Here is a 42,400-nt window from a genome sequence, read left to right as displayed (position 1 = left end):
GCCGAGCCCCTCGAGGCGCTGGCCGAAACGAGCCGCGCCGTGCAGCGCGAGCGTGCCAACGAGGCGCTCGCCGCAGTCGGCCTGCGCACCACCGACATGGACAAGTACCCGCACGAGTTCTCGGGCGGCCAGCGCCAGCGCATTGCGATCGCACGGGCGCTGATCACGCGCCCCAAGCTCATCGTGGCCGACGAGCCTGTCAGCGCGCTCGACGTGTCGGTGCAGGCCCAGGTGCTCAACCTCATGCAGGACCTGCAGCAGCAGTTCGGCATCAGCTACCTGCTCATCAGCCACGACCTCGCGGTGGTCAACCACCTGTGCGATGAAGTGTGCGTGGTCTTCAAGGGCCGCATCGTGGAGCGCGGCCGCCCGGCCGACCTGTTCCGGCACGCGCAGCACGAGTACACGCGCACCCTGCTTTCCGCCGTTCTGCACACGCCGTCCCGCTAGCCGGGCGGTCGTTCTTTCTTTCCATCACCCTCACCTCCAGGAACTACCGAATGTTGAAGCGACGCACACTCATGACTTCCGCCATGGCCGCGGCAATCCCGGGTGTCTTCCTGCCCCAGGCGCGTGCGCAGGCCGGCAAGAACACGCTGACGATCGGCATGCCGCTCGAACCGCCGGGCCTGGACCCGACGACCGGCGCCGCATCGGCCATCGCGGAGATCACGCAGTACAACATCTTCGAGACGCTCACCAAGGTGAACGCCGACGGCTCGGTCACGCCGATGCTGGCCGAGAGCTGGACCTCGTCACCCGACATGAAGACCTTCGTCTTCAAGCTGCGCAAGGGCGTGCGCTTCGAGAACGGCCAGCCCTTCAACGCATCGGTCGTGAAGTTCTCGTTCGACCGCGCGGGCGGCGCCAAGAGCACCAACAAGGACAAACGCTTCTTCAGCGAGATCGGCACCGTGGTGCTCGACGACTACATGGTCGGCGTGAACAGCACGCTGCCCAATCCCGACCTGCCCTTCATGCTCGGCCAGTCGACCGCCTGCATCGTGGAGCCCAAGAGCGCCGAGACCAACGCCACCGCGCCGGTGGGCACCGGCCCGTACAAGCTGAGCGCCTGGCAGCGCGGCGCCTCGTGCACACTGGTGAAGTCGCCAACGTACCGCGACCCTAACCTCGCGAAGACCGAGAAGTTCGTTTTCCGCTTCATGTCGGACACCGCCGCGCAGACCGCCGCGCTGATGGCCAACGACATCGACATCTTCCCGCGCGCGGGCACGCGCTCGGTGAGCCAGTTCAAGGGCAACCCGCGCTTCCAGGTGATCGAGGTCGGCACGCGCGGCAAGGTGATCCTCACCATCAACAACCGCAAGAAGCCGCTGGACGACGTGCGCGTGCGCCGCGCCATCCTGGCGGCCATCGACCGCAACGCGATCGTTCAGGGCGCGGCAGATGGCTTCGGCAAGCCCATCGGCAGCCACTACGCGCTGGGCGCGCCGGGCTTCATCGACACCACCGCGTTGAACCCCTACGACGTAGAGAAGGCGAAGAAACTGCTGGCCGAGGCCGGCGTGAAGACACCGCTCGAACTGCGCCTGCAGCTGCCACCGCCTTCGTATGCGCGGCAAGGCGGCGAGGTGATCGCGGCGCAGCTGGCGCAGATCGGCATCCACGTGAAGATCCAGAACGTCGAATGGGCCCAGTGGCTCAGCGGCACCTTCGGCGGCGCGCACGACTTCGACCTGACGATGGTCGCGCACGTGGAGCCCTTCGACCTCGTGAAGTACACCGAGCCCGACTACTACTGGGGCTACGACTCGAAGAAGTTCCGCGACCTGTTCGCCACCATCCAGAACGAAGAGAACAAGAAGCGCCGCGCCGAGCTGCTGGCCGAGGCGCAGCGCGAGCTGGCCACGGACGCGGTCAATGGCTTCCTGTACCAGGCGGTGTTCCCGACCATCGCGCGCAAGGAAGTGAAGGGCCTGTGGCCGAGCATGCCGATCGTGGTGAACGACCTGGCCGCGATCTCGTGGGGCTGATGCGATGACGACCAAGCCCTTGTATTCCCTGAGCGTGCAGGAGCTGCACGCGGCTTACGCCGCCAAGGAACTCTCGCCGGTCGAAGTGGCACGCTCGGTCAACGAGCGCATCGCCGCGTACGAGCCCGAGCTGCATGCCACATGGCTGTTCCGCCCCGAACTGGCGCTCGAACAGGCGCGCGCCTCCGAAGCGCGCTGGCTGGCCGGCCAGCCGCGCGGCACGCTGGACGGCGTGCCCGTGACCATCAAGGACAACCTCGCGACCGCAGGCGACCCGATGCCGCTGGGCACCGCAGCCTACGACCTCGTGCCGATGCTGCAAGACTCGCCACCCGCCGCCCGCCTGAAGGAAGACGGCACGGTACTGGTCGCCAAGACCACCATGCCCGACCTGGGCATGCTGTCGTCGGGCCTGTCGAGCTTTCATGAGCTCTCGCGCAACCCGTGGGACCTGTCGCGCACGCCCGGCGGTTCCAGCGCGGGTGCGGGCGCGGCGGCCGCTGCGGGTTACGGCCCGCTGCACGTGGGCACCGACATCGGCGGCTCGCTGCGCCTGCCTGCGAGCTGGTGCGGCATCTACACGCTCAAGCCCAGCTTCGGCCGCATTCCACTGAGCACGCCCTACATGGGCCGCTGCGCCGGGCCGATGACGCGCACGGTGGCCGACTCGGCGCTGATGATGGCGTCGATCGCGCAGCCCGACGATCGCGACTACTCGGAGCTGCCCGCGCCCGCGATCGACTGGGCGGCCTTCGAGGTCGACCCGTCGTTCCTCAAGGGCAAGCGCGTGGCGCTGCACATGGACGCGGGTTGCGGCCTGCCGCTCGATCCGCAGATTGCCGAGGCCGTGCGCCGCGCCGCGAAGCGCATCGAGGCGGCCGGCGCGCATGTGGAGGAAATCGGTGCCTTCATGACACCGAAGATGCTGCAGGGCATGGACCACTTCTGGCGCATGCGCTCGTGCATCGACATGCAGGCGATGACCGCGGAAAAGCGCGCGAAGATCCTGCCGTACATCCGCGAGTGGGCCGAGAGCGCGGCCGGTTTCTCGGGCGCGCACATCTTCGACGCCTACAGCCAGTTCGTCGCCACGCGCGCGGCCACCGTCGCCGCTACCAAGGCCTACGACTTCGTGATCTCGCCCGTGTCGCCCAACATGCCCGCGCCCGCGGAACACGCCTCGCCGACCAACGACCCGATGCTGCCGCTGGAGCACATCGGCTTCACGGTGCCCTACAACATGTCGGAGCAGCCCGCTGCCTCGATCAACTGCGGCTATTCGGGCGAGGGCCTGCAAGGCATGCCGATTGGCCTGCAGATCGCCGGGCGCCGCTTCGACGACCTGGGCGTGCTGCAATTCAGCCGCGCCTTCGAACAGATCCGCGAAGCCCAACACCCCTGGCCCGAACCGAAGTGATCGGCCGCAAGGAGACAACCTCATGAACGCCACCCACTACATCGACGGCCGCCACGTACCGTCCGAAGGCAACGCCACCATCGACGTGATCGACCCGAGCGACGGCCAGAAATTCGGCGAGATCGCACGCGGCACGGCTGCCGACGTCGACACCGCCGTGCGCGCCGCGCGCCAGGCCATGGGCGAGAACTTCGACGGCCCCTGGGGCGGCATGACCGCGCTGCAGCGCGGCCGCCTGCTCGCCAAGCTCGGTGCCGCCGTCTTGGAACACCACGAGGAACTGGCCCAGCTGGAGGCGCGCGACACCGGCAAGGCGCTGCGCGTGGCGCGCAACGACGCGACCGCGCTGGCCCGCTACTTCGAGTACTACGCCGGCGCCTGCGACAAGCTGCATGGCGACACCCTGCCCTACGAGCGCGGCTACACCGTGCTGACCGTGCGCATCCCGCATGGCGTGACGGGGCACATCATTCCCTGGAACTACCCGATGCAGATCGCGGGCCGCAGCGTGGGCGCATCGCTCGCGGCCGGCAACGCCTGCGTGGTGAAGCCGGCAGAAGACGCGAGCCTGTCGCTGCTGCGCCTGGCCGAGATCGCGACCGAGGTGGGCTTTCCGGCCGGGGCGCTCAACGTGGTGACGGGCTACGGCAAGGAAGCCGGCGCGGCGCTGTGCGCGCACCCGGGCATCGACCACATCTCGTTCACCGGCTCGACGATGACCGGCCGCAGCGTGGGCCTGGCCGCGGCCGAGCGCCATTGCCCGGTGACGCTGGAGCTGGGCGGCAAGTCGCCGCAGATCGTGTTCGCCGATGCCGACCTCGACGCGGCCGAACCGGTGCTGCTCAATGCCATCATCCAGAACGCCGGCCAGACCTGCTCGGCGGGCAGCCGCGTGCTGGTGGAGCAGTCGGTGTACGAAGAGGTGGTGCAGCGCCTCGCGAAGCGTTTCACGGCCGTTCGCGCGGGCACGCCCGCGGAAGACCTGGACATGGGTCCGCTCATCAACGAGAAACAGTTTCGCCAGGTGCGCGACATGGTCTCGACCGCCGAGGCCAGCGGCCTGAAGGTGGCGGCGCGCGGCACGGTGTCGCCCAACGCATCGGCCACGGGCTTCTACCAGGAGGCCGTGCTGTTCCGCGACGTGCCGCACGACAGCGACATCGCGCAGCGCGAGGTCTTCGGCCCGGTGCTGGCCGTGACACCCTTCGCCGACGAGGCTGAGGCGGTGCGCCTGGCCAACGGCACGGACTTCGGCCTGGTGGCCGGCGTGTGGACACGCGACGGCGCGCGCCAGCTGCGCATGGCGCACAAGCTGCATTGCGGGCAGGTCTTCGTGAACAATTACGGTGCGGCGGGTGGTGTAGAACTGCCTTTCGGCGGCGTGAAATCCAGCGGCTTCGGCCGCGAGAAGGGCTTCGAGGCCCTGCTCGGATTCACGACCCTCAAGACCATCGCCATCAAGCACGGATGAACAATTCATGACCACCACTGAACAGCAAGCCCCACGCAAAGTCGGCCTCGTCGGCGTCGGCCTGATGGGCCACGGCATCGCGAGCAACATCGTCAAGCACGGCCACCAGTTGACGGTGCTGGAACACGCGGGCAACCAGCCGATCGACGGCCTGCTGAAGGCCGGCGCCACGTCGGTGAAGGACGTGGCCGCCCTGGCCGCGCAGGTCGACGTGCTGATCCTCTGCGTCACCGGCACGCCGCAGGTCGAGGCGGTGATGCTCGGCGACAAGGGTGCATTGACTGCCCTGCGCCCCGGCACGGTGGTGATCGACTGCTCGACGGCCGTGCCCGCCTCCACCGCCAAGGTGGCGGAAGCGGTGAGCGCCAAGGGCGGCAGGTTCATCGATGCGCCGATGACCCGCACCGCGAAGGAAGCCGCCGAGGGCCGGCTGAACCTGCTGGTGGGTGGCGACGCCGAGGTGCTGGCTTCGTGCCTGCCGCTGCTGCGCTGCTTTGCCGAGAACGTCACGCACGTGGGCGGCATCGGTGCCGGTCATGCGATGAAGCTGCTGCACAACTTCGTGTCGCTCGGCACGGTCGCGCTGCTGTGCGAAGCGGCTGCCTGTGCGCAGCGCGCGGGCGTGGCGCCGGATGTGTTCGTGGACGTGCTCGCCAAGGGCGGCGGCAACGGCGTGGCGCTGGAACGCGTCAAGCCCAAGCTGCTGACGGGCAGCACCGACTCGTTGAAGTTCTCGATGGCCAATGCCAAGAAGGACCTGGGGTACTACAACGACATGGCGGAGCAGTCGTCTTCCAGTCATGGCATTGCGCAGGCTGTCGATGCGCTGTTGACGCAGGGCGTCGAGAAGTTCGGGCCGGACCGGATGGTTCTCGATCTGGTCGAAGCGCTGCGCTGATTCTATTTGCTCTTGCTCTTTGCGCCGCCGTTGTTCGGAGTGCGTGCACAGGCCACCGGGTACTCCCCTCCGCGAATATCCCCCGCCCTTCGGGCTCCTCCTTTATTTCGCTGCGGGGAGCACCCGGTGCCCTGAGCACGATGAGCGCGGCTGTGGCGTTGGCGGTTCGACCGCTGCGGCGGATTGCAGGTGGACATGCGCGGGCGCACCACTGAGCTTTCGCGAGAGACGGGCGCTGAACAAGCAGAACTCCGAAGGGCCGGCGTCGGCCGCGGTCGACATTGGCGTGACTGCGTTCAATGCCCACTCCAGACCGGATGCAGCCGGTCGGACCTGTTACCGCAGTGTCCGCTACTGCCGAGGCTAGCCATTCGCCGTTCCGTCAATACCTGCTCCTTGGGGTGCGCCTGCTGACATCGATGCCAAGCAGCAGCCTTCATCACGATTTCGCCTCCGACAGTTACCCTGCACATCCAGACTCCCTGGTGGGCAGCCAGGTTGCGCTATGCCAAAACCCGTACGGTCGAATTTGGCGGCAGTGTGTGCCAATCGATCCAGTCACCCGCCGCCAGTTGGTGTGTGGGTGTCGAGGCGCCTTCCATGTCGCCCCACTGCAGCGTGAGCTCGCGCGCCCCGAGCCTTAGCGCGATCTCGAAGCCTGGCCAGTGCGCGGGCACATGCGGCGTCATCGACAGCTGTTTGCCCTTCACGTTCAGACCCAGCAAGGTCTCGACGGCCGCGCGGTGCAGCCACGCGGCCGAGCCGGTGTACCAGCTCCAGCCGCCCCGGCCCACATAGGGCGCGGCACCGTAGACGTCGCCCGCCATCACGTAGGGCTCCAGCTCGTAGACCGGGCCGCGCTCGGGGTGCCGCGAACGGTGGGCCGGGCTCAGGCCCTCGAAGCTCTGCCAGGCCGCTTCATGGTCGCCCTGCAGCGCCTGCGCCATGAGCGCCCACACCGCGCCGTGCGAGTACTGGCCGCCGTTCTCGCGCACGCCGCGCGGGTAGGCCTGGATGTAGCCCGGGTTGTTGATCGACTGGGCAAACGGTGGCGCCAGCAGCTGCAGCAGGCCGGCTGGCTCGTCGTGCAACTGCGATTTGACGGCGGCCATGGCCGGGCCGGTGTAGGCCGCGTCCGAGGCGCCCGACAGCACCGACCAGGCCTGCGCGATCAGGTCGATGCGGCACTCGTCGTTGGTCGACGAGCCCAGCGGCACGCCGTTGTCGAAAAAGGCGCGGCGGAACCAGGCGCCATCCCAGCCGGCGTCGTGCAGCGCGGCGATCCAGCCGGTGCGTGCCTCGGTCCAGCGCGCGGCGCGTTCGTGTTCGCCTCGTGCTTCGGCAAGCGGCGCAAAGCGCTCGACCACGCTGCACAGGAACCATGCGAGCCACACCGATTCGCCGCGTCCTTCGTGGCCGACGCGATTCATGCCGTCGTTCCAGTCGCCGGTGCCCATCAGCGGCAGGCCGTGCACGCCGATCTTGAGGCTGCGGTCGATGGCGCGCGCGCCGTGATCGAACACGGTGGCCATGCAGCCGCTGTGCTGCGGTGCGTAGTAGGCGTCTTCCGCGCCCTCGGGAATGCCAGGGCCTTCGATGAAGCCGACCATCTCGTCGAGCAGCGAGGCGTCGCCCGTCACCTCGACGTAGTGCGCCGACGCGTACGGCAGCCACAGCAGGTCGTCGGAGAAATGCGTGCGCACACCGGCTCCGCCGGGCATGTGCCACCAGTGCTGCACGTCGCCTTCGGGAAACTGGCGCACCGCGTTCACGAGGATCTGCTCGCGCAGGCGCGGCGGGTCGGTGAGTGCAAAGGCCATTGCGTCCTGCAGCTGGTCGCGAAAGCCGAAGGCGCCGCCGGCCTGGTAAAAGCCGGCTTTCGACCAGAGCCGGCACGCCAGCGTCTGGTACACGAGCCAACGATTGACCAGCGCATCGAACAGCGGGTCGGGCGTGCGCACCTGCAGGCGGCCCAGCAGGTCATCCCAGAAGCCGCGCACCTGCGCCAATGCCTCGGGCACATCGCGCTGCCGCCAGCGGCGTGCAAGTTCGAGCGCGGCGTCTGCCGTGCCGGCGTGGCCGAGCACGAAAGTGAAGCTCGCGGTTTCGCCGGATGCAACGACGAATTCGCCGCCGGTGGCTGCGCAGGCATCGAGCCCGCTGCCGGCGCGGCGCGCCAGCGTGTCGGGCACTTCGACGATGCCGCGGCCGGCGAAGAATTCGCTGCGGTCGCAGGTCCATTGCGTGGCTCCGGTCGTCGTGCCTTGCAGGGCCGCGAACAGCAGGAAGGCCGTGCTGCCGCCGAAGCCCGTGCTCGATTCGCGCTGCTGGCCGAACACGGCCGGCTGGTCTTCGGGCTTCCAGCAGTGCACGGTGCGCCGTTCGCCGCGCGCGGCACCCAGCTGCCACTCGACCATTGCGAGCGCGCGCAGGCGGCGCTGGCCGGCGCCTTCGTTGCGCACGCGCACGTGCACCAGCTTGATGGCTTCGTCGCGGTCCGCGAAGAAAGTGGTTTCGAGCACGAGCTCGCCTTGGCGGTATTCGAAAACCGAGTAGCCCTGCCCGTGCCGTACGAGGTGGCGGTTGGCGCCGCCGCCGCCGGCGGGCGTGAGCGGCAGCATCTCTCGCGTCGCCACGTCCTGCAGCAGGTAATGCTCGAAAGCCGGGTCCTGCACCGGGTCGTTGGACCACGGCGTGACCTGGTGCATGCGGCTGTTGCCGGCCCAGGTGTAGCCAGTGCCCCATTCGGACACCTGGAAGCCGAAGGCGGCGTTGGCGATCACGTTGATCCATGGGCGCGGCGTGCGGCGATCGGGGCCGACCTCGAAGCGGAACTCACCGCTCTCGGCGTCGAAGTCGCCGGTGGGGGCTGTGTTGGTTGGCGAGGCCGCCTGTCGGTTGAACAGCGGCGTGCGGTGTTGCACCGGTGCGCTGCTGTCGTCCGCAATCGCCGGGCTGCGTGCCTCTTGCAGCGCCGCCACCTGCACTTCGAGCGCGCGGCCGTCGGCCGTGAACACCACGCGCGCCAGGCTGGAGAGCGCGGCCTTTTCCGACGGCACCACGTCCTGGTCGCGCAAGAGGTAGAAGCTGGCGGTGTCGTTGCGCGGAAAGCTGTGCTGCGTCTGCTGCGCGACGCGCGAGCGCAGCGTCTCGATCTCGCGCTGCAGCGGCATCAGGTACGAATTCGGCTCGCTGTTGAGCACCACGAGGTCGCAGGCCACGCCACCGAAACCCCACCACGGCTGCGCGCGCAGCAGCGTGTTGATGAGCCCCATGCCGTTCATCGAGTGGATGTACACCAGCACGATGGGCTTGTCGCCCGAAATGCCGAAGCGCCAGATCTGGCGCAGGTCGATCAGCCCGCGGTCGCTCATCACGCGCGGCGTGGTGTAGGTGAGGACGGTTGTCAGGTCCTGCAGCGCCAGGTTCTGTGCGGGGGCGATGCTCAGGTCGCGCAGCCGCACCTGCGCCAGCGTGGCCGCCATGCGGGTGGCGCGCTCCACGTGCATCGGTTGCAGGTAGCGGTCGATGCGGGGCATCAGCGCCTCGATGCTCTCGTCGGCAGCGGTGGCGAAGCTCAGGCGTGCGGTGGTGCCCGGGGCAATCGACAGGCGCACGCGCAGGCAGGCGATGGGGTCCAGGCCGTTCACCTGCTTGCCCTGGGCCGTGAGCGGTTGCCTGTCGAGCGCAGGGTCGGCCAGCGTGCGGTTGCGGCCGATGAAGACGCGCCGATCGGTCATGCTGTCGATCGACAGCACGTTGGCATCGACCGAAGCCACGAAGTGCACCGCGGCGACCACCGCATCGCCGTGCAGGCGCGGCCTGCGCGACAGCAGCAGCGCGCGCCACGCGGGCTCCCAGCGCGATTCGACGAACAGGTTGGCAAAGGCCGGATGCGCCTCGTCGGCCTTCGGGTTCGACAGCACCGGCTCGAAGTACGAGACGAGTTCGAGCGTGCGCGTTTCGTCACCGCTGTTGTGCAGCGTGATGTTGCGCAGCTCGGTGTCGTCCTCGGGGCTGATGAGCACCGTGGTGCGCACCTGCAGGCCGGGGCCGGTCGCATCGAACTGCACCTGGTCGGCCAGGAAGCGGGTGCGATAGTGCCAGTCGGCGCCGGGCGCAGGCAGGGCGGTGAGCGAGGTGAGCTCGCTTTGCCCTCCGTCTTTTTCGATATCGCGCACATAGAAGAAGGTGCCGTAGCTGTCGCGCAGCGGATCGTCGCGCCAGCGCGTCACGTTGAACGCGCGCCAGCGGCTCACGCCGGCGCCGTTGGCCCGCAGCGCCACCGTATAGCGGCCGTTCGACAACAGGTGCGTGGGCTGGAAGCCCGGCCCCGTCGGATCGACCACGCGCGGCTGGAACAGCGGCGCCAGCTCGGCCCGGCTGGGCTCGGGCGGCGTGCGCGGGTCGGCGCTGCCGATGATCTGGCGCGGCGTGCGCTCATGCAGCAGCGACTCGTGCGCCTGCACCAGCGCGGCACTGCCGAACCAGCGGCGCGGCGCGTCGTCGCGCAGCACGTTGCACAGCGCCACCAGCGACATGCCCTGGTGGTGCGCCATGAAGTTGCGCACGACAGTGAACTCCTGCCCCTCGGTCTGGCGCGAGGTGGTGAAGTCGATCGCGTCATGAAAACCGAACTCGCCGCGCGCGCCGAGCGATTCGAGCAGCTCGAGATTGATGACGGCCGCTTCGGGCGCGAAGGGCGCAGCCATCAGGCTGGCGTAGGGCGCCACCACGCGGTCGGTGGGTGGCGTGCGCCGCAGCGCCAGGCGCGGCACGCCGAAGGGCGAGTACTGGTACGCCAGCGAATGGTCTTGCGCGAAGTAGGCCGACTCGGACACGCCCCACGGCATGCTCTGCGCACGGCCGAAGGCCTGCTGCTCGGCGATGGCCGCGGCATTGGCCACCTGCAGCAGGCCGTCGGTGGGCTCGGTCATCACGAGCGCGGGCATCAGGTACTCGAACATCGAGCCCGACCACGACTTCAGGCTGGGCTTGAAGCCCACCAGCAGGAACGGCCGGCCCAGCGCCATCCAGTGGCGGCGCGGCACGTCGCCCTTCGCAATCGCAAGGAAGCTCAACAGGCGCGACTCGGAGGCCAGCAGGTCGTAGTAGCTGGCGTCGAGCACGTTCTCTTCGACGCGCAGGCCGATGTGGAACAGGTGGCGCTTGGCGTCGTAGAGGCCGCTGAAATCCATGCCGTCGTGCAGCGCGTCGCAGCGTCGGGCCAGTGCTTCCAGCGTGGGGGCTTCGTGGAGCTGGCAGCTTGCTTCCGCCGCGAAGGCGCGGCAGGCCTGCGCCACGGCCACGAGGTGGCCCGCGAAGTTGCCGCTGTCGACGCTGGACACATAGTCGGGCGGCAGCGGCTTGAGCGTCTGCGTGTCGTACCAGTTGAACAGGTGGCCGTCGTGCTTCTGCATGCGGTCGACGGTGTCGAGCGTGGCGGTGATGCGCGCCAGCAAAGAGCCGGTGTCGATCCAGCCGAACTCGCGCGCGCAGCAGGTGGCCAGCAGGTACAAGCCGATGTTGGTCGGCGAGGTGCGGTGCGCAATCGTCGGCTGCGGTTCGAGCTGCAGGTTGTCGGGCGGCAGGTGGTTGTCGTCCGGGCCCACCACGTGCTCGAAGAAGCGCCACGTGTCGTGCGCCAGCTTCTCGAGGTAGCTGCGATCTTCGGGCTCGAGCGGGTCTTCGGCGTGCGCATCGACGCGGCTGCCCCACCAGGCCGCGAGGGGCGCCAGGGACCAGAGCACGAAGAGCAGGGGCCCGAGCACCGGGTGGGCGCTCCGGTTCGCGAGGATGGCGAGCGCCAGGGACACCGCGCTGCTGAGGGCCGCGCTGCGCACGAAAGGCTTCAGGCGCTGGCTCGATTGCGCCTGCGCCTGGTCGGCTGTCGTCCATTGCAGCAGGTGCCTGCGGCTCACGACCAGCCGCCAGGTGGCGAGGAAGGCCGCGTCGAGCAGCAGGCGCGTCTGCGCCGCCAGCTGCACGAACTGCCAGGCTGCGCCGGCCATGGCGCGCAACAACTCGACCGTGCCCACATCGAAGAAGTGGCGCAGCTCGATGGCGCGCCGTGTCGGCACCAGGCCGGCCAGCGCGCCCAGCAGCGGGCCCAGCGTGAGCGCCGCGCCGACGGCAGCCAGCGCCCAGCCGAGCGGCATGGCCTGCGTGAAGATCACCAGCACCAGCAGCGCGAAAGACGCTGGTGCGACCAGCGAGCGGCGCAGGTTGTCGCACATTTTCCAGAGGCCCAGCGCGTCGATGCCGAAGCGGCGCGCACGCCACATCAGTGGCAGCAGCTGCCAGTCGCCGCGCACCCAGCGGTGCACGCGCGAGGCGGCCACGCCGGCATGGTGCGGATGGTCTTCGACCAGCACCACGTCGCTGACCATCGCGCAGCGCGCGACGCTGCCTTCGAGCAGGTCATGGCTCAGCACGGCGCTGTCGGGCAGGCGGTCGTTCAGCGTGGCGTGCACGGCGCGCACGTTGAGCAAGCCCTTGCCGGTGAAGGAGCCGCTGCCGAACACGTCCTGGTAGATGTCGGAGGAGCCGCTGCCGTAGGGGTCGAGCCCGCACTGCCCGGCGAACACCCAGTGGAAGAAGGAGCGCTCGCTGCGCATCGGGAACGGCGTGACGATGCGCGGCTGAAGAATGCCGAAGCCCGCGACCACGCGCCGGCTTGGCACGTCGATCTCGGGCGCGTTCAGCGGATGCGCGGCGATGGACACGAGGTCGCGCAGCGCGCCGGGCGGCAGGCCCGTGTCGCTGTCGAGCGTCAGCACATAGGGCGTGCGGCCGGGCGCGAGCTGCTGGCCCGGCGCGAGCGGGAGAAAGCCGCTGGCGTCGCCGCTGGCCAGCAACCGCACGAGCATTTCGAGCTTGCCGCGCTTGCGCTCCCAGCCCATCCAGCGCTGTTCGGTCTCGCTCCAGTTTCGCGGACGGTGCAGCAGCAGGAAGCGTGGCGCGGCGCCTTCGGCCGGTGGGTACTTGGCGTTGAGCGCGGCGATGCGTTGCTGGGCATCATCGAGCAAGGGCACGTCGTCGGGCATCGAGGCTTGCGAAGCGTCGGCCCAGTCGGTCAACAGCGCGAACTGCGCGTGCGCCTCGCGGTTGGCGAGCCAGTGCAGTTCGAGCCGGTGCGCGAGCTTGGCGTTGTTCGCGGTCGACCCCAGCATCGTGGGCATGACGACGAGCGCGCGGTGCCGTTCGGGAATGCCGTTCGCGAAATCGAGGCGTGGCAGGGCCTGCACGCGCACCGACTCCGCCATGATGCGTTGCGCCAGCGCAATCAGCGCTTCGGACAGCGGCCATGCGAGCAGCAGCAACGCCGCGACGGTGGTCCAGTCGCCGCGATGCGGCAGGCCGTGCACCACGGCCGCCAGCAGCAGCGCGGTGCCGAGGGCAACGGACCCCACGTAGACGGGCAGGCGCCAGCCGCGATGGTTGCGCGCGGGGCTTCGTGTGCTCGCGGCGCGTGCGGCATGGCCCGCCGGTGCGTTCGCCTGCAGCGACGCGATCAGCGCAGGCCGGCCCTGGCCGAAGAGGTAATAGCCGGCGGTGCCGTCGGCGCGGTCGGTCTCGGCGCCGGCTTCCTCGGCCGGTGCACTGGACGCCAGCGTGACCACGGCCTGCGCCACTTCGCGCTCGGTCCGTTCGGCACTGCGCGCCACCTGTTCCATCGCATGCGTGATCTGCTGGCGCATGAGTTCGCTCTCGTTCGCAAAGCTGGGAAGTTCGCGCAGCACGCGCAGCGAGCGGCTCACCGGCTCGATCAGATCGCTCCACTCGACCTGGCCGATCATGCGCAAGGTCGTGATGATGTTGCCGACCGTGAGATTGGCCGCGGCCTGCGCGTTCTGCGCGTCGCCGATCAGCGCCGGGCCGTTGGGACAGTGCTGTTCGGTCCAGCGCACCAGCGTGGGCATGTCGTCGCCTCGCTCGACGGGCAGGCGCTGCCACAGCTGCGTGAGGTAGCTGTCCTGCAGGCCGTGGCTCTGCAGCGCGCGGTACAGCACGTCGAGGTCTTGCACCGAGAGGTGCGGCGCCGCGTCCCACGCGGCATGCGCGATCTCGCGCGCGACCTTGTTCTCGGCAATGCGCTCGGCCACACGGCGCAGGTTTTCGAGCAGCACCACGCGCAGGGTGGTGGGCAGCGCCCAAAGTTCGCCGAACATCAGCTCGTCGATGTCCTGGTAGGCGTTGAGGAAGGCAGTGAACAGCGTCTTGTTGAGCACGCTGTCGGTGTGCGCCACATAGGCCCACGCAATGCCGTACACGCGCGGCAGCCCCGCCAGCGGCGGCGTGACGAGCTTGGGCAGGCGCGCGTAGTAGCTGCGCGGCACGCCGTCATGGATCTGCTGGAGCTGCGCCTCGACGAGGTGGAAGTTGTCGAGCAGCCATTCAGCCGCCGGCGACACATAGCGTCCGCTCAGCGAGATCAGCGCGATGTAGTCGAAGGCGGCGCGCAGCGACTCGAGGTTCTCATCGACACGCGGGAAAAAAAGCGCGCCTTCGCGCGCGCGGTGGTGTTCGTCTTCCACCACCTGGGCACCGGCCAGGCTATGGCCGTGCTGTTCGAAACGTTGGGCACCGAAGAGTTCGGCGCGAATCGGGAGGGCTACCGGGTCGTGCGGACCGAGCAGAAGGGTCCGGGCGTAGTGACTGAGCCCTTGGAGGCGGTCGACGACGGCAGCGGCGCTCAAGTGACCGCGAACAGGCCGATGCCCAGGACCACGGCCACGCACGCCATCGTGACAATGCGGCCCGCAGCGAGCGCGCGCACACGTTGCATGTGGCTTCGCAGCGAGAACCATCGCCCGTGGGCACGTGCGCAGTGATGCATGTGCGAAGCTAGGGCTTCGAAATCGCTGCCGACGAAATCGATGTGCGAATGGGAAAGGGACTGCGGGACGGACATTGCAACGGGCTCCTATGAAACGACTTCGAGCTGCCGCGCGATTGCGAGAACTGTGAACGTGTTCCGACCGTACGCTTTTAATTGACCTTACGGGTGCCTGTTTTCACGATGCCCGACGTAGGAGGATGCTTACGCATTCGCGATTGAGGGCATGTCTGTCACAGCTGATTCTTTGGTGCAGCTACCCCATGCCGCCTATCTGAAGTACAAGCGAACCAGCCGGCGCACTCGTGCCAATCGGTCGCCCCAGGAGCTCGTCACCCCGCTGCCCCGAACAACGATCTTGGCGATAGATCGGCACTATGTTCGCTACCGCACAGACAAGGCTTTTCGCATGAATAACGATTGAGCAACGCGCCTCGGAAACACAGTCGACAGCGTTCATTGATGAATCAGGCGAAAGCCATCGAGGTCTGAACATGCGTAACTTCTTGACCAACAACCGCGATGAACTGATCTCCCGGTGCAAGTCAAAAGTTGCGCGAAGGCCCAGACGCGCAGCAACTGAACAGCAGTTGGCCAACGGCATTCCGCTGTTCCTTGATCAATTGATCCAAACGTTTGCCGCGGAAGAAGATGACAAACCGGCGGACAGCATCAGAATTTCGGGACCTTCAGGCGGAGATTCGCAGACCTTGTCGGAGATGGGGGTAGCCGCCACGGCCCACGGCAAGGAGCTGCTCGAACTGGGGTACACGGTAGATCAAGTCGTCCACGACTATGGCGACCTTTGCCAAGCGATCACGGACATGGCCTTCGAGCGCGACGCTCCCTTTGCCGTCGGGGAGTTCCGCACATTGAATCGATGCTTGGACAACGCCATTGCCGATGCCGTCACGGAGTTCAGCTCCCAGCGCGATACGCAGATCGCCCGCCAGCAGAGCCTTGACTCAACCGAGCGTGTCGGTTTCCTCGCTCACGAGTTGCGCAACTGTCTGGGCACGGCGACTCTTGCCATCCATGCCCTCGAACTCGGCAGCATGACATTGGGAGGTGCCACGGGGAGCGTATTGAAGCGCAGCCTTTCGTCGATGGTCACCCTGATCGATCGGACGCTCGCCGAAGTGCGCGTCAACATGCCGGAACAGCGCCAGACGTTTTCCGTCGCCACGTTCATCAAGGATGCCGAAACCGCCGCGCAGCTCGTCGCCGGAGCCGCAGGCTGTCCCTTCGAGGTGAGCTCTGTCGATCCTCTGCTGGCCATCCGTGGCAATCGCGAGCTACTGCTTGCCGCCCTGGCGAATCTCTTGCAAAACGCGTTCAAGTTCACGCACCCGCACACCATCATTGCCTTAAGAGCTCATGCACTCGACGAGCATGTATCGATTGACGTCGAAGACCACTGCGGAGGACTTCCGCCCGGAAGCGCTTCCAGGATGTTTGAGCCCTTCAATCAACACAGTCATGACAAATCCGGCCTTGGCTTGGGCCTGTCCATCGCACGCCGAAGCGTTGAGGCTGACCTCGGCACCTTGACAGCTCGAGATGTGCCGGGAACCGGTTGCGTTTTCACCATTCGCTTGCCCCTGCACGTCCTCGAATGACAAGCATCTAGTTTCTCCCAATCCCAAGGACTCATCATGGACATCCAATTGCTGATGCGGATCGGCCGCATGGCACCACCTCGGTGGCTCACTTTGTCGGCGGATGTTTCAGCAGCGAAGCGGCTGGCTGCCGACGGCCTGATTGAGATGACTCTGGAGTTGCAGGGCAAAGCAAAGACATCTATACGCGAATCAGTGCATGTTCGCACGATCACACGAAATGGTGCCTTGGCTATCGCTGATGAAAAATCTCGCTCGCAGCGGAAATGAACGCATGATGGTCGCATGACAGGCGATGTGATGCTCACCTTCAACCCCGGGTCTTCGTCGATCAAGCTCGGGCTGTTCGTGATCGATGCCGGCGCGACACGCGCCCTCGCCCGCCGCACGGTCGATGCAACACCCGATGCCTTGTCCAGCGTGATCGCGAATGCCCTGGATTGGGTGAACGATGCGGCGCCGGGCGCACGACTCGTCGCGGCGGGTCACCGCGTCGTGCACGGCGGGGACGAGTTCAGCGGCCCGGTGGCGATTGCGGAGGACACGCTCGTCGCTATCGAGGCACTGGCGCCGCTCGCGCCGCTGCACCAGCTGCAAAGCCTGCGACTGATCCATGCGGTGCGGCACGCCGCACCGGCGCTGCCGCAGTCGGCCTCGTTCGACACGGCCTTCCACCGCAGCCAGAGCGCTGCATCGCGCCGCTACGCGCTCCCGCGCGTGCTGTTCGACCAAGGCATCAAGCGCTACGGCTTTCATGGCCTGTCGTACAAATTCATCGCGTCGCAACTGCGCCAGCAGCACCCCGGGATTGCCGCGGGCCGCGTGGTGGTCGCGCACCTGGGCAGTGGCGCCAGCCTGTGCGGCTTGCTGCATGGCACCAGCCGCGAGACCAGCATGGGCTTCTCCACGCTCGACGGCATCCCGATGGCTACCCGCAGCGGCGCGCTCGACCCCGGCGCGCTGCTTTATCTGCTCAAGCAACCGGGTCAGTCGATCGACACGGTCGAAGACATGCTTTATCACCGCTCGGGCTTACTAGGTCTCTCCGGCGTTTCGGGCGACGTGCGCAAACTGCTCACGAGCGACGCGCCCGAAGCTCGCGAAGCGCTGGCGTTGTATGCACTGCGGATCGCGCGCGAAGTGGCCGCCATCGCCACCACGCTCGGCGGGCTCGATGCGCTCGTTTTCACCGCCGGCATCGGAGAGAACCAGCCGGCTGTGCGCAACGCCGTGTGTCACCACCTCGCCTGGCTCGGCGTGGCGCCCGATCCCGCAGCCAGTCAGGTCGCCGTGTTCGTCATGCACACCGACGAAGAGCAGGTGATCGCCGACGAGGCCTGCCAAGTTCTGTCCCTTTATCAAACCACCGGAGCCGCCCCGTGACCCGCCCACTTGAACGCGCCCCGTGCACGCCAAGTTCTCGGCATCGGTTTCCCGTGGGGTTCATGGTGCACTTTAGGTTGCTCTCCAAAGCGAAGTTATGGGACCCCGCCAGCCAGAAAGTGAGTCCCTGACTGTTCGCTGGCGCACGCAGCCTCACCAAAAAATGTCTCGGCAGTTGGTACGCCGGCGCACAGACGCCGGATTTCAGTCGCAGAATCATGAAGATTTGGAAGCAGACTTCCTCATGGCATTGCCTCCTCGTTCGTCTTCGTTGCACCGGGCCGCCGCACGCAACGAACTGCTGGATGCCATCCCTCTTGAAGTGATGGCCCGAATGGAGCCCTTCCTCGAGCCGGTGCCGCTGCGTCTTGGGGAGGTGCTCTACGAGTCGGGGGTAGTGCAGCGACACGTTTTCTTCCCCATCGATTGCATCGTCTCCCTGCTGTACGTGCTGGAGAACGGGCAGTCCGCTGAGATCGCGGTCGTCGGCTTCGAAGGCATGGTTGGCGTATCGCTCTTGATGGGCGGAGGTAGCACGCCCAATCGTGCCGTGGTGCAAAGTGCAGGCAACGCCTTCAGGCTAAGTGCCACCCACATTCAGGAGCTGACGGAAAAGGGGGGGCCGTTGCTTCACCTCTTGCTGCGCTACACCCAATCGCTCATCACCCAGATGTCGCAAACGGCGGTGTGCAATCGGCATCATTCGCTCGAGCAGCAGCTGTGCCGCTGGCTATTGTTGAGCCTGGACAGATTGCCGGGCAATGAACTGGTCATGACTCAGGAACTGATCGCCAACATGCTCGGCGTGAGACGCGAAGGCGTGACGGAGGCGGCGGGCAAATTGCAGCGTCTGAACCTGATCAAGTACGCGCGAGGTCACATTACGGTGCTCGACCGCCCGGGCCTGGAACAGCAGGTTTGTGAATGCTATGAGGTCGTGAAGCGCGAAACGGATCGGCTGCTTCCTCGCCAAGTGGCAAGCTGATTCGCCGCGGCGACGGTCAGGCTCGGTGCGCCGCCGCACAGACGTGAGCCATCGCATCGGCAACAATGCGGCAGGTCACGCATTTTCGCGCTGGCTCCTCTCAACAGGGGCTCTGTGACATCCCATCCGACCCGCCCCATTCACAACCGTCTGCTCGAAGTGCTTCCGCCGATGGTCAGGGCGTGTCTACTCGAAAAATGCGAGAACGTGGCATTGGCGGCGTCCCAGACGCTCTATGAGCCGGGCGATTCCATCCGCCACATCCACTTTCCCACGAGCGCCTTTGTTTCACTGGTTTCCACGGCAGACGGCCACGACGGCCTGCAAACAGGCTTGGTGGGCAACGAGGGCGCCTTGGGCTACGAACTGTCGTTGGGTGTTCAGAGCGCGCCGTTGCGGGCGTTCGTTCAGGGCGGCGGTCTGGCCTGGCGCCTGACAGCGCAGTCCTTTGCTCAGGAACTGGAGCACAACACGATGCTCAGGCGTGTTCTCAACCGCTACGTCTGTGTGCTGCTGATGGAACTGGGTCGCTCGGGCTTGTGCAACCGCTTCCATCTGATCGAGGAGCGCCTGGCGCGCTGGTTATTGACGACCCAGGATTGCGCGCACTCCACACACCTTGCACTGACTCATGAAGTGCTGGGCCGCATGCTGGGGGTGCGTCGGGTCGGCATCACCAATGCCGCGACCGCGCTGCACGAGCGTCGACTGATTGACTACCGACGTGGCGCCATCACGATCACGGATCGCCGGGGACTGGAAAGTGCGGCGTGCGATTGCTATCGGGCCAACCAGCGCAACTACGCGCGGTTGATCTCATGACAGGTCGCCTTCCTGCAATTCATAGGGCAGGAACATGAAGATCGTTCTCCCGCAGCATCACCGGCTCCATTGCCCCCTGTGAGAGACGACGCCGCACCGCAGCTTCGATCTCTTCGACATGGTGGCTGAACGTTTCAAGCGGGTCGGCGTTCTCGGTCGTGCGAAAGTGATAACGCAGTGCTTCCCTCCCGATGCTGGCACTCACGAACTGGGTGCCTTCCATGTCCACCCAGAAGCGGACGGAGCCTGAAGCATCATGAAAGTACGGAGCGTCAGACATTTCGAGATCTTTCTTTGAGGCGGCTGCGCACTATCGCAGGTCTGGCGTTTCGTGTCTGTGCGATATCGGGTGTTTGGTCGCCACACAGGTCTACGCGCTTGGCTCTTTGCCGCGAACTCCATCGAGGTGACGGCCCTCCTGCATCGAGGCTCCGCTCTTGATGGGCAGGTGCTTAAGCTTCCTCTACCAGCGCCGGATGGCCGTCAACCCGATCATGGTGTGGCCTTGGCCTTCGGTCTGTGCGCCAACGCACGGTGCGAAAACATCCTGAGCAACCTCAGCAAACGAACCGCGCTCTACAGTTCGTTTGACGCGCTTCAAGAACCGCGCGAATGCCGATGTCGGCGGTCTCGGTCGGTTCCATGCAGCCATTCCTGTCGGCCCAACCAACCCTGGCGACGGCAGCCAACGCGTTGGTGGTGCGCGGACCCGGTCGTTAGCACTCCAGGACAGACTGAAGAGGCATTGGGCGTTGATACCGCGTCCCAGCCAACTGTGTCGTCCGCCGCGGAAGAGACTATTTCGCAGGCGAGAAAGAGGTGGGCGCCAAGAACGAGTTGTCCATCTTCGCAACAATCGGTCCGGCTGCCTCGCTCGCCTTTCTGACCTCGACCCATTCGGGATCGACGACAAACTTGCCCCACTTGACTTCACGATCGGCCAGGCTCTCCCAGACAAGCATGTAGGTAAGCGCGTTGCTGTCAGGTCCGACTGCAGTCGTCCAATATCCGAGTTGACGAATTCCCAGCCGGTTCCAGATGCCCGCGGTGTGATCGCGAAATCTGGCAAGAACGTCGGGCAGCCGGCCAGGCATTGCGGTATAGACGCGGAGTTCGTAGATCATCGGCATCAGTCCTGAAAAAATGTTGCAAGTTGACGAGGCGGCGGGCGTGACCGCCAAGCTCACATTGTGCTGCCAGAGGTCCATCCGCCGTCAAAGGAGATGATCTGCCGGCGGTCTGCCCCAACCGCTGACCGCCAGCCTCAGGCATTCCGCGTCGCGCCTTCTCGCCAACAAATGCATTCGCGGAGCAAGGCACCCCGTCGGCGTGAGCGTCGCCCCGAACGAACCCGAGCACGAGCCCTACGGCATCCCGCGCGCCAGCAAGTGATCGACCAACCGGCGCTGCGGAAAGCTCAATGCCTCCTGCCGCGTGCACAGGTACATCCGTCGTGAAGCCCACGCATCGGTGAGATTGATGAAGCGCAGCTTCATCTCCTTGCGGTAGGTCACAGCGGCACCCTCGGGCAGGATGCCCACGCCCATGCCCGCTTCGATCATCCGGCACACGGCCTCGAAGCTCTTCACCCGCACGCGCAGGCGCAGCACCTTGCGCGCACTCATGGCGGCGTCTTCCATCGTGCGGGAGATGGCGGAATCGTCTTCGAGACCCACGAAATCGAAATCGAGCAGTTCCTCGAACGACACCTCGCGCCCGCGCCACGGATGCTTCTGCCGCACGATGGCAACCAGCCGGTCGGTGCGGTAGGGAATGAAGTTGAGCGCCGGGTCGGCCGCCTCGCTGGTGATGACGCCCACATCGGCCTGCCGGTCGCGGATGGCCTGCACGATGTACACGCTGCGGTGCTCCTCCACGCTCACGCGGATCTCCGGGTAGCGCTGGCGGAAACTCGCCACGTCGTCGGGCAGGAACTGGCCCATGGCGGACGCGTTGGCATGCAGCCGCACGCGGCCGGTGGCGCCTTGTGCGTAGTCGGACAGGTCGGCGCGCATGCGATCGACGTCGCGCAGGATCTGGCGCGCATGCATGGCGAGCGACTCGCCGGCGCCGGTGGGCGTCACGCCTTTCGAGGTGCGGTTGAGCAGCGCGACGCCCAGGTGGCCTTCGAGAATGGACAGGCGGCGGCTCGCGGCCGACAGCACCATGTGGCTCTCGGCGGCGGCCTTCGACAGGCTGCCGTGCTCAATGGCACGCAGGAAAAGCGCCAGCGAATCGAGGTCGGGTCTCATGGGTTCGGGTCGATCTGGGAGGCTGGCATTGTCGCGCCCGCGAGGGCGGGCACAGGCGCAAGGATGAGGGCAAAATCCCCCGGCCGCGCCGATCGGCCCCATCCCCCGTGCCGTCCATGCCGCCCCCGCCGCCAATCACGCCCGAAACACCTCCGCCCTCCCCTCCCGGCCCGCGCCACCGCGCGCTGGCCGGCTGGATCGCCGCGGGCGTACTGGCACTGCTGCTGATCGGCATGGCGGGCCAGTGGGCCGCGAGGCGCGAGGCGAACTTCCAGGCCGACTCGATCCGCCGCGCCATGGAAGTCCATGTGCTGGGCCTGCGCGACGCCGCCGGCAAGTACAGCTACCTGCCATTCACCGCGAGCCTGCATCCGGACGTGCTGGCCGCGCTGGCCCATCCCCAGGACGCGGCCGTGAAGCAGCGCGCCAACCGCTATATCGAGGAGGTGAACCGGCAGGCGGGCTCCGACGCGCTCTACCTCATCGACCTGCAGGGCCTTACGCTGGCGGCCAGCAACTGGGCAACGCCGCAGAGCTTCGTCGGCGAGTCGTATGCCAACCGCCCCTACTTCCGCGACGCGCGCGCGGGGCGCAACGGCCTGTTCTACGGCGTGGGCCAGACCACCGGCGAGCCGGGGCTCTTCATCTCCGCGCCGGTGCGGCCCGACGGCGGCGCCGTGCTGGGCGTGGTGACGGTGAAGGTCAGCCTGCGCCAGCTGCAGGAAGCCTGGACCTTCTCGCGCGACCCGATCCTGCTGACCGACGCGCGCGGCATCGTGTTCCTGAGTTCGGTGCCGCCGTGGATGTACCAGGCCACGCGCGCGCTGGGCGCAGCGGAACTCGACGGCATGCAGCGCGACCAGCAGTACGGCGCGCGCACCAGCTTCGCGGCACTGCCGTGGAAGGTGGAGCGTGGCGAAGGCGAGCCCGGCTACCTCGTGCGCACCGACATCGGCGGCCAGCCGCGCCGCTTCCTCGCAGTGGACGAGCCGCTGCCCGACCTGGGCTGGACGCTGACGGTGATGGCCGACCACGCCGAAGTCACCCGCGCACGCGAGCGCACCTGGATGCTGGGCCTGCTGTGTGCCGGCGTGCTGCTGCTGGGCGGCCTGTACTGGCAGCTGCGCGAACGCCGCTTCGCCGAGCAGCGCGATGCACGGCGCGACCTGGAGCTGCGCGTGCGCGAGCGCACCCACGAGCTCGACGAGGCCCACGCGTTCCGCAAGGCGATGGAAGACTCGCTGCTGGTGGGCATGCGCGCACGCGACCTGGAGGGCCGCATCATCTACGTCAACCCGGCCTTCTGCGAGATGACCGGCTACGACGCCGACGAACTGCTCGGCAAGCTGCCGCCCTACCCCTACTGGCACCCCGACGACGTGGCGCAGCACTGGCGCCAGTACGACGCCATGATGAGCGGCCAGCCCGCGCGCTCGGGCTTCGAGTCGCGCCTGCGGCACCGCGACGGGCACGACGTGATCACCATGGTCTACACCGCCGCGCTGATCGACGCCGATGGCCAGCACAGCGGCTGGATGAGCTCGGTGGTGGACATCACCGAGCAGAAGCGCGCCGAGCTGCGCCAGCGCCAGAACGACGAGCAGCTGCAGCACGCCCAACGCCTGGCCAGCCTCGGCGAGATGGCCTCCACGCTGGCCCACGAGCTGAACCAGCCGCTGATGGCGCTGAGCAATTTTGCGAGCGCGGCCAAAGCCTTCGCGGAACAGGGCAACCAGCAGCTGCTGGTCAGCAGCCTCGACGAGACCATGGCGCAGGCCCAGCGCAGCGCCGAGATCGTGCGGCGCATCCGCGGCTTCGTGCGCCAGCGCACCGTGGGCACCGAGGACTGCGCGGTGGCGGCGCTGGTGGCGAACGCGCTGGCGCTGCTGCAGGGCGAGATGCGGATGCGGCAGGCGCGTGCCGAAGTCCGCATACCGGCGGGGCTGCCCGAGGTGCGCGGCGACCGCGTGCTGCTCGAGCAGGTGTTGCTGAACCTGCTGTCCAACAGCTTGCAGGCGATGCAGGCCACGCCGCCGGAACAGCGGCTCGTGGAGGTCGAGGCCGAGGTGCTGGCAGGACGCATGCACATCCGCGTGGCCGACCGCGGGCCGGGCATCGATGCAGCGCTGGCCGAGCAGGTGTTCGCGCCCTTCTTCACCACCAAGACCGGCGGACTGGGGCTGGGCCTGAACATCTGCCGCACCATCGTCGAGGCCCATCGCGGCCGGCTGTCCTTTGCCAACCGGGACGGCGGTGGCACGGTTTTCACCCTCGAGCTGGAGATCTCACCCCCATGAACGCTCTTGCCAACAACCTGTGCGTGGTGGACGACGACGAGGCCGTGCGCCGCTCGCTGGGCCTCCTGCTGCTGTCGCGCGGCTACGCGGTGCAGACCTTTGCCTCGGGCGAGGCCTTCCTGGCCGGCGCCGACCTGCAGCGCGCAGGCTGCGTGATCCTCGACCTGCGCATGGAGGGCGTGAGCGGGCTGCAGGTGTTCGATGCATTGCGCGCGCAGGACAGCCCGCTGGTCGTGATCTTCCTGTCCGGCCACGGCGACATTCCGATGGCCGTCGAGGCGGTGCAGAACGGCGCCTTCGGCTGGCTCGAGAAGCCCTGCAACGACGAGCGCCTGCTCGACAGCATCGCCCGGGCCCTGCAGCGCGCCGGCGAGATCGCCGTGCGCCGGCAGGCCCGCCAGGCCGCGCAGGCGCTGTGGGACAAGCTCACGCCGCGCGAGATGCAGGTCGCCCGGCTGGTGGCCGAGGGCAAGCCCAACAAGCAGATCGCCCTGGAACTCGCGCCGCTGGAGCAGCGCACGGTGGAAACGCACCGCGCCCACGTGTTCGCCAAGCTGGGGCTCGCGAACAGCCACCAGCTCGACCGGTTCCTGCGGGAACACGGGCTGTAGTCCTTTCTAGGTATTTACCCTTGCGTACCGATACGTAGCCGCGCGGCGGGCGGCTACGGACGACAGCGCGCCGGCGGCCGGACAGACTTGCCGGTACGGTCTCGCGCGGCTTTGCGGCGGGCCGCAGCCAGAGACAAGGACACCTTTCCATGACCAACATCGCCAGTGCGAGCGTCGGCGCCTCCGGCCCGGACGCGACCGCCAACAACACGCCGTATACCTTCGAAGAAAAGCGCAAGCGCATCTTCGCCATCTTCGCCGCCTCGTCCGGCAACCTGGTGGAATGGTTCGACTTCTACGTCTACGCCTTCTGCGCCATCTACTTCGCGCCGGCCTTCTTCCCCAAGTCGGACCCGACCGTGCAGCTGCTGAACACCGCCGGCGTGTTCGCCGCCGGCTTCCTGATGCGCCCTATCGGCGGCTGGCTGTTCGGCCGCCTGGCCGACCGCAAGGGCCGCAAGACATCGATGGTCACTTCGGTCGTCATGATGTGCGTGGGCTCTCTGGTCATCGCCTGCCTGCCCACCTACGCGCAGATCGGCGCCGCCGCGCCCGCGTTGCTGCTGGCCGCGCGGCTGCTGCAGGGCCTGTCGGTCGGCGGCGAATACGGCACCACCGCCACCTACATGAGCGAAGTGGCCATGCGCGGCCAGCGCGGCTTCTTCTCGTCGTTCCAGTACGTCACGCTGATCGGCGGCCAGCTGCTGGCCGTGGTGGTGGTCGTGGTGCTGCAGCAGGTGCTCGACGAGGCCGAGCTCAAGAGCTGGGGCTGGCGCATTCCGTTCGTGCTCGGCGCCGTGGCTGCCGTGGTGGCCCTCATGCTGCGCCGCACGCTGACAGAGACCGCCAGCACCAAGACCCGCGCCGCCAAGGGCGCCGGCACCATGCGCGAGCTGTTCACGAACCACAAGCGCGCCTTCTTCGTGGTGCTGGGCTACACGGCCGGCGGCTCGCTGATCTTCTACACCTTCACCACCTACATGCAGAAGTACCTGGTGAATTCGGCGGGCATGTCGATCAAGACCGCCAGCAACGTGATGACGGCCTGCCTGTTCATCTACATGTGCATGCAGCCGGTGTTCGGCGCGCTGTCCGACCGCATCGGCCGGCGCAACAACATGCTGCTGTTCGGGGCACTGGGTGCGCTGATGACGGTGCCGGTGCTGAGCAACCTGCAGAGCGTCGGCAGCCCGCTGGCGGCGGGCGTGCTCATCACGCTCGCGCTGGCGGTGGTGAGCTTCTACACCTCGATCAGCGGCATCGTGAAGGCCGAGATGTTCCCGCCCGAGATCCGCGCGCTGGGCGTGGGGCTGTCCTACGCGGTCGGCAATGCGATCTTCGGCGGCAGCGCGGAGTACGTGGCGCTGGGGCTGAAGTCGATCGGGCACGAGTCGTACTTCTACTGGTACGTGACGGCGATGATGGGCGTGGTGTTCCTGGTGAGCCTGCTGCTGCCGAAGCAGGCGACGTACCTGCACCACGACAAGTAGACAGTGCTTCAGCGGGCGGCGCCCTGCGCGGCCAGCGCCAGGGTCCGCTTCGCGATGTTGACGAGGTGGATCTGGCTTGTTCCCTCGTAGAGGCGGAACAGCCGAACATCGCGGTAGAAGCGCTCGGCCACGTTGCCGGCGATGAAGCCGCTGCCGCCGAAGACCTGCACGGCCCGGTCGGCGACGCGGCCGCACATCTCGGAGGCGAACAGCTTGCACATCGACGCTTCCATCGTCACGTCGATGCCCTCGTCCCTCTTGCGCGCCGTCTCCAGCACCAGCGCGCGTGCCGCATGCACCTCGGTGTTGCTCTCGGCAATCATCTGCTGCACCAGCTGGAAGTCGCCGATGGGCTGCCCGAACTGCCGGCGCGACTGCGCCTGCCGCGCCATTTCCTCCACCAGCCGGATCGCAGGGCCGATGCACAGCGCGGCGAGATTGATGCGCTGCTTGTTCAGCGTTTTCATCGCCGTGCGAAAGCCCTGCCCTTCGACGCCGCCGACGATGGCCGAGGCCGGCACGCGCACACCTTCCAGCCTGACCTCGCCCACCGGCGAGCCGTGCTGGCCCATCTTGCGGTAGGGCTGCGAGGTCGACAGGCCGGGCACGCCGCGCTCGACCAGGAAGGCGCTGATGCCGGCCGCGCCCTTCGCGTTCGGGTCGGTCCGGGCGAACACGGTGAACAGGTTCGCAACCGGCGCGTTGGTGATGAAGCATTTCTGCCCGGTGATGACGAAGCTGTCGCCGTCGCGCACCGCCACCGTCTTCTGCGCCGTGGCGTCCGATCCGGCCTCGGGCTCGGTGAGCGCGAAGCAGCCGGTCAGCTCGCCGCTGGCCAGCCGCGGCAGGTAACGGCGCTGCTGCTCGGGCGTGCCGTCGACCACGAGCGACTCCGATGCGATGCCGGTGTTGCCTCCGAAGCGCGCACGGAATGCAGTCGCGACCTGCGACACCTCGAGGTTCACCAGCGTCAGTTCCTCGGTGGTCAGGCCGGCGCCGCCGAAAGCCTCGGGGATGCTGTGGCCGAACAGGCCGATCTCGCGCATGCGCTGGACGACCGGTTCGGGAATCAGGTCGTCACGGTCGACCTGCTCCTCCAGCGGCAGGCATTCGTCATGGATGAACCGGCGCACCTCGGCGAGCATGGCCTGGAATTTCTCGCGGTCCCTGATCATGGTTTCGCCTCGTTGTCCGCCGCGCGCACATCCCGCAAGAGCGCATAAAGCATGTCGTTGGGCGCCGCGCAGCCGGCCGGCTGGCGCGCGCCGAACAGCACGGCGTCGCTGCGTGTGAGTTCGGGCCGTTCGCGCTCCTCGATCCAGTCGTACACCACCGTGCGCGCGGCGATGCGCCATTCGCCCTGGCGGCGCTCGAAGCGGTCGAGGTAGCGTCCGCACAGCAGGGTGCGCTTCGCGGGCGCATCGGCAGGGGCCTGCAGTGCGAAGAAGCCGCTCTCCACCGCAGCCACGTCGCCATGCAGCTCGATCGCGATGTTGTTCACCTGGTGCACGCGCCGCCCGCCCTGGCGCAACCGCTGCAGCGCCTGCGCGATGAAGCCGTCGGCGCTGCCGTTCCAGGCGCCATGGCAGTCGGTGGCGTCTTCCCAGTAGGCCGAGCGCAGGGCCTCTTCGTCGACGCGGTCGATGCCGCGGCAGTAGCGGTAGAGGCACTCGCGGATCGCCTCGCGATCGAGCAGCGCCTGCAGCGGTGCGCGCGGGTTCATGCCGCCGGGGCCGCTGGCGCCGCGGCGCGTTTGAACAACTGCACCACGTTGCCTTCCGGGTCGCGCAGCGACATCACCGCGCCGTGCGCGCCCATGTCGCGCGTGCCGATCACCTCGCCGCCCGCGCCGGTGATGCGCTCCTGCGCACCGGCGAAGTCGCTCACCTCGAACACCATCACCACGCCGGAGGTCGCCGGCGCGGCCTCTTCGGCACAGGCCAGCGCCACGCTGGTGTTGCCCACGCCGTACTGGAACCAGCGGTCCTTGTCGCGGAACTTGAGCTTCAGCCCCAGTGCCGATTCGTAGAAGGCATGCAGCTCGGCCGGGCGTTGCGCCACCACGTACACGTTCTGCAGGCGCTGGGGAGAAATGTCCTCGGCGCTCACAGCGAGGTCTCCGATGCGCCGCCGTCCAGTCGGATCACCTCCGCGTTGACGAAGCGCGAGCCGTCGCCGGCCAGGAAGCAGATGGCGTCCGCAATGTCTTCCACGGTGCCGAGCCGGCCCAGCGGCGTGCGCGCGATGCGCCTGGCGTCGAGCTCGGCGTTGCGGTGCTTGGCCGTGCCTTCGGTCGGCACCGCGCCGGGCGCCACGGCGTTCACGCGGATGCGGCGCGCGCCCAGGTCGGCCGCCGCGGCGCGGGTGATGCCGAGCACGCCGGCCTTCAGGCCGCTGTAGACCACCGATCGCGCGGGCGACTTGAAGCCGGCGATGGAGGCCACGTTGATGATGGCGCCGCCGCGTTCCGGGTCCATCGCCTCGGCCGCGGCCTGGATGCCCCAGATCACCGACTTGAAGCCGATGTCGACCATACGGTCCATCACCTCGGGCGTGATTTCCATCAGCGGCTGGTAGCGCACCCAGGCCGCGTTGTTGACCATCACGTCGAGCCGGCCCGCCTCGCCGGCCAGGCGCTGCACCGCCAGGCGCATGCCTTCGCGGCTCGAGACGTCCTGCGGCACCGCCACGGCCTTGCCGCCGAGGCGGCGGATCTCCGCGACGGTGTCTTCCACGAACTCGGCCTTGAGGTCGTTCACGCCGACCGTCGCGCCCAGCCGGGCGAAGGCCAGCGCGGTGGCTCGGCCGATGCCGTGGCCCGCGCCGCTGATGAAGGCCACGCGGCCTTCGAGGGACTGTGATGCATTCATGGCTTGTCTTTCGTTTCCGGCACCAGCAGCGCGTCGAGCGCGAAGGCACCGTGCCCGTGGTCGAGGACCACCAGCGGGTTGATGTCGATCTCGGCGACGCTGCGCGCATGCCGTGCGGCGAACCGCGACAGCGCCGCCACGGCGCGCGCCGCGGCCGCTACGTCGGCCTTCGGCCGGCCGCGTGCGCCATCGAACAGCGCAAAGGCCTTGAGGGAGCGAAGCATCTGCATGGCCTGTGCCTCGGTCACCGGCGCCACCTGCAGCGCCACGTCGCGCAGCACCTCGGCATAGATGCCGCCCAGGCCCACCATCACGACCGGGCCGAAGACCGGGTCCTTCATGGTGCCGAGGATCAGCTCGGTGCCGCCCTGCGCCATTTGCGCCACCAGCACGCCGGCGATGCGCGCCTGCGGCGCCTTCTGCGCGACGCGCGCCAGCAGGCTGTCGTATTCGTCGCGCAGCTGCGCCTCGGAGCGCACGTTGGTCACCACGCCGCCAACCTCGGTCTTGTGCGGGATGTCGGGCGAGACGATCTTCAGCACCACTGGAAAACCGATGTCGCGCGCCGCGGCCAGTGCCTCGTCCCGGCCGCCGGCCGTGACTTCCTTCAGCACCGGGATGCCGGCCTGCGCGAGCACGGCCTTGGCACTGGCTTCGTTGGCGAAGGCTTCGGCCGGAAGCGCTTCGGCCGACAGCGACGCGACCGCCACCTCGGCCTGTTCGCCACGTGTGCCGAGGCGCACCAGCGCCGCCAGCGTGGCACACGCCGCATCGATGGTCTCCACTGTCGGAAAGCCCATCTCGTTCAGCTGCGCCATGGTGTCGGGCGGCGCCTTGCAGCACAGCAGGACGAGCCGCGACGGATGCGCACGGCGCACCTGCTCCAGCGCCGCGAGGTAGACGTCGCGCAGCCGCGGCATCTGGAAGGCGTACGCCGACTGCAGGATCACCGCGTCGCAGCTCGCATCTTCCGCCACCGCCGACAGCACCTGCACCAGCAGCTCGGGCCGGCTCGACACCTGCGCCGTCATGTCGACGGGATTGCCCGGCGATGCGTAGGGCAGCGCGGCCACGATGCGTTCCTGCGTGGCCGCGGAGAGCTTCGGCAGTTCCAGCCCCTGTGCGCTGGCGGCGTCGGCCATCAGCACGCCGAAGCCGCCCGATGCCGTGACCAGCGCCACGCGCGGCCCCTTCGGCGCACGCGCCGTGCCGACCACCGACACAGCATGTCCCACTTCGAGCAGCTGCTCGATGCTGGGCACGCGAATGGCGCCGGCATTGCGCAGCACCACGTCGAACACCGCGTCCGAACCGGCGAGCGCACCGGTGTGCGAGGCCGCCGCTTCGCTGCCGGCCGACGACACGCCCACCTTCAGCACCACGACCGGCTTGCCTGCCTCGCGCGCCATGGCCAGTGCGCGCATCAACCCGGCCGCATTGCGGCAGGTTTCCATGCAGCACAGGATGACCGAGGTGGCCGGGTCGGTCGCCAGCGAGGCGATGCCGTCGGCAATATCGACGTCGCATTCGTTGCCCGTGGTCAGCAGGCGGCTGATGCCGATGCCGCGCTCGACGGCCAGGCGCATCGTGTAGCTGCCGAGGTTGCCGCTCTGCGACACGATGCCCACCGGGCCCGCCGTCGGGAACGACGACTCCAGCGCCACCGAAAAGGTGGCGATGCTCCTGTCCGCCACGCCGATGGAGCCCAGGCAGTTCGGCCCCACCACGCGCATGCCCGATGCCCTGGCGACTTCGCCGATGGCCGCCTGCAGGCGGCTGCCCTCTTCGCCCATCTCCGAGAAGCCCGAAGACAGGATGACGGCCGCGCGCACGCCGCGCGCGGCGCAGTCTTTCACCGCTTCGAGCACCGCATCGGGCGGCACCGCCATCACGGCCAGGTCGGGCACCGACGGCAGCTCGGCAACGTTCGCATAGGCGGGCAGCGACTGCACCGTGCCGCCTTTGCGGTTGACCGGATAGATCGCACCGCGGTAGCCGTACTTCTGCAGGAACTGCAGCGGCCGCCCGCCGATCTTGGTCACGTCGTCCGACGCTCCGAAGATCGCGATCGAGCGCGGCTTGAAGAGTGCCTCCAGCCCCTTGCCCACTTCGACTTCGACTGTCGCCATCGCTCAGCGCCCCTTGAACACGGGCGGGCGCTTTTCCAGGAAGGCCTGGCGCGCTTCCTTGGCATCCTCGGTGCGCGACAGCGCCATGGTGATGTTCTGCTCGAAGCGGTAGCCGTCGCGCTGCGGCATCACGTCCATCATGTTGGCGGCCTGCTTGGCATAGGCCAGTGCGATCGGGCTCTTGGAGGCCATCTCCTGCGCGAGGCGCATGGCGGCGGGCATGAGCTCTTCCGCCGGAACCACCTCGTCGAGCACGCCGCGGCGGTACAGCTCGGCGGCCGGCACGCGCATGCCGGTGAAGAACATGTGGCGCGTGAACGAGCGCCCGAACATGGTCCGCAGCATCGAGACTCCGCCGGCAAGGCCCACGTTGATCTCGGGCATCGCGAAGCTCGCATCGTCGGAGGCCAGGAAGATGTCGCACGCGGCCATCAGGCCGAAGCCCGCGCCCAGTGCCGGGCCGTTGACGGCCGCGATGACGGGCTTGGCGCATTCGCGAATGGCGTTGCCGGTCTCACGGGTCCAGCGGTTGTGGTCGAGGAAGTCGCCGGGCTTGTCGGCCGAGGGGCGGTCCTTCAGGTCGGCGCCGGAGCAGAAGAACTTGCCGGTGCCGGTGAGGATGGCCACGCGGATGTCGTCGCGCTCGGAGATCTCGTCGAACACCTGGATCAGGCGGTGGCGAGTGTCGCGGCTCAGCGCATTGACGGGCGGCTTGTCCAGCCGCACGACGGCGACGAACTCGGAAACTTCAAGACTGACGCTCATGACGAACTCCTGGCAACGTGGGACATGCCGCGGGCCGCCGCATCGGCAGCGGCGGCTTCGGTCGGGGAATACAGCAACCGCGACGCATGCGCCATGCGGTCGCCGTAGCGGAACTCGGAGGCGAGCAGGCGCTGCGCCATGCGGGTGGCCAGCACCTCTTCGCTGACGCCCATGCCGCCATGCATCTGGATCGCGCCTTCGGCGCACAGCCGTGCCGTCTCGGCCAGCGCGACTTTCATCAGGCGCAGCGTGCGGCGCAGGTCGGCGGCGCCGCGCTCGTGTTCCTGGAAGGCGTGCATCAGCAGGCCCTTGGCGCAGAGATAGCGCACATACATGTCCGCCGTGCGGTGCCGCAGCACCTGGAACGACGCCAGCGCCACGCCGAACTGGCGGCGCTCCTGCAGATGCTTCACGGTCTGCTCGATCAGCGTGGCGAGCGCGGCGACGGTATCCGCCGCGGTGAGCAGCAGCGCGGCGTTGTCGGCTTGCTCGATGGCCGAGTCCAGCGCGGCACCGCGTGCGATGCACGCCACCGCCGGCACCGTCAGGCCGTCGAGCCTGAAGTCGGCGCTGCGCCTGCCTTCCATGGTGCGGTAGGTGGCGCTGGGCGCGGGCATGTGTTCGTGGTCGACCAGGAAGAGCGCCGTTTCGCCGCTGCCCTGCAGCAGCGCGGGCACCAGGTGGTGCGTGGCCGCCAGCGACACGTCCACGCCCTTCACCTCGCCGGTCAACGCGTAGCCGATGTCCAGCTGCTTCGCCGTCAGGGCGACCTCGTCGAGCGAGGCCGAAAGCGAGGTCAGCGGCGCGATCTTCGCGCTGCCTTCGCACACCGCTTCGAGCCAGCGCGCGGAGGTGTCTGCGTTGGCCGCTTGCAGCAGCAGCGGCGCGACCGCGCAGGTTTCGATCACGGGCAGGTGCACGCCGTGCGTGGCGAGCCCGACGACGATGGAGGCCAGGTCGGACAGCGTGCCGCCGACGCCGCCGGCTTCCTCCGGCACCAGCGTGCAGGTCCAGCCCATCTCGCGCACGGGGTCGGTGCCGGCGAAGTCCCTGGTGGTCTCGTTGTCCTGCGCGAAGCGCGCCGCGGCGTCCAGCAGCATGCCGGGGAACAAAGGGGTGAATGACATCGACACTTTTCAGGCTCCCAGCAATTCATTGGCAACGACGTTGCGCTGCACTTCCGAGGTACCGCCGGCAATCGTGCGGGCGCGGGTGAACAGGTAGTTCTGCACCCAGGCGGCACCGGGCTCGCCCTCGCCCTGCGCCACCAGGAAGCGGTGCGCGGCGTCGGGGCCGACCGCGTCGAGCGCGATCGTGGTCAGGCGCTGGGCCACGTCGGCGCAAGTCATCTTGATGGCCGAGGGCTGCACGCCCAGCGGGCGCTGGTGGATCAGGTCGTCGGTGGCCTGGGCCATCATCACGCGCGCGCCCTTCACGTCGGCCTCGGCCAGCAGCAGGCGGTAGCGCAGGCTGCCGAAATCGCGGCGTCCCGCTGCAGCCTTGGCGGCCTGTTCGACCAGCTGCGTGACCTGCCGGCGCACCAGCTCCAGCCGCGCCACGTTGGCCGGGGGCAGGCGCTCGCGCTCGAGCAGGAACTTGGCGCAGGTCCAACCCTTGCCGGGTTCGCCGATCAGGTTGTCGGCGCGCACGCGCACGTCGTCGAAGAACACTTCGTTCAGGTGGTGCCAGCCGTCGATGGTGTGGATCGGCCGCACGGTGATACCGGGCGTGTCCATGGGCACCAGGACCAGCGAGATGCCGTCCTGCTTCTTCGCCTCCTTCGAGGTGCGCACGAGCATGTAGATCATGCTGGCTTCGTGGGCGTGCGAGGTCCAGATCTTCTGGCCGTTGATGACGTACTCGTCGCCGTCCAGCCGCGCGCTGGTGCTGAGCGAGGCCAGGTCGGAGCCCGAGCCCGGCTCGGAGTAGCCCTGGCACCACCAGTCGCTGCCGTCGAGGATGCGCGGCAGGAAGCGCGCCTTCTGCTCGGGCGTGCCGAAGCGGATGATGACGGGGCCGATGTGGCCCAGGCCATGGTGGTACAGCGGCGGGCAGTCGGCCTCGGCCATCACCTCCTCGAAGATCAGCCGCTGCATGATGTCCCAGCCGGTGCCGCCGTGCTCGCGCGGCCAGCTGGGCGCGCCCCAGCCCCTGGCGGTGAGGATCTTCTGCCAGCCGAGGTATTCGCGCTTGGTGATCTTCTGGCCCGCGGCCACGACGGCGCGGATCTCCGGGGGGCACGCACTGCGCGCGAAGTCTTCGAGCTCGCGGCGGAAGTCCGCGTAGGCGTGCGCCTCGCCGCTGGCAGCGGTGGCGGCGGGGGTGTCGGTGTTCGACATGTTCGTTGTCTCCTGTCCTGTGGTCCATGCGCGGCGCTTTGCCGCGCCAATCGGTGCTAGGCGGCCGCGGGGGCGCCCTTGCGCAGCCTGGTGATCAGTTCGTCGAGCGCGGCCACGGCGCCGACGGCGTCGCGCCGGCGCAGGCACCGCGCCACTTCGCGCCGCAGCGGAAACAGGTCGGGCCGCGGCAGCACGGGAACGACATGCGTCATGCGTTCGCGCAGGATGGCGGTCATGGTCTGCGCCATCAGCATGAGCGCCTCGTTGTGCCCCGCGTCCGCGATGGCGCAGAAGAAGCGGCTGGCCGATTCGATGCGCTGCGCGAGCGTGTCGCAGGGCTGGTGGCGCTCGATGGCGTCGACGGCTTTCTCGACCGCGTCGAGTTCGGCTTCGCTGGCGCGTTCGCAGGCCAGGCGCAGCAGCGTGCCGTACAGCGTGCGGTAGGCCTCGTCGAGATCGGCCGAGCCCAGCCGCCCCTGGATCACCAGCGTGCGCAGCGACTCCGCCAGCATCATGTAGGCGCCCTTGTAGAACACCAGCGCGTGGTCGGCGCCGCCGCCGCCCATGTGCTTCACCTCGCCGATGAAGATGTGGTGATCGCCCGCCTCGTGGCAGGCGTGCACGCTGCACTCGAAGCTGGCCAGGCAGTCGTCGATCACCGGCATGCCCAGCGGGCCGGCGCGCCAGGCGACGCCTTCGAACTTGTCGGCGATCTTGCTGGAGGCGAAGCGGCCCGACAGCGCGTCCTGGCTCTGCGAGAGGATGTTGATGGCAAAGCCCTCAGCCTCGCTGAACGCGCCCACCAGGCTGCTGGCCTTGCGCAGGCTGAACAGCACCAGCGGCGGCTCCAGCGACACCGAACTGAACGAGTTGCAGGTCAGGCCGACCGGCCGCCCGTTCGCGTCGCGCGTCGTGATGACGGCCACGCCGGTCGGAAAGCAGCCGAGCAGCTGGCGGAAGAGTATCGGCTCGATCGGCGCGGCCTGAGTCACGTCGGACACGGCATGGGTCATGGCTTTCCCCTCGGGTGAGTCGCTGGGCCGGCGCCGCCTCAGGCGGCAGCGAGTTCGGGCACGACCTGCGCGACGTGCGGCGGGTCGTTGGCAATCTCGCGCTGCACCGCGGGCATGATCACCTTGGCCCACAGCTCCAGCTGGCGCAGCATGGTCGGGTGGTCGAAGTCGCCCATCTGCGTCTGGAACGCGTAGTGGCAGGGCTTGAGCGTGCGGATCTCCTTCACCACGCGCTCGATCACCTGGTCCACCGAGCCCACCGGCAGGTTGGCGCGCATTTCCTCGAGCGTGGCCTCGCCTTCGACGATGCCCTCCTCGACCTGGTAGTCGTCGGCCACCTGGGCGGTGCGGCGCTTCAGGCTCACGGCAATGCGGCGCTGGAAACGTGCGCAGTCGAGGTAGCGCTCGACCTCCGCCTTGTTGTCGCTGGCATAGGCCGCGCGCAGCACGCCGACCTGCACCTGGGCCGGGTCCTTGCCTTCGGCGAGCGCGACCTTGTCGATCAGGTTGCGGGTCTGGCGCAGCTTCTCCACGCCGCCGTCGCCACCGGAAACGAACACATGGTGGCCACCGCGCACCGCGCGGGTCACGAAGGTCGGGTCGACGCTGGTGATCCACATCGGCGGCATCGGCTGCTGCACCGCGCGCTGGCTGATGGCGCTCATGGGCTGCCGGTAGAACTCGCCTTCGTAGCTGAACTTGGGCTGCTTCAGGCCCAGCTCGAGCATGTCGAGCATCTCCAGCGTGCGCGCCTTGGCGGTCTCCAGCGAAACGCCGAAGCGCTCGAATTCGAAATGCTGGTAGCCCGAACCGATGCCCAGGTTGAGCCGGCCGTTGGACAGCTGGTCGACCATGGCCACGTCGGCGATCAGGCGCGCGGGCTGGTACAGCGGTGCGACGACAATGCCGGTTCCCAGCCGGATGTTGCGGGTGACCGCGGCGCAGTGCGCGATCATGGTCAGCGGCGACGAGCACAGGCCGTAGTTGCTGAAGTGGTGCTCGGCATACCACGCGGCACCGAAGCCCAGCTCGTCGGCCAGGCGCGTCTGTTCCACCGCGTCGCGCAGGATCTGGTGCGACGTCTTGTGCTTGTTTCGCTGCTGCATCAATATGAAGATTCCGAAATCCATTGCTGGTCTCCTTGTGGGCTTGGTTACGTGCCTTGATCGTAGGAGTGGGGTCCCCGCCCGGCTCGCCATGCTTCGCACAGCTTCTTTGCGCTTATTGAAATGAAGGCCCTCGATTCGCTGCGGATCTTCGTCATCGTCCAGAGGAAGGGCAGCCTCTCGGCGGCCGGCCGCAGCCTGAGCCTGTCGCCCGCCACCATCTCTCGGCGCATCAGCGCGCTGGAGGAAGAGCTGGGCGTGCAGCTGGTGGACCGCACCAGCCGCAACCTCAAGGTGACCGAGGCGGGCCAGGCTTTCCTGGAACATGCGGAGGTGGTACTGGAGGCCATGGCGCGGGCCGAGGAAGCAGCGCGCAATTCGAAGCTGCTGCCCGAGGGGCGCCTGCGCATCCACTCGCGCACGCAGATCGGCCTGCGCGTCATCGGGCCGCTGCTGCCGGGCTTCGCGCAGCGCCACCCCGACATCCAGCTCGAGCTGGAGCTGTCGGAGCACCCGGTGAACCTGGTGGAGCAGGACTTCGACATCGACATCCGCACCGGCGAGTCGAACGACTCCAACTTCGTCATCAAGCGGCTGCTCAGCAGCGACGAGGTGCTGGTGGCGAGCCCCGCCTTCATGAAGGTGCACAAGCGCATCCGCCACCCGAATGACCTGCTGCAGGTGCGCTGCCTCACCTACAAGCGCGAGCACGAGGCGGTCACCTGGAAGTACATCGACGAACAGGGCGTGCAGCAGGAGCTGGCCATCCAGGGCGTGCTGAACTCGAACAACGGCGAGCTGCTGCGGCTGGCCGCCATGGGCGGCATGGGCATCGCGCTGCTGTCGGAGCCCACGGTGCGCGGCTGCATCCAGGACGGCACACTGGTGCGCCTGCTGCCCGAATACCGCTTCGCGGTGCGCGCGTTCTCGAACGGCGTCTACGCGGTGTTTCGCCAGAGCCGCACGCTGCCGCTGAAGGTGCGCGCCTTCGTCGACTTCATGGCCGAGGCGCTGCGCGAGAACGACGGCGCCTGAAGGAGGTTTCAGCCGCTGAAGCGGTGCGGCGGCAGGCCGGGGGCGGGCAATCCGCTCACTTCAAACAACGCCCCGTCCTGCGGGCGGTCGCCCGAGAGGTTGGTGCTCTTCGAGATCGAGGTGATGAAGGCCCTTTCGAGCCCGGCCCCTCCGAAGCACAGGCTGGTCGGGTGCGTCGCAGGCAGTTCGACGACGCGGTCCACGCGGCCATCGGGCGCAAAGCGCGCCATCCTGCCGGCGCGTGGCAGCACGCTCCACACGAAGCCTTCCACGTCCACGGTCGCGCCGTCGGGTCCGGAGCCGAAGCTGTCGGTCTGCGCGAAGGTGCGCTTGTTGGCGAGCGGCCCGTGCGGTGAATAGTCGTAGGCCCAGATCGTGCGCAGCGGGCTGTCGGCCACGTAGAAGGTTCGGCCGTCCGGGCTGAAGCAGGGGCCATTGGTCAGCGCGAAGCCGTCCGCGAGCAACTCGACGTCGCCACCGGGCCGCAGCCGGTACAGTCCACCGCCGATGGGCTCGCCGGGCTGGCGATGCACGTGCAGCGTGCCCGCCACGAAGTTGCCCCACGGGTCGCACTTGCCGTCGTTGAGGCGCACGTCCGGGTGGTCGGTGCCGATCTGCGCGATGGTCTCCAGCGTGCGCGTGCTCAGGTCGTAGTGCGCAAAGCCGTGCTTCAGCGCCACGAGCACCGCGCCGCTTTCGCACAACGCAATCGAGCCGACGGGCGCGGGGAGGCTGTGCCGCTCCGATTCCCCGCTGCCGGGCCAGTGGCGGTGCAGCGTGCCCGCGAGCGAATCGATCCAGCAGACGGCGCCCGAGCGCGCATCCCAGCAGGGGCTTTCGCCCAGCAGGTCCCGGGTCGTGCCGAGTTCCCGAACAGTGCATGCATCCATGGGACCGCAGTGTGGCAATGCAGCGCGCAGGGCCGGCGGCGCATCGTGCAAAGCTGCTTTGCGCGCCGTGCTCTCCCATGGCGCCCGCACGCTCCTAGAGTGCGGCCGATGAACGAACCCACCGCTCCACCGCCCCTGCAGGGCATTCGCGTCGTCGAGCTCGGCAACTACATCGCGGGCCCCGGCACGGCGATGTCGCTGGGCGACCTCGGCGCCGAGATGCTGAAGATCGAATCGATGGAAGGCGACATGGCGCGCCACACCGGGCACTTCGGCCACGCGATGCTGCGCGCCTACAACCGCAGCAAGAAGTCGATTGCGCTCGACCTGCGCCAGCCCCGCGGGCTGGAGGTGGCGCGCCGCCTGATCGCCGGTGCCGACGTGGTGGTGCAGAACCTGCGCCCGGGCGCCGCCGACGCGCTGGGCCTGGGCGCCGAGGCGCTGCGCGCGGCGCACCCGGGCCTTGTGCACGTCTCGATCAGCGGCTTCCCGGCCGACGCGCCTTCGCGCGACCGGCCGGGCTACGACATCGCGGCGCAGGCCGAGAGCGGCCTCATGTCCGTGACCGGCGAGCCGCAAGGCCTGCCGCAGAAGGTGGGCGCCACCATCATCGACACGGCCAGCGTGCAGGTGGCGACGCAGGCCATCCTGGCCGCGCTGTTCTGCCGCGAGCGCACCGGCCGCGGCGAGACCATCCGCGTGTCGCTGCTGGAGGTGGCGCTGAACCTGCAGCTGGCCAACTGGAGCGACTACATGGTGCGCGGCGTGGAGCCCACGCGCAGCGGCGACGGCCAGCCGCTGAGCGCGCCGGCGGCCGACATCTTCCGCACGCGCGACGGCATGGTGGTGATCTCGGCCTACGTGCAGGCGCACTGGGTGCGGCTGTGCGAGACCATCGGCTGCCCCGAGCTGGCGACGGAGGCGCGCTTTCTCACCAACGAGTTGCGCGTGGCCAACCGGCCAGCCATGAAGGCGGCCGTGAGCGAGCGGCTCGCGCACTACGGTACCGGCGAGTGCGTCGAACTGCTCACGCGCAACAACATCGTGGTGGGCGTGGTGCGCAGCTATGCCGATGCGCTCGCGGGAGCGGACTTCCGCGCCAGCCGCATGGTCATCGAGGCCGCGCCCAACGGCGGCGAGCCGGGCTACGCCAGCTTCGGCCTGCCCTACGAGCTGTGCGACACGCCGCGCCGCCGGACCCAGGCAGCGCCGGCACACGGCGCGCACACCGAGGAACTGCTGCGCGAGGCGGGCTATGGCGCCGCCGAGATCGAGGCACTGCGCGAAGCCGGCGTCGTCAAGGGGGCGAACCCGCCCGTGCCGGTGCGCAACCTACAAACCAGCTTTTCACACCCTGCAGCACCTTGACCCGGCCCCGTCGATAGACTGCCTCGACGGGACTGGCAGCAGCCACTTACCCCTTAAAAGAGATCGGAGACAACGTGATTCATCGAAAACTCATCGCCCCGCTGTTGCTCGGGCTGGCCGTGGTTTCAGGCGCGGCGCAGGCGCAGCAACCCATCCGCTTGGTCGTGCCCTTCGCGGCCGGCGGCGGCACCGACCAGTACGTGCGCCTGCTGGCTTCCGAGCTCACGAAGAAGGGCACGCAGGTCATCGTGGAGAACAAGCCCGGCGCCAGCGGCATCATCGCCGCCGACTACGTGGCCCGCTCGCGCCCCGACGGGCTCACGGTGCTGGTCTCGTCGCTCGGCACGCTGGCCAACAACACCGTGCTGTACGACAAGCTGCCCTACGACCCGAAGAAAGACTTCGCACCCGTTTCGCAGATCGGCTACCAGCCCGCGATCATCGTCGGCCGCATCGACTTGCCCTACAAGAACATCAAGGAGATGGTCGCCTACGCCAAGGCCCACCCCGGCAAGATCAACCGCGGCTCGCCGGGCGAGGCCATCCTGACCAACCTTGCGCCGCTGAGCTTCGAGCGCAACAACGGCTTCAGCACGACGCACGTGCCCTTCAACGGCGACGCACCGGCCGTGCAGGCGCTGCTGAGCAACACCATAGACATCCACGGCACCTCGCTCACCGGTTCGCTGTCGCTGATCCAGGCCGGCAAGCTGCGTGTGCTGGGCGTGATGGACAGCCAGCGCCTGCCGCAGGTGCCCGACGCCCAGACCTTCAAGGAGCAGGGCTACGACTTCGAGGCCGTGCTGTGGTATTCGCTCTCGGTGCCGTCCGGCACGCCGGGTGACTCGATCCGCCGCCTGAACAAGGCCGTGAACGAGGTGATCGCACAGCCCGACTTCGTCACCCGCGCGCGCGCCATGGGCATGGAGCCGCGCGGCGGCACGCCTGAAGAGCTGGCGAAGTTCGTGCAGACCGAGTTCGAGCGCTGGGTGCCGATGCTCAAGAGCCTGAACCTGCCGAAGCAGTCGCACTGAGCGGAGCGCGGCGCGCGCCGTGGGTCGTCAGGCAGACGGCCTGGCCAGCGTCGCCAACTTCTTTCTGGCCGCCTGCAAGAGGCCGCCTCGTTCGACGGGCAGCGCTGCCTTGGTGTCCCCCAGCGCGACGATCTCATGCACGGTGGCTGCCGAGATCCTGGAAGACAACGGATCGCGCGGTGACATGTCGTTGAACCTCCCGAGCGGGATGACGTGCACCTTGAGGTGCCGGCCCATTGTTTTCGACAGCTTCTGGCAAGCCGCTGCCATCGCGGCTTCGTCCGGGACCAGTTGGCCGTGCACGACGAGCAGTTCCACGGTGCCCTGTGCGTCCTCTCCCAGCACGAACGCACGCACGACCGAGTCCTTGAACCTGGACTGCAGCATGGAGCGGATCGGCTCTGCCGCGGCGAACGATCTCAGCGCGATGCTCCGGAGTTCGTCGTGGAAGACGAAGGAGCGATCGACCTGGACCGTCTCGGCCTGGTCTGCCTTCGCCGCCTGCCGCTTCGCGATGCCGCTGCGAACGAGATGGTCCACGGTGAGGGCCGTTTCGGCCTCGGCCAGTTTCGAGCGACGTGCAAGCTCGCTCGTCGGGAACTGTTGATCGGGGGCCGCGTACAGCACCGTGAGGAGTTTCTGCACTTCGGGGGAGAAAAGGAAATCCGCGGCGCTCATCCTTGCCTTGCTGCTGATACGAAGGGCGCCATTATCCGGATGGGTCGGGGGCGCCGAGCGAGCCGTCAGTCAAGGCGCATGGCGGCGCCCGTGCGCCGGCAGGCTCACTTCCATGCCTGTGCTTTCCTGCTGTTCGTGCAGCCACTGCACGACGCGTTCGGCGCGCCTGACGCCGATGCCTCGCACCGGATACCACCAGGTCATGCCCGCGTCGTTGATGCGCCGCACCAGCTGCCTCAGCGTGCCGAAGCCCGCCTGTGAAAGTCTTTCGGACAGCAGCGGTTCGAACCAGGCTGCAACGCTGTCGTGGGCTTGCGGCGCATTTCGGCGCGCTTGCGGTGTGTCCATGGGGTCTTCTTCCTGCGCAACGTGTACCGCCCTCCCCTGCGCGCTTGCGAGCCTGCGCATCGCGGCGAGCGCACTGGCCGGGGTGGATTGGAATGGGCTGTACTTTGCACGGGGCGTGCCAGCTGCCCAGGCCTTGATCCGCAAGGGAATTCTGAATGGCCGGCTGGCTGATGCAAGTCATTCAGACAAATTGCGTGTCCGATCCTTGGACATGTGTCTGGCAGCCGATCAGGGTTTACCGCAGAAGAGCCTGTTGCTCCTCCTTTATTGCCCACGGAGAGCAAACCGGTCGACCCAAAGACATGCAAACCGTCGATCAGCCAAGCCTGCGGAAGCTGGCGTTGCGAGAGCCTCGGCGTCGAGACGAGTCGGACTCGCGGACTTCCAGGCACCGTGACTATTCGCATGTGGTCGCGACAAGCGAATCGATCAGCGCCCTCGATGCGGACGACAGCCGCCGATGCGGTGCATAGATTACCGAAAACGGCCGCGAGCGACCACGCGCCGGTGCCAGGACCTCGACGGCTCGCCCCTGCGCAATGAGATCCTGCGCGATGAAGTCATAGGTTTGGCATATGCCAAGGCCGCTTTGAGCGAGCGTGACCACGCCCAGCACATCGTCTGATACCTGCAAGCCGCCTTGCGGCACCCAATCGACGTCGCGTCCATCCGCCCGCAGGATCCACGGCGACACCCGCCCGGTGCTGGGCATCACGAAAGCCAGGCAGCTATGCCGCGCCAAGTCGC

34 protein-coding genes (1 of these 34 only partly in view) are annotated in these 42,400 nt (G+C 67.8%); 16 read left to right on the top strand and 18 right to left on the bottom strand.

The features are described 5' to 3' along the window. The 5 genes from AC1DFC_RS18900 to AC1DFC_RS18880 form a co-directional block, all read left to right on the top strand. Positions 1–450 (top strand): ATP-binding cassette domain-containing protein (locus AC1DFC_RS18900; protein ID WP_478179779.1); only part of this gene is annotated, 450 nt, incomplete at its 5' end. A 50-nt stretch (positions 451–500) separates the two neighbouring features. Then, a complete protein-coding gene (locus AC1DFC_RS18895) occupies positions 501–1,994 on the top strand; it encodes an ABC transporter substrate-binding protein (protein ID WP_413315603.1) in 1,494 nt (497 codons plus the stop codon). A gap of 4 nt (positions 1,995–1,998) precedes the next feature. Beyond that, on the top strand, positions 1,999–3,411 hold the full coding sequence (locus AC1DFC_RS18890; RefSeq protein ID WP_413335636.1) for an amidase: 1,413 nt from the start codon (positions 1,999–2,001) through the stop codon (positions 3,409–3,411). Positions 3,412–3,433: 22 nt separating this feature from the next. After that, the gene (locus AC1DFC_RS18885; RefSeq protein WP_413315605.1) at positions 3,434–4,882 is read left to right on the top strand and encodes an aldehyde dehydrogenase family protein; all 1,449 of its coding nucleotides are present in this window, start codon (positions 3,434–3,436) and stop codon (positions 4,880–4,882) included. 7 nt (positions 4,883–4,889) lie between these two features. Then, positions 4,890–5,780, top strand: coding sequence for an NAD(P)-dependent oxidoreductase (locus tag AC1DFC_RS18880; protein ID WP_478179778.1), 891 nt, complete (start codon positions 4,890–4,892; stop codon positions 5,778–5,780). A gap of 503 nt (positions 5,781–6,283) precedes the next feature. On the opposite strand, the gene AC1DFC_RS18875 is transcribed toward AC1DFC_RS18880, so the two are convergent. Further along, a complete protein-coding gene (locus tag AC1DFC_RS18875; RefSeq protein ID WP_478179777.1) occupies positions 6,284–14,479 on the bottom strand; it encodes a glycoside hydrolase family 94 protein in 8,196 nt (2,731 codons plus the stop codon). Positions 14,480–15,113: 634 nt separating this feature from the next. On the opposite strand from AC1DFC_RS18875, the gene AC1DFC_RS18870 reads away from it, so the two are divergent. The 5 genes from AC1DFC_RS18870 (at position 15,114) to AC1DFC_RS18850 (ending at position 19,428) form a co-directional block, all read left to right on the top strand. Beyond that, entirely contained in the window at positions 15,114–16,238 is a 1,125-nt protein-coding gene (locus tag AC1DFC_RS18870) for a sensor histidine kinase (protein WP_478179776.1), read from the top strand. A 36-nt stretch (positions 16,239–16,274) separates the two neighbouring features. Next, complete coding sequence (locus AC1DFC_RS18865) at positions 16,275–16,508, top strand: hypothetical protein (RefSeq protein ID WP_081502714.1); 234 nt, start codon at positions 16,275–16,277, stop codon at positions 16,506–16,508. Between the two features lie 15 nt (positions 16,509–16,523). Beyond that, positions 16,524–17,621, top strand: a complete 1,098-nt coding sequence (locus AC1DFC_RS18860) for an acetate/propionate family kinase (protein ID WP_413335617.1) — start codon at positions 16,524–16,526, stop codon at positions 17,619–17,621. A 244-nt stretch (positions 17,622–17,865) separates the two neighbouring features. Then, positions 17,866–18,606, top strand: coding sequence for a Crp/Fnr family transcriptional regulator (locus tag AC1DFC_RS18855; protein ID WP_007839084.1), 741 nt, complete (start codon positions 17,866–17,868; stop codon positions 18,604–18,606). 207 nt (positions 18,607–18,813) lie between these two features. Continuing rightward, a complete protein-coding gene (locus AC1DFC_RS18850; protein ID WP_478179775.1) occupies positions 18,814–19,428 on the top strand; it encodes a Crp/Fnr family transcriptional regulator in 615 nt (204 codons plus the stop codon). 19 nt (positions 19,429–19,447) lie between these two features. On the opposite strand, the gene AC1DFC_RS18845 is transcribed toward AC1DFC_RS18850, so the two are convergent. The 3 genes from AC1DFC_RS18845 to AC1DFC_RS18835 form a co-directional block, all read right to left on the bottom strand. Further along, positions 19,448–19,708, bottom strand: coding sequence for a DUF1488 family protein (locus AC1DFC_RS18845; RefSeq protein WP_007839081.1), 261 nt, complete (start codon positions 19,706–19,708; stop codon positions 19,448–19,450). A gap of 517 nt (positions 19,709–20,225) precedes the next feature. Next, positions 20,226–20,636 (bottom strand): NIPSNAP family protein, encoded by a 411-nt coding sequence (locus tag AC1DFC_RS18840; protein ID WP_478179774.1) that lies wholly within the window; start codon positions 20,634–20,636, stop codon positions 20,226–20,228. Between the two features lie 156 nt (positions 20,637–20,792). Beyond that, a complete protein-coding gene (locus tag AC1DFC_RS18835) occupies positions 20,793–21,680 on the bottom strand; it encodes a LysR family transcriptional regulator (protein ID WP_007839079.1) in 888 nt (295 codons plus the stop codon). Positions 21,681–21,796: 116 nt separating this feature from the next. Between AC1DFC_RS18835 and AC1DFC_RS18830 the strand changes: the two genes are divergently transcribed. The 3 genes from AC1DFC_RS18830 to AC1DFC_RS18820 all read left to right on the top strand — a co-directional run bounded on the left by AC1DFC_RS18830 (position 21,797) and on the right by AC1DFC_RS18820 (position 26,078). Continuing rightward, on the top strand, positions 21,797–23,977 hold the full coding sequence (locus tag AC1DFC_RS18830) for a sensor histidine kinase (protein ID WP_478179773.1): 2,181 nt from the start codon (positions 21,797–21,799) through the stop codon (positions 23,975–23,977). Then, positions 23,974–24,588: a response regulator transcription factor gene (locus AC1DFC_RS18825; protein ID WP_007839077.1), complete on the top strand. Its 615-nt coding sequence runs from the start codon at positions 23,974–23,976 to the stop codon at positions 24,586–24,588. Before AC1DFC_RS18830 ends, AC1DFC_RS18825 begins: the two co-directional genes overlap by 4 nt. A 149-nt stretch (positions 24,589–24,737) precedes the next feature. Beyond that, on the top strand, positions 24,738–26,078 hold the full coding sequence (locus AC1DFC_RS18820; RefSeq protein WP_007839076.1) for an MFS family transporter: 1,341 nt from the start codon (positions 24,738–24,740) through the stop codon (positions 26,076–26,078). 8 nt (positions 26,079–26,086) lie between these two features. On the opposite strand, the gene AC1DFC_RS18815 is transcribed toward AC1DFC_RS18820, so the two are convergent. The 10 genes from AC1DFC_RS18815 to AC1DFC_RS18770 are packed head-to-tail and all read right to left on the bottom strand — an operon-like array spanning position 26,087 to position 36,324. Beyond that, the gene (locus AC1DFC_RS18815) at positions 26,087–27,253 is read right to left on the bottom strand and encodes an acyl-CoA dehydrogenase family protein (RefSeq protein WP_413332973.1); all 1,167 of its coding nucleotides are present in this window, start codon (positions 27,251–27,253) and stop codon (positions 26,087–26,089) included. Then, entirely contained in the window at positions 27,250–27,801 is a 552-nt protein-coding gene (locus AC1DFC_RS18810) for a nuclear transport factor 2 family protein (protein WP_413313766.1), read from the bottom strand. The genes AC1DFC_RS18815 and AC1DFC_RS18810 overlap by 4 nt, the downstream gene beginning before the upstream one ends. Further along, entirely contained in the window at positions 27,798–28,187 is a 390-nt protein-coding gene (locus AC1DFC_RS18805; protein WP_007839069.1) for a VOC family protein, read from the bottom strand. The genes AC1DFC_RS18810 and AC1DFC_RS18805 overlap by 4 nt, the downstream gene beginning before the upstream one ends. Beyond that, positions 28,184–28,948: an SDR family NAD(P)-dependent oxidoreductase gene (locus AC1DFC_RS18800; RefSeq protein WP_413313764.1), complete on the bottom strand. Its 765-nt coding sequence runs from the start codon at positions 28,946–28,948 to the stop codon at positions 28,184–28,186. The genes AC1DFC_RS18805 and AC1DFC_RS18800 overlap by 4 nt, the downstream gene beginning before the upstream one ends. Further along, positions 28,945–31,077, bottom strand: coding sequence for an acetate--CoA ligase family protein (locus AC1DFC_RS18795; protein WP_413332971.1), 2,133 nt, complete (start codon positions 31,075–31,077; stop codon positions 28,945–28,947). Before AC1DFC_RS18795 ends, AC1DFC_RS18800 begins: the two co-directional genes overlap by 4 nt. A 3-nt stretch (positions 31,078–31,080) precedes the next feature. Then, entirely contained in the window at positions 31,081–31,842 is a 762-nt protein-coding gene (locus tag AC1DFC_RS18790) for an enoyl-CoA hydratase/isomerase family protein (protein ID WP_007839063.1), read from the bottom strand. Next, the gene (locus tag AC1DFC_RS18785) at positions 31,839–32,969 is read right to left on the bottom strand and encodes an acyl-CoA dehydrogenase family protein (RefSeq protein WP_413332969.1); all 1,131 of its coding nucleotides are present in this window, start codon (positions 32,967–32,969) and stop codon (positions 31,839–31,841) included. Before AC1DFC_RS18785 ends, AC1DFC_RS18790 begins: the two co-directional genes overlap by 4 nt. Before the next feature lie 9 nt (positions 32,970–32,978). Beyond that, positions 32,979–34,181: an acyl-CoA dehydrogenase family protein gene (locus AC1DFC_RS18780; protein ID WP_007839049.1), complete on the bottom strand. Its 1,203-nt coding sequence runs from the start codon at positions 34,179–34,181 to the stop codon at positions 32,979–32,981. 56 nt (positions 34,182–34,237) lie between these two features. After that, complete coding sequence (locus tag AC1DFC_RS18775; RefSeq protein WP_413332966.1) at positions 34,238–35,194, bottom strand: flavin reductase; 957 nt, start codon at positions 35,192–35,194, stop codon at positions 34,238–34,240. Positions 35,195–35,232: 38 nt separating this feature from the next. Continuing rightward, positions 35,233–36,324: an LLM class flavin-dependent oxidoreductase gene (locus AC1DFC_RS18770; protein WP_413332964.1), complete on the bottom strand. Its 1,092-nt coding sequence runs from the start codon at positions 36,322–36,324 to the stop codon at positions 35,233–35,235. Positions 36,325–36,423: 99 nt separating this feature from the next. Here AC1DFC_RS18770 and AC1DFC_RS18765 point away from each other — a divergent pair, with 99 nt between their 5' ends. Continuing rightward, the gene (locus AC1DFC_RS18765; protein WP_413332962.1) at positions 36,424–37,335 is read left to right on the top strand and encodes a LysR family transcriptional regulator; all 912 of its coding nucleotides are present in this window, start codon (positions 36,424–36,426) and stop codon (positions 37,333–37,335) included. An 8-nt stretch (positions 37,336–37,343) separates the two neighbouring features. On the opposite strand, the gene AC1DFC_RS18760 is transcribed toward AC1DFC_RS18765, so the two are convergent. Beyond that, entirely contained in the window at positions 37,344–38,225 is an 882-nt protein-coding gene (locus AC1DFC_RS18760; RefSeq protein WP_413332961.1) for an SMP-30/gluconolactonase/LRE family protein, read from the bottom strand. A gap of 108 nt (positions 38,226–38,333) precedes the next feature. Here AC1DFC_RS18760 and AC1DFC_RS18755 point away from each other — a divergent pair, with 108 nt between their 5' ends. Further along, complete coding sequence (locus AC1DFC_RS18755) at positions 38,334–39,593, top strand: CaiB/BaiF CoA transferase family protein (RefSeq protein ID WP_478179772.1); 1,260 nt, start codon at positions 38,334–38,336, stop codon at positions 39,591–39,593. Positions 39,594–39,667: 74 nt separating this feature from the next. After that, positions 39,668–40,627: a Bug family tripartite tricarboxylate transporter substrate binding protein gene (locus AC1DFC_RS18750; protein WP_413313754.1), complete on the top strand. Its 960-nt coding sequence runs from the start codon at positions 39,668–39,670 to the stop codon at positions 40,625–40,627. A gap of 27 nt (positions 40,628–40,654) precedes the next feature. On the opposite strand, the gene AC1DFC_RS18745 is transcribed toward AC1DFC_RS18750, so the two are convergent. The 3 genes from AC1DFC_RS18745 to AC1DFC_RS18735 form a co-directional block, all read right to left on the bottom strand. Further along, the gene (locus AC1DFC_RS18745) at positions 40,655–41,305 is read right to left on the bottom strand and encodes a hypothetical protein (protein ID WP_413332957.1); all 651 of its coding nucleotides are present in this window, start codon (positions 41,303–41,305) and stop codon (positions 40,655–40,657) included. A 69-nt stretch (positions 41,306–41,374) separates the two neighbouring features. After that, on the bottom strand, positions 41,375–41,653 hold the full coding sequence (locus AC1DFC_RS18740) for a phage integrase family protein (RefSeq protein WP_007839035.1): 279 nt from the start codon (positions 41,651–41,653) through the stop codon (positions 41,375–41,377). 397 nt (positions 41,654–42,050) lie between these two features. Beyond that, positions 42,051–42,400: the 3' portion of a LysR family transcriptional regulator gene (locus tag AC1DFC_RS18735; protein WP_007839034.1), read on the bottom strand. 556 nt of this gene lie beyond the right edge of the window; only the last 350 of its 906 coding nucleotides appear in the window; its start codon lies off the right edge, out of view; its stop codon occupies positions 42,051–42,053.

The sequence above is a fragment of the Variovorax sp. 10L421 genome, assembly GCF_056395365.1.
This window is presented reverse-complemented; position numbering and strand designations above follow the sequence as displayed.

Bases quoted from the DNA above. Each gene is read 5' to 3' on its own strand.
- AC1DFC_RS18870 (WP_478179776.1), top strand. From the start codon at position 15,114: ATGCGTAACTTCTTGACCAACAACCGCGATGAACTGATCTCCCGGTGC.
- AC1DFC_RS18885 (WP_413315605.1), top strand. From the start codon at position 3,434: ATGAACGCCACCCACTACATCGACGGCCGCCACGTACCGTCCGAAGGC.
- AC1DFC_RS18825 (WP_007839077.1), top strand. From the start codon at position 23,974: ATGAACGCTCTTGCCAACAACCTGTGCGTGGTGGACGACGACGAGGCC.
- AC1DFC_RS18755 (WP_478179772.1), top strand. From the start codon at position 38,334: ATGAACGAACCCACCGCTCCACCGCCCCTGCAGGGCATTCGCGTCGTC.
- AC1DFC_RS18800 (WP_413313764.1), bottom strand. From the start codon at position 28,948: ATGAATGCATCACAGTCCCTCGAAGGCCGCGTGGCCTTCATCAGCGGC.
- AC1DFC_RS18835 (WP_007839079.1), bottom strand. From the start codon at position 21,680: ATGAGACCCGACCTCGATTCGCTGGCGCTTTTCCTGCGTGCCATTGAG.
- AC1DFC_RS18775 (WP_413332966.1), bottom strand. From the start codon at position 35,194: ATGACCCATGCCGTGTCCGACGTGACTCAGGCCGCGCCGATCGAGCCG.
- AC1DFC_RS18830 (WP_478179773.1), top strand. From the start codon at position 21,797: ATGCCGCCCCCGCCGCCAATCACGCCCGAAACACCTCCGCCCTCCCCT.
- AC1DFC_RS18865 (WP_081502714.1), top strand. From the start codon at position 16,275: ATGGACATCCAATTGCTGATGCGGATCGGCCGCATGGCACCACCTCGG.
- AC1DFC_RS18745 (WP_413332957.1), bottom strand. From the start codon at position 41,305: ATGAGCGCCGCGGATTTCCTTTTCTCCCCCGAAGTGCAGAAACTCCTC.
- AC1DFC_RS18860 (WP_413335617.1), top strand. From the start codon at position 16,524: ATGACAGGCGATGTGATGCTCACCTTCAACCCCGGGTCTTCGTCGATC.
- AC1DFC_RS18895 (WP_413315603.1), top strand. From the start codon at position 501: ATGTTGAAGCGACGCACACTCATGACTTCCGCCATGGCCGCGGCAATC.
- AC1DFC_RS18790 (WP_007839063.1), bottom strand. From the start codon at position 31,842: ATGAGCGTCAGTCTTGAAGTTTCCGAGTTCGTCGCCGTCGTGCGGCTG.
- AC1DFC_RS18855 (WP_007839084.1), top strand. From the start codon at position 17,866: ATGGCATTGCCTCCTCGTTCGTCTTCGTTGCACCGGGCCGCCGCACGC.
- AC1DFC_RS18820 (WP_007839076.1), top strand. From the start codon at position 24,738: ATGACCAACATCGCCAGTGCGAGCGTCGGCGCCTCCGGCCCGGACGCG.
- AC1DFC_RS18890 (WP_413335636.1), top strand. From the start codon at position 1,999: ATGACGACCAAGCCCTTGTATTCCCTGAGCGTGCAGGAGCTGCACGCG.
- AC1DFC_RS18795 (WP_413332971.1), bottom strand. From the start codon at position 31,077: ATGGCGACAGTCGAAGTCGAAGTGGGCAAGGGGCTGGAGGCACTCTTC.
- AC1DFC_RS18785 (WP_413332969.1), bottom strand. From the start codon at position 32,969: ATGTCATTCACCCCTTTGTTCCCCGGCATGCTGCTGGACGCCGCGGCG.
- AC1DFC_RS18880 (WP_478179778.1), top strand. From the start codon at position 4,890: ATGACCACCACTGAACAGCAAGCCCCACGCAAAGTCGGCCTCGTCGGC.
- AC1DFC_RS18760 (WP_413332961.1), bottom strand. From the start codon at position 38,225: ATGGATGCATGCACTGTTCGGGAACTCGGCACGACCCGGGACCTGCTG.
- AC1DFC_RS18740 (WP_007839035.1), bottom strand. From the start codon at position 41,653: ATGGACACACCGCAAGCGCGCCGAAATGCGCCGCAAGCCCACGACAGC.
- AC1DFC_RS18840 (WP_478179774.1), bottom strand. From the start codon at position 20,636: ATGGACCTCTGGCAGCACAATGTGAGCTTGGCGGTCACGCCCGCCGCC.
- AC1DFC_RS18780 (WP_007839049.1), bottom strand. From the start codon at position 34,181: ATGTCGAACACCGACACCCCCGCCGCCACCGCTGCCAGCGGCGAGGCG.
- AC1DFC_RS18845 (WP_007839081.1), bottom strand. From the start codon at position 19,708: ATGTCTGACGCTCCGTACTTTCATGATGCTTCAGGCTCCGTCCGCTTC.
- AC1DFC_RS18810 (WP_413313766.1), bottom strand. From the start codon at position 27,801: ATGAACCCGCGCGCACCGCTGCAGGCGCTGCTCGATCGCGAGGCGATC.
- AC1DFC_RS18765 (WP_413332962.1), top strand. From the start codon at position 36,424: ATGAAGGCCCTCGATTCGCTGCGGATCTTCGTCATCGTCCAGAGGAAG.
- AC1DFC_RS18770 (WP_413332964.1), bottom strand. From the start codon at position 36,324: ATGGATTTCGGAATCTTCATATTGATGCAGCAGCGAAACAAGCACAAG.
- AC1DFC_RS18815 (WP_413332973.1), bottom strand. From the start codon at position 27,253: ATGATCAGGGACCGCGAGAAATTCCAGGCCATGCTCGCCGAGGTGCGC.